The sequence below is a fragment of the Rothia sp. HMSC065D02 genome (assembly GCF_001815285.1).
GTDB lineage: Bacteria > Actinomycetota > Actinomycetes > Actinomycetales > Micrococcaceae > Rothia > Rothia dentocariosa.
This window is the reverse complement of the sequence record NZ_KV820089.1, coordinates 372,955-430,071: the sequence shown is the minus strand read 5'-3', so window position 1 is coordinate 430,071 and position 57,117 is coordinate 372,955. Positions and strand designations below refer to the sequence as shown.

51 protein-coding genes, 1 tRNA gene and 1 riboswitch are annotated in these 57,117 nt (G+C 55.7%); of the genes, 28 read left to right on the top strand and 24 right to left on the bottom strand.

The window, feature by feature from the left end; genetic code table 11:
* The first annotated feature begins 14 nt into the window (after positions 1–14).
* Entirely contained in the window at positions 15–1,337 is a 1,323-nt protein-coding gene (locus HMPREF3016_RS05980) for a ribonuclease H family protein (protein ID WP_070740944.1), read from the top strand.
* A gap of 176 nt (positions 1,338–1,513) precedes the next feature.
* On the opposite strand, the gene HMPREF3016_RS05975 is transcribed toward HMPREF3016_RS05980, so the two are convergent.
* From HMPREF3016_RS05975 to HMPREF3016_RS05960, 4 genes are all read right to left on the bottom strand, one after another.
* Complete coding sequence (locus HMPREF3016_RS05975; RefSeq protein WP_070740941.1) at positions 1,514–1,804, bottom strand: WXG100 family type VII secretion target; 291 nt, start codon at positions 1,802–1,804, stop codon at positions 1,514–1,516.
* Positions 1,805–2,077: 273 nt separating this feature from the next.
* On the bottom strand, positions 2,078–3,568 hold the full coding sequence (locus tag HMPREF3016_RS05970; protein WP_070740939.1) for a sensor histidine kinase: 1,491 nt from the start codon (positions 3,566–3,568) through the stop codon (positions 2,078–2,080).
* Between the two features lie 6 nt (positions 3,569–3,574).
* Positions 3,575–4,279, bottom strand: coding sequence for a response regulator transcription factor (locus tag HMPREF3016_RS05965; RefSeq protein WP_013397834.1), 705 nt, complete (start codon positions 4,277–4,279; stop codon positions 3,575–3,577).
* Between the two features lie 60 nt (positions 4,280–4,339).
* Complete coding sequence (locus HMPREF3016_RS05960) at positions 4,340–4,606, bottom strand: hypothetical protein (RefSeq protein WP_013397833.1); 267 nt, start codon at positions 4,604–4,606, stop codon at positions 4,340–4,342.
* Positions 4,607–4,781: 175 nt separating this feature from the next.
* Between HMPREF3016_RS05960 and HMPREF3016_RS05955 the strand changes: the two genes are divergently transcribed.
* The 5 genes from HMPREF3016_RS05955 to HMPREF3016_RS05935 all read left to right on the top strand — a co-directional run bounded on the left by HMPREF3016_RS05955 (position 4,782) and on the right by HMPREF3016_RS05935 (position 9,228).
* Complete coding sequence (locus HMPREF3016_RS05955) at positions 4,782–5,321, top strand: DUF3027 domain-containing protein (RefSeq protein WP_246828489.1); 540 nt, start codon at positions 4,782–4,784, stop codon at positions 5,319–5,321.
* A 229-nt stretch (positions 5,322–5,550) separates the two neighbouring features.
* Positions 5,551–6,255, top strand: coding sequence for an iron-dependent transcriptional repressor DtxR (locus HMPREF3016_RS05950; protein WP_004005563.1), 705 nt, complete (start codon positions 5,551–5,553; stop codon positions 6,253–6,255).
* Positions 6,256–6,922: 667 nt separating this feature from the next.
* A riboswitch (cyclic di-AMP (ydaO/yuaA leader) is annotated at positions 6,923–7,105 on the top strand.
* Between the two features lie 2 nt (positions 7,106–7,107).
* Complete coding sequence (locus HMPREF3016_RS05945) at positions 7,108–7,761, top strand: C40 family peptidase (RefSeq protein ID WP_004005562.1); 654 nt, start codon at positions 7,108–7,110, stop codon at positions 7,759–7,761.
* 286 nt (positions 7,762–8,047) lie between these two features.
* On the top strand, positions 8,048–8,842 hold the full coding sequence (locus tag HMPREF3016_RS05940; protein ID WP_070740933.1) for an L-threonylcarbamoyladenylate synthase: 795 nt from the start codon (positions 8,048–8,050) through the stop codon (positions 8,840–8,842).
* Positions 8,843–8,979: 137 nt separating this feature from the next.
* The gene (locus HMPREF3016_RS05935) at positions 8,980–9,228 is read left to right on the top strand and encodes a hypothetical protein (protein WP_070740930.1); all 249 of its coding nucleotides are present in this window, start codon (positions 8,980–8,982) and stop codon (positions 9,226–9,228) included.
* A gap of 18 nt (positions 9,229–9,246) precedes the next feature.
* Here the strand turns inward: HMPREF3016_RS05935 and HMPREF3016_RS05930 are convergent, their stop codons facing one another.
* Positions 9,247–10,209 carry a DUF4031 domain-containing protein gene (locus HMPREF3016_RS05930; protein ID WP_070740927.1) on the bottom strand — a complete coding sequence of 321 codons (963 nt, stop codon included), beginning with the start codon at positions 10,207–10,209 and terminating at the stop codon, positions 9,247–9,249.
* A gap of 64 nt (positions 10,210–10,273) precedes the next feature.
* Here HMPREF3016_RS05930 and HMPREF3016_RS05925 point away from each other — a divergent pair.
* Positions 10,274–10,346: transfer RNA gene (locus HMPREF3016_RS05925), tRNA-Arg, on the top strand.
* 54 nt (positions 10,347–10,400) lie between these two features.
* On the opposite strand, the gene HMPREF3016_RS11315 is transcribed toward HMPREF3016_RS05925, so the two are convergent.
* Positions 10,401–10,808 carry a hypothetical protein gene (locus HMPREF3016_RS11315; RefSeq protein ID WP_246828488.1) on the bottom strand — a complete coding sequence of 136 codons (408 nt, stop codon included), beginning with the start codon at positions 10,806–10,808 and terminating at the stop codon, positions 10,401–10,403.
* 4 nt (positions 10,809–10,812) lie between these two features.
* On the opposite strand from HMPREF3016_RS11315, the gene HMPREF3016_RS05920 reads away from it, so the two are divergent.
* Positions 10,813–11,379, top strand: a complete 567-nt coding sequence (locus tag HMPREF3016_RS05920) for a DUF6318 family protein (protein ID WP_246828487.1) — start codon at positions 10,813–10,815, stop codon at positions 11,377–11,379.
* 156 nt (positions 11,380–11,535) lie between these two features.
* Here HMPREF3016_RS05920 and HMPREF3016_RS10975 read toward each other — a convergent pair whose 3' ends face one another.
* Positions 11,536–11,847 carry a hypothetical protein gene (locus tag HMPREF3016_RS10975; RefSeq protein ID WP_141744101.1) on the bottom strand — a complete coding sequence of 104 codons (312 nt, stop codon included), beginning with the start codon at positions 11,845–11,847 and terminating at the stop codon, positions 11,536–11,538.
* Between HMPREF3016_RS10975 and HMPREF3016_RS05915 the strand changes: the two genes are divergently transcribed.
* Positions 11,846–12,451, top strand: coding sequence for a DUF6318 family protein (locus HMPREF3016_RS05915; RefSeq protein WP_139044854.1), 606 nt, complete (start codon positions 11,846–11,848; stop codon positions 12,449–12,451). The two genes, HMPREF3016_RS10975 and HMPREF3016_RS05915, sit on opposite strands and share 2 nt — an antisense overlap.
* Before the next feature lie 110 nt (positions 12,452–12,561).
* On the opposite strand, the gene HMPREF3016_RS05910 is transcribed toward HMPREF3016_RS05915, so the two are convergent.
* Together HMPREF3016_RS05910 and HMPREF3016_RS05905 are read right to left on the bottom strand one after the other, a co-directional pair.
* Complete coding sequence (locus HMPREF3016_RS05910; RefSeq protein ID WP_246828486.1) at positions 12,562–13,263, bottom strand: TANK-binding kinase 1-binding protein (TBK1-binding protein 1); 702 nt, start codon at positions 13,261–13,263, stop codon at positions 12,562–12,564.
* A 161-nt stretch (positions 13,264–13,424) separates the two neighbouring features.
* Positions 13,425–14,273: a VOC family protein gene (locus HMPREF3016_RS05905; protein WP_070740918.1), complete on the bottom strand. Its 849-nt coding sequence runs from the start codon at positions 14,271–14,273 to the stop codon at positions 13,425–13,427.
* Positions 14,274–14,419: 146 nt separating this feature from the next.
* Here HMPREF3016_RS05905 and HMPREF3016_RS05900 point away from each other — a divergent pair, with 146 nt between their 5' ends.
* From HMPREF3016_RS05900 to sucD, 3 genes are all read left to right on the top strand, one after another.
* On the top strand, positions 14,420–17,293 hold the full coding sequence (locus HMPREF3016_RS05900; protein WP_070740915.1) for an ATP-dependent helicase: 2,874 nt from the start codon (positions 14,420–14,422) through the stop codon (positions 17,291–17,293).
* Positions 17,294–17,520: 227 nt separating this feature from the next.
* A complete protein-coding gene (sucC, locus tag HMPREF3016_RS05895; RefSeq protein WP_070740912.1) occupies positions 17,521–18,687 on the top strand; it encodes an ADP-forming succinate--CoA ligase subunit beta in 1,167 nt (388 codons plus the stop codon).
* A gap of 29 nt (positions 18,688–18,716) precedes the next feature.
* A complete protein-coding gene (sucD, locus tag HMPREF3016_RS05890) occupies positions 18,717–19,634 on the top strand; it encodes a succinate--CoA ligase subunit alpha (protein WP_048752662.1) in 918 nt (305 codons plus the stop codon).
* 366 nt (positions 19,635–20,000) lie between these two features.
* On the opposite strand, the gene HMPREF3016_RS05885 is transcribed toward sucD, so the two are convergent.
* The 3 genes from HMPREF3016_RS05885 to HMPREF3016_RS05875 all read right to left on the bottom strand — a co-directional run bounded on the left by HMPREF3016_RS05885 (position 20,001) and on the right by HMPREF3016_RS05875 (position 22,890).
* Positions 20,001–21,209, bottom strand: a complete 1,209-nt coding sequence (locus HMPREF3016_RS05885) for a VIT1/CCC1 transporter family protein (protein ID WP_070740909.1) — start codon at positions 21,207–21,209, stop codon at positions 20,001–20,003.
* A 245-nt stretch (positions 21,210–21,454) separates the two neighbouring features.
* A complete protein-coding gene (locus tag HMPREF3016_RS05880; RefSeq protein ID WP_013397818.1) occupies positions 21,455–21,955 on the bottom strand; it encodes a Dps family protein in 501 nt (166 codons plus the stop codon).
* A 275-nt stretch (positions 21,956–22,230) separates the two neighbouring features.
* Entirely contained in the window at positions 22,231–22,890 is a 660-nt protein-coding gene (locus HMPREF3016_RS05875) for an HAD family hydrolase (RefSeq protein WP_070740906.1), read from the bottom strand.
* A 74-nt stretch (positions 22,891–22,964) separates the two neighbouring features.
* Between HMPREF3016_RS05875 and HMPREF3016_RS05870 the strand changes: the two genes are divergently transcribed.
* From HMPREF3016_RS05870 to HMPREF3016_RS05860, 3 genes are all read left to right on the top strand, one after another.
* Positions 22,965–23,558 carry a hypothetical protein gene (locus tag HMPREF3016_RS05870; RefSeq protein WP_246828485.1) on the top strand — a complete coding sequence of 198 codons (594 nt, stop codon included), beginning with the start codon at positions 22,965–22,967 and terminating at the stop codon, positions 23,556–23,558.
* Positions 23,559–23,782: 224 nt separating this feature from the next.
* Entirely contained in the window at positions 23,783–26,380 is a 2,598-nt protein-coding gene (gene clpB, locus HMPREF3016_RS05865; RefSeq protein ID WP_070740900.1) for an ATP-dependent chaperone ClpB, read from the top strand.
* Between the two features lie 160 nt (positions 26,381–26,540).
* A complete protein-coding gene (locus HMPREF3016_RS05860) occupies positions 26,541–26,912 on the top strand; it encodes a winged helix-turn-helix transcriptional regulator (RefSeq protein ID WP_070740897.1) in 372 nt (123 codons plus the stop codon).
* Between the two features lie 63 nt (positions 26,913–26,975).
* Here HMPREF3016_RS05860 and HMPREF3016_RS05855 read toward each other — a convergent pair whose 3' ends face one another.
* Entirely contained in the window at positions 26,976–27,980 is a 1,005-nt protein-coding gene (locus HMPREF3016_RS05855; RefSeq protein WP_246828484.1) for a zinc-binding alcohol dehydrogenase family protein, read from the bottom strand.
* A 186-nt stretch (positions 27,981–28,166) separates the two neighbouring features.
* Entirely contained in the window at positions 28,167–28,703 is a 537-nt protein-coding gene (locus tag HMPREF3016_RS05850) for a PadR family transcriptional regulator (protein WP_070535419.1), read from the bottom strand.
* A gap of 151 nt (positions 28,704–28,854) precedes the next feature.
* On the opposite strand from HMPREF3016_RS05850, the gene HMPREF3016_RS05845 reads away from it, so the two are divergent.
* The 7 genes from HMPREF3016_RS05845 (at position 28,855) to HMPREF3016_RS05815 (ending at position 37,592) form a co-directional block, all read left to right on the top strand.
* A complete protein-coding gene (locus HMPREF3016_RS05845) occupies positions 28,855–29,823 on the top strand; it encodes a Sir2 family NAD-dependent protein deacetylase (protein ID WP_048752674.1) in 969 nt (322 codons plus the stop codon).
* Positions 29,824–30,075: 252 nt separating this feature from the next.
* Positions 30,076–31,089, top strand: a complete 1,014-nt coding sequence (locus HMPREF3016_RS05840) for an excalibur calcium-binding domain-containing protein (protein ID WP_070740891.1) — start codon at positions 30,076–30,078, stop codon at positions 31,087–31,089.
* A 502-nt stretch (positions 31,090–31,591) separates the two neighbouring features.
* Positions 31,592–32,188 carry a DUF4956 domain-containing protein gene (locus HMPREF3016_RS05835; protein WP_004005538.1) on the top strand — a complete coding sequence of 199 codons (597 nt, stop codon included), beginning with the start codon at positions 31,592–31,594 and terminating at the stop codon, positions 32,186–32,188.
* 195 nt (positions 32,189–32,383) lie between these two features.
* Complete coding sequence (locus HMPREF3016_RS05830) at positions 32,384–33,220, top strand: polyphosphate polymerase domain-containing protein (RefSeq protein WP_070740888.1); 837 nt, start codon at positions 32,384–32,386, stop codon at positions 33,218–33,220.
* Positions 33,221–33,390: 170 nt separating this feature from the next.
* A complete protein-coding gene (locus HMPREF3016_RS05825) occupies positions 33,391–34,977 on the top strand; it encodes a carbohydrate-binding domain-containing protein (RefSeq protein WP_070740885.1) in 1,587 nt (528 codons plus the stop codon).
* A 266-nt stretch (positions 34,978–35,243) separates the two neighbouring features.
* The gene (locus tag HMPREF3016_RS05820; RefSeq protein ID WP_048752681.1) at positions 35,244–37,043 is read left to right on the top strand and encodes a carbohydrate-binding domain-containing protein; all 1,800 of its coding nucleotides are present in this window, start codon (positions 35,244–35,246) and stop codon (positions 37,041–37,043) included.
* A gap of 342 nt (positions 37,044–37,385) precedes the next feature.
* A complete protein-coding gene (locus HMPREF3016_RS05815; protein ID WP_013397806.1) occupies positions 37,386–37,592 on the top strand; it encodes a DUF3073 domain-containing protein in 207 nt (68 codons plus the stop codon).
* Between the two features lie 37 nt (positions 37,593–37,629).
* On the opposite strand, the gene HMPREF3016_RS11055 is transcribed toward HMPREF3016_RS05815, so the two are convergent.
* The gene (locus tag HMPREF3016_RS11055) at positions 37,630–37,932 is read right to left on the bottom strand and encodes a hypothetical protein (RefSeq protein ID WP_210399788.1); all 303 of its coding nucleotides are present in this window, start codon (positions 37,930–37,932) and stop codon (positions 37,630–37,632) included.
* Between the two features lie 14 nt (positions 37,933–37,946).
* Between HMPREF3016_RS11055 and HMPREF3016_RS05805 the strand changes: the two genes are divergently transcribed.
* The 3 genes from HMPREF3016_RS05805 to HMPREF3016_RS05795 all read left to right on the top strand — a co-directional run bounded on the left by HMPREF3016_RS05805 (position 37,947) and on the right by HMPREF3016_RS05795 (position 41,002).
* A complete protein-coding gene (locus HMPREF3016_RS05805; RefSeq protein ID WP_246828483.1) occupies positions 37,947–38,597 on the top strand; it encodes a TetR/AcrR family transcriptional regulator in 651 nt (216 codons plus the stop codon).
* Positions 38,598–38,843: 246 nt separating this feature from the next.
* Positions 38,844–39,890 (top strand): phosphodiester glycosidase family protein, encoded by a 1,047-nt coding sequence (locus HMPREF3016_RS05800; RefSeq protein ID WP_048752686.1) that lies wholly within the window; start codon positions 38,844–38,846, stop codon positions 39,888–39,890.
* Positions 39,887–41,002, top strand: a complete 1,116-nt coding sequence (locus tag HMPREF3016_RS05795) for a bifunctional glycosyltransferase family 2/GtrA family protein (RefSeq protein ID WP_070740879.1) — start codon at positions 39,887–39,889, stop codon at positions 41,000–41,002. Before HMPREF3016_RS05800 ends, HMPREF3016_RS05795 begins: the two co-directional genes overlap by 4 nt.
* A gap of 85 nt (positions 41,003–41,087) precedes the next feature.
* On the opposite strand, the gene HMPREF3016_RS05790 is transcribed toward HMPREF3016_RS05795, so the two are convergent.
* From HMPREF3016_RS05790 to HMPREF3016_RS11310, 8 genes are all read right to left on the bottom strand, one after another.
* Complete coding sequence (locus HMPREF3016_RS05790) at positions 41,088–42,371, bottom strand: MFS transporter (RefSeq protein WP_070740877.1); 1,284 nt, start codon at positions 42,369–42,371, stop codon at positions 41,088–41,090.
* Positions 42,372–42,694: 323 nt separating this feature from the next.
* Positions 42,695–44,878, bottom strand: coding sequence for a S8 family peptidase (locus tag HMPREF3016_RS05785; protein WP_070740874.1), 2,184 nt, complete (start codon positions 44,876–44,878; stop codon positions 42,695–42,697).
* 514 nt (positions 44,879–45,392) lie between these two features.
* Positions 45,393–46,538 (bottom strand): phosphoribosylformylglycinamidine cyclo-ligase, encoded by a 1,146-nt coding sequence (gene purM, locus HMPREF3016_RS05780; RefSeq protein WP_070740872.1) that lies wholly within the window; start codon positions 46,536–46,538, stop codon positions 45,393–45,395.
* A gap of 7 nt (positions 46,539–46,545) precedes the next feature.
* Positions 46,546–48,345 (bottom strand): amidophosphoribosyltransferase, encoded by a 1,800-nt coding sequence (gene purF / locus HMPREF3016_RS05775; RefSeq protein WP_048754105.1) that lies wholly within the window; start codon positions 48,343–48,345, stop codon positions 46,546–46,548.
* A 216-nt stretch (positions 48,346–48,561) separates the two neighbouring features.
* On the bottom strand, positions 48,562–48,933 hold the full coding sequence (locus HMPREF3016_RS05770) for a hypothetical protein (RefSeq protein WP_048752692.1): 372 nt from the start codon (positions 48,931–48,933) through the stop codon (positions 48,562–48,564).
* Between the two features lie 143 nt (positions 48,934–49,076).
* Positions 49,077–49,508 (bottom strand): sterol carrier family protein, encoded by a 432-nt coding sequence (locus HMPREF3016_RS05765; RefSeq protein WP_070740869.1) that lies wholly within the window; start codon positions 49,506–49,508, stop codon positions 49,077–49,079.
* Positions 49,505–50,566, bottom strand: coding sequence for an asparaginase (locus HMPREF3016_RS05760; protein WP_070740866.1), 1,062 nt, complete (start codon positions 50,564–50,566; stop codon positions 49,505–49,507). The genes HMPREF3016_RS05765 and HMPREF3016_RS05760 overlap by 4 nt, the downstream gene beginning before the upstream one ends.
* Positions 50,567–50,612: 46 nt before the next feature.
* Complete coding sequence (locus HMPREF3016_RS11310) at positions 50,613–50,933, bottom strand: PQ-loop repeat-containing protein (RefSeq protein WP_070740863.1); 321 nt, start codon at positions 50,931–50,933, stop codon at positions 50,613–50,615.
* A 288-nt stretch (positions 50,934–51,221) separates the two neighbouring features.
* Between HMPREF3016_RS11310 and purD the strand changes: the two genes are divergently transcribed.
* The 3 genes from purD (at position 51,222) to HMPREF3016_RS05740 (ending at position 55,628) form a co-directional block, all read left to right on the top strand.
* Complete coding sequence (purD, locus tag HMPREF3016_RS05750; RefSeq protein WP_070741133.1) at positions 51,222–52,505, top strand: phosphoribosylamine--glycine ligase; 1,284 nt, start codon at positions 51,222–51,224, stop codon at positions 52,503–52,505.
* 239 nt (positions 52,506–52,744) lie between these two features.
* Positions 52,745–53,671 (top strand): phosphoribosylaminoimidazolesuccinocarboxamide synthase, encoded by a 927-nt coding sequence (locus tag HMPREF3016_RS05745; RefSeq protein WP_048754102.1) that lies wholly within the window; start codon positions 52,745–52,747, stop codon positions 53,669–53,671.
* 253 nt (positions 53,672–53,924) lie between these two features.
* A complete protein-coding gene (locus HMPREF3016_RS05740) occupies positions 53,925–55,628 on the top strand; it encodes a hypothetical protein (RefSeq protein ID WP_070740860.1) in 1,704 nt (567 codons plus the stop codon).
* 434 nt (positions 55,629–56,062) lie between these two features.
* On the opposite strand, the gene HMPREF3016_RS05735 is transcribed toward HMPREF3016_RS05740, so the two are convergent.
* On the bottom strand, positions 56,063–56,887 hold the full coding sequence (locus HMPREF3016_RS05735; RefSeq protein WP_070740857.1) for a FadR/GntR family transcriptional regulator: 825 nt from the start codon (positions 56,885–56,887) through the stop codon (positions 56,063–56,065).
* Positions 56,888–57,117: the final 230 nt, after the last annotated feature.

The following is a 57,117-nucleotide window of genomic DNA, read 5'->3' as shown; positions in this document are numbered from 1 at the left end:
GTAAAGTCGAGAGCATGCAGAATCAGATTATTGCAGCGGCTGACGGCTCCGCGCTTGGTAATCCCGGACCTGCCGGATGGGCATGGTACATTGACGAGAACCACTGGGCGGCAGGGGGCTGGGAGCACGGTACCAATAATATGGGCGAGATCAAGGCGGTTCTCGACCTGTTTGAGGCGACCGCCCACCGCGCCGAGAGCAAACTTCTGATCTACTGCGACAGCCAGTACGTGATTAACTCCCTCACCCAATGGATGCCCGGGTGGAAGAAACGCGGCTGGAAAAAGGCCGACGGTAAACCCGTGCAAAACCGTGACCTGCTCGAAGCGCTCGATGCCGCAAGCACCGGCAGGGACTACGAGATGGTCTGGGTTAAGGGGCATGCAGGGCATGAGCTGAACGAGGCCGCAGATTCCCGCGCGAACGCAGCCGCACAGGCCTTCAAAGAGGGGCGAGAACCCGAAACCGGCCCGGGCTTTCCCGGCTCGCCGCATACAGCAGGTGAACAGATAGCCCCGAGTGCTCAAGCCACCCAAACTCGTGAAGCCGAGAACCATGCTCACGCCCAAGACCCCGATACTCTCGCTGCGGATGCGCACCTGAGCCTCGAATACTTCACCGAAACCGAGGTGGAACGCGCACGCCAGGGGTTCGATTCCCTGAAACTTAACGGGATTCTCAAGCCCGCATCCGCCGTTGCTGCCCCCGATCCGCAGGCGGTGCAGGAGCGGAAAACGAAACTTGCCGAAGCCTCTGCACGTGCCGCAGAGCGTGAGGCGCAGGCGCAGCAACGAGCGCTCGCCGAGCAGGAACTTGCCGAATCAGAAGCTGAAGAGAACGAAGAATTTGAAGGCGAAGAGTTCGAGGAAGCCGAGCAGGAGAATAACTCTCAGGGAAGTGCCACGGAAAATGCCGTGCCCGAAGAGCCAGCATCCGCCCCTACGGGAACCGCTGCACCGGTATCTGCACAACCGGAACTTTCCGCCCCGAACCCCGAAGATGCCGTGCACGCCGAACGTGAGCTTGAGATGCGCGGCGGGAGCATGAGCGAAGCCGAGATTTCTGCGCTGCTGCACGAGCGTCTGGTGTGGGTGACCGCAACCGGTCGTTCCGTCAGCTGTGCCGACACCATCGCGTACCGTGCACGCGCCTTCACCCAGCAGGGCAGCCCCGCCAAACAGGGCGTGCAGGTTGTCGATGATCATAATGTGCTCATCATGGCGGCGGTGCAGACGGCACGCGGGCGGGTCAATCGTTCGAGCCTGTGGCATTACGACACGACGGCAGCCCCGAACGGCTGGCGGCTGCGGTTTAGGCAAGAGACTACCGCGTCCTAAACCCGCAACAGCCTCATTGCCCGCATAAATCGGCGCAGTCCGCACGAGAGACGGTGTTACCAGAGCATCTGCGCCTAAGAAAAACCGGGGCTGCCGTGAAGTCCGCTATCAATCCTTCACGGCAGCCCCGCATGCTATCTCGTTAAAGTTCAGTGCACATAGTGCGGCTCTGGAACCTAGCCCACAAACATCGCAGCGTTCGCGTTTTCAGTCTCCGCATAGTTCAAACCCGCACGGTCAAGAGCCTCGTTAATCTGGGTAATCGACTCTTCCACACGCTTCTGGGTGCCGCGCCAATTATCAAGCACCGCCTGAAAGTTCGTCGATGCCGAGCCCGTCCACGAGCCCTGCAAATCCTGTAGGGATGCGGTCATCCCGGTAACCTCGGCGCTAATGTTAGCGACCTGGGTTTTAGCCTGAGCTGCCTTCGCCGCAATGGTTTCTGAATCGACGACGAACTGTGCCATGATATTCCTCCTGGGTAGGGTGTAAAGGTTTTTTTCGAAAGCTGTCGGCCGCGTGAAATTCTGCCGTAGAATTCCGTTCCGTGCAGCGCTCACCATCTACCCTAGAGAAACGCCCATCGCGATGCGCCCGCGAACCTTACTGTCTGTGGATAACTGCCCGCGCGGGACACAAAAACCGGTTATCCACAATCCGAGAGCGTCCTAAAACCGGTATGGGATGCGGTTTCTCGTCCGCACCAGCCAAATTATGACAACTATGTCCCCGCCCAGCGGTTACTGCGAAACACCGTTATCGGTCATCACCGGCGCCGGATAGAATGGCAGGCTAATCACAAAGGTCGCACCGCCTCCGGGCGTTTCCTCAATATGCACAGAACCGTCGTGCTGCTCCAAAATCGCCGCCACAATCGACAGCCCCAGCCCGGTGCCGCCGGTCTCACGCGAACGCGAGGTATCGGTGCGGTAGAAACGCTCGAACACGCGCTCACGATCTTCACCGTGAATACCCGGGCCGTGATCGCGCACCTCAATAACCGAGAGCGGGTATCCGGGAACATCTTCGCGCACGCCAACCGCGATTTCTAAGGGCGTGCCCGCCGGGGTGTAGCGCATCGCGTTAGTGAGCAGATTGGCGACCACCTGGCGCATCCGCGATTCGTCGCCGATCACGGGTGCACTTGTGGGAGCCACATCGTCGGTGAGACCCACAAGCGAGACTTCACGATCCGGCGACGTTGCGTAGGCGTCGTTGCTGGCATCAACCGCCAGGTGGAACAGATCGAAGGGGGCGAGTTTAGATTCGCGGCGTTCGTCGATACGCGCCAGTGTGAGCAGGTCCTCGACCAGCTGGCCCATGCGCTTCGACTCGGATTCGATGCGCCCCATCGCGGTTGCCACGGCCTCGTCATTGGGCAGGGCACCCTGGCGGTATAGTTCGGAGTACCCGCGAATACTCACCAGCGGGGTGCGCAGCTCGTGCGAGGCGTCCCCCACGAACCGGCGCATCTTCGCCTCTGACTTCGCCTGCGCATTAAACGAACTCTCAATCTGCGCGAGCATAGTATTCAGCGAGATCGCCAAGTTGCCGATCTCGTTGCTGGGGTTGTAATCCTCGATGCGCTGCGAGAGATCCCCGGCGGCAATCTTCGCGGCGGTCTGCTCCACACGCGCCAGCGGCTCGAAGGTGCGGGTCACAATAACCCAGGTCATCGCGATCGCGGCGGCAAGTGTGGCAAGCCCGAACGCGAAGGTCAGCACCCCAACCAGCGCGACCACCTGGTTCGTCTGCTTCAGCGGCAGGGCAATCACCATTGAAGATGCCTGACCGTTGGTTGAAGACTCCAAAGAAATCGGCATAATACGCCAGTCGTTAGAGCCTGTCCGCGAGTTCACGGTCGTGCCGGTTTCGTGGTATTTCTTGACCTTTTCGGAGTCCCAGCCGGTCAGAACCGGCTCGTTTTCCGCCTGCTGATCGGCTCCCGCAATCGAGTACAGCACGTTTCCGTGCTGATCGAGTACATAGACCCGGTACGAGCCGACCGCCCCGTCCTGCCGGGTCTGTGAGGTCCCGACGGAGGAAACGAGCGAGGAAGAGCTCGCCTTCATCTCTTCGTCGAGCTGATGCACCATTTGGGCGCGCAATGCCGAAATCGCCACGAGCGAGGTGACCGCGATAGCAAGCGCAATGAGTACCGAGGTCACCAGCACCAGCTGGGTTCGCAGCGACAGCGAGTGAGGAAGACGATCAACAGGTTTCAGTGGCACGAGATACTAGCTCCGAGAACCGCGAATCATGTAGCCCACACCGCGTTTGGTGTGAATGAGCGGTTCGTGTCCTTCGCGGTTGTTGTCAATCTTGCGGCGCAGGTACGAAATGTACGACTCCACAATGGAGGAATCTCCGTTGAAGTCGTACTCCCATACGTGGTCGAGAATCTGTGCCTTCGAAAGCACGCGGTTTGCGTTGAGCATCAGGTAGTGCAGCAGGTTGAACTCGGTGGGGGAGAGGTCGATTTCCTCGTCTCCCAGGAAAACCTCATGGGTGTCAATGTTCAGGCTCAGGTCGTCCACGCGCAAAATCGCGTCGTCTTCTTCCTGAGCGTTGCGTGACCGGCGCAGAATAGCGCGGATGCGGGCGATCACCTCATCGAGCGAGAACGGCTTGGTGACGTAGTCGTCACCGCCCGCGCCCAGACCGGCAACCTTATCTTCGGTGGCGTCCTTCGCGGTGAGGAACAGCACCGGGTACGTGCGCCCCGCATCGCGCAGACGGCGAGTGACCTCAAAGCCGTCCATCCCGGGCATCATCACGTCGAGGACGATGAGGTCCGGCTGTTCGTTTTCCGCCTTTTCAATCGCTTCGCGACCGTTACCGGCGGTGACAACCTCAAACCCCGCAAACCGCAGGGATGTAGCCAAAAGCTCTAGAATATTGAACTCGTCATCAACGACGAGCAGTTTAGCTTCTGCAGACATTGTGTACTCTTCTTTCACCAGGAAAATTATCGGAAAATCTTATGTACCGGTATGCGCGTCTTAGCTTGCTCGCCTGCGCAGAACCGCCAGCACAATACTGACCATGAGCGCAAGAAAAGCGACCGGAAGCAGAATCAGCGGAATCTGACTCATGAGCGCTGGCGGATGCGCCCCCGCCCATTTCATGAGGAGCATGACGACACCGCATATTACGCATACTACGGCTAGAATACCGCCGCCCGCACCTAGCCAGCGAATCGCTCGGGTGTAGGGAAGGGCAGCGGCGGCCTCTACGGGCTCAGAGGAAGATACGCTTTTGCTACTCATGGCATAACCGTATCAGGTTTATGGGCCTGCTCCCGCCGAAAAACGCAATATTGCGCTGTGACGGGCAGTATTCACAGCGTTTGCGCAGGTTAGGGTCTGACATGGGCGCATACGGACGAAAACATCACACGCACTCCTCGCCGTCATCGCGCCGGGAGATGCTTTAATAGGTAGTATGTCTGAACAGGTGAACCAACAACCCGACGAATCTACCGTGCCCACGCTTGAACATGATGCCGAGACAACGGCAGCTGTGCATGACCCTTTCGTCGTTGAGGAAGATGAACTTCCTACCGGGGAACCCACCCTGGGACCTGCGCATAGGCGCCGTCGCACCACGAAAGTTGACGATATTCTTGCGGAGGCAAAAGATATTGCACTCACCGGGGTTGAAGCTGTTGCACCGCATAACTCTATCGGTCTGGTGCACCATTTGCGCGGCGAAGAAGAGCGCTTGACTACGCATCTTTTTGAGTGCCTGCTGCCGGGGTACCGCGGGTGGTTTTGGTTTGCGACTCTGTCGCGGGCGCCTCGATCTAAGGTCGCGACTATCTGCGAAGTCGGTCTGATTCCCGGTGATGATGCGCTTCTTGCCCCCGAGTGGGTGCCGTGGGCAGATCGCCTGCAGGCCAGCGAACGTGATAACAACGGCGTTGAGGATGAGGGCGCATCCGCTGAGGATCAGCAGGACGCCAAGGATGCCGAAGAGGTTTAGCGTGAGCTTTTGCTGAGAGCCGCCTTGATAGTTTTGTTCTTCACGGATGTACTTGGAACGATTTTCGAGATGGATTCTAAGGCGAAAAGTTCGCTTCAAGCGACGCGCCGGGGTAATCCGTGGCAAAACTACTTAAAAAGGTACATAATAGTTACTCAGATATAGGTTCGATATAAGGCTAGGCTACGTTTGCTTGGCTGCAGGTTGTATATAAGGGGAATAAGACGGTATGACCGATCTGATTGATACCACTGAAATGTACCTGCGCACCATCCTCGAACTTGAGGAAGAGGGCATTACCCCCATGCGTGCGCGTATTGCGGAACGCTTAGACCATTCCGGTCCGACCGTCTCACAGACCGTGGCGCGTATGGAAAAGCACGGACTACTCACTGTTGAGCCCGACCGTCACCTCGAACTGACCGATGAAGGTCGCAAGAAGGCTGTTGAGGTTATGCGTAAGCACCGCCTCGCCGAGCGTCTGCTCTCTGATGTGATCGGTCTGGATATCGAGTATGTACATGATGAGGCTTGCCGCTGGGAGCACGTGATGAGCGATCACGTGGAGAGGCGCATTCTGGATATGCTCAATCAGCCTAAGTTCTCTCCTTACGGCAACGCTATTCCCGGTCTTGAAGAACTCGGCGTCGACAGCGAAAAGAACGACGAACGTACTGTTCCTATGGCCCTTGCTGCCCGTGATTCCGGACCAGAGGATCGCTTCACGATTTCACGCTTCCCCGAATCTATCCAGACGGATATTGACCTGCTCAAGGTGCTTGCCGACGCCGGTATTACCTTTGGCGCTTCGGTGTCTGTGGTCGGCGGCGACAATAACGATGTGATTGTGCGTGCTGATGGCGAAGATGCCTCTATCTCGCTGGATTTGGATGTTGCGAACGCTATTGTGGTCAAGCGCGCATCTGCACTCTAAAGAATGTATCGTTCGCCAGCCGGACGGTTTTAGAAGGAGGCCGATAGTGCGCCTTCTTGTATAGATCTCATAATTGACCGTGGGGCTTACCGTAGGGTGAGCTCCACGGTTCTGTTATATCCTGAATTCTCGGGAATGGGCGGGTGTGAGCCGCGGTTACTCCTTAATATATAGGGGGTGGCTGCCGAATTGTACTCTTCGGGACGATATATCTGTATCGTCGAGAATTTGGCGTGTCATAGTGCATCCATGACGGACGTACCTTCTGCAGATGCGATGTTCAAAACCAGGTTTTGGGGGATACATTCCAGATATAGCGCGGAAGTTGCCGTAAAACGACAAAACTTTACGGTGCGACTATCAGGAGAAAATTAACGTTCGCGCAGAAAAAAATTTTAAGAGATATGGATCAACCTTAAAGAAACCTGGGAATGCTGGATATTTGTGTCGATAAAACCCCTCAAATTCGCGGAATGCTGTATAAAACTACTAGTCAGGGGCTTATTTTAGAAGAACAAGTGTTCTTTTCGTAAAGTATTGATAACTCTCTGTTATGGACTATTTGACACTATTAGAGTGAAAAAAGGTGGCGACACGAGGTGACAACTGAGAGTTTTCTGTGTATTCTCATTTTGTGTCCAAATCCTAATCGTAAGAGGACACCCTTGGAGTGAATCCGCCGAGTTCTGCCAGCACTTCAAGGAACGTCTACCCAATACGGCAGAAGCGGGGGAACCACTTTTCGGTTTCTCCTTAGGGGAGAAGCCTAGGGGCTAAGTCGCGCAAGTGACCGAGTGAATCCATGCTCGCGCCCGACAGCTTACCTCGTCAGGCAATGGAGGAATATTACTAATGGCTAAGAAGATTGTTCGTAACGCAGGTATCGTTGCTGTTGCCGGTGCTGCTGTTATCGGTTCCAACATTCCCGCAAACGCATTTGCTGAGGTTCCTGCAGCAACCGACTTGAGCTACGACTACAGCAGCTACGAGTACGATTACAGCAGCTACCAGACCCCCGCAACTTCCTACGTTGCACCTCAGGCTGAGCAGCAGACCGAGTACGTTGCACCTGCACAACAGACCGCACAGGTTGAGACTACTTCTGCACAGGCACCTGCTCCTGCAGCAGATAAGACTCCTGCACCCGCTACCAACAACGCAACCCGCGACGCTATCGTGTCTGCAGCTAAGGCTGCTCAGGGTACCGGTTACGTTTGGGGCGGTCGCTCCTACGGTGCATGGGACTGCTCCGGCTTCGTCTCCTACATCTTTGCTCAGCAGGGCATCAAGCTGACTCCTTACACCTACACCATGTCCACTGAGCTTCGCGCAACCGCGAACCCCCAGCCTGGCGACATCGTGTTCACCAACGGTTACAACCACGTTGGTATCTACGTGGGTAACGGCCAGATGGTCTCCGCTCTGAACCCCTCGCAGGGTACCCAGCTGACCCCCGTTGATGGCAATGGTTACATGCCTGTCGATGGTTACTACACCGCTTTCTAATCTCATCTGAGATAGAGAAGACTTAGACAAAGACGGCACCCGTCCAATCGGATAGGTGCCGTCTTTGCGTGCTCTGGAAGGTATATATGCCTTTCGAACTCGGTGTCAGACTTGGTGTCACACTCATAAGGCTTGCGTGCATATTCTAGGCGCTTAAGCCCTCACACCGCGGCTCTATGGCAGAAGAACGCGGGAGAGACCGCATCGTGGTCATGTGAATATCTCATGATGTGACTATATAAAGATAGGCTTGCCTTGTCTTCTGGGCGAGTACAATACTTGAACTATGGAAAATACATCATCAACTCCCATCCGCGAAGACTGGGCGGGCGAGGCATCTCCGACAGCTGTAGCAACCCTCTCAGGCACCGGCGGCCTGATCGTCGCCCCCACAAAGGTTGGCTATATCCTCATGGCTACTGATGGCGAAGGTCTCGAACGTAAATTTGATGCCAAGCTCCGCAAGCGCGAAAAGCCCGGTGTCGTGCTGTGCGCATCCTTAGAACAGCTCGATAAACTCGCCCAGATGACCCCAGAAATCCGCGAATTCTACCGGAAACACTGGGATGACGACATTCTTTTAGGATGCATTCTGCCCTGGCGCGAAGACGCTGAAAAGTACCTGCCGGATGAAACGACGAAGGAACTTGCCCGCGATGCGCGCGCAACCAGCTGCTTCGTGGTGCGTTTTGGTACCCCCGCAGAACAGATTGTTCGTGCCCTCTGGGAGAATGAAGGGAAACTGACCTTCGCGAGCTCAGCAAACCCCTCGGGCATCGGTAATAAGGGGCGCGTGACGGGCATTGGCGACCGCATCGAGAACAGCGTAGACGTGATTGTGCGCGGCGATGAATACGTGAAATCCATTCAACCCGATAAGACCGACGAAACACGCCACGAACAGGGCGTGATGGTCTCAATGGTCGATGCCGAGGGCAACCTGGTGCCCGAACAGCACGGTGAACGCGGCGTGACCCCCGCCCCCACCCTGATTCGTAAGGGTCTGGACTATGAAGAGATTATGCGCCATCTGAGCGACTCATTCCCCAGCTGGGATTATCGCCACGGCATGTACTACTAAGCCCGCCTCAGGCTATTTTCGGTAGGTTATACGGGACGTGCGTCTGATCGTTTGTGAGACGCACGTCCCGTGTGCGTCTCTAGGCGTGAGGCGAAAATACGTTCTTGCGGGGCAGGGTATGCGGGTACCATAGAAGAATGCCAACACAGTTTGAAAGCCCTAAGAACAGCTCCGACCAGGAATTTACGTACCTTGCCGTCGGCATGGTTGCGGGTGCGATTCCGGGCATTATGATCGGTCTGCTCGTCGCGCTGCCGCTCGGCAACCCGGCCATGTGGGTTTCTGTCGTCGGCGGCATAGGCATTATTATCGGCATGGTGAGTGCCCGCATGATCTACCGCAAGAAAACGAGGGCACGAAAAAATCCCCGCAGTGAGCAGGACTAGCTCATCGGTGGGCACAATTTAATGTGCTTCCTTGGTTGGTTGTTCGCTCAATGCTGCGCGGTAGCCCTCCAGCTCGGTACGGAGGTTCAGACGCGCGGGCGCATCCCAGAGAAGATGCGCGGTGTCTGAGGCATAGATCGCCGTGCGGTTCAGAAAACCTTGCAGAATCCCCGCTCGGCCGCGAGTGAAGGCGTCCGGAGCGTAATGGGCGTACTCGGCGCGAACCCCGGCGACATAGCGGGTATAACGCGGGCTATCGGCGGCGAGAATTGCAAGGTCAGCATCAAGGAAGAATGCTGCATCGGCACGGGTAAGTGCGCCAGAGGTATATTCCTCAATACCATCGGCTAGTTGGTGAGAAGCCGTGAGCTCTATCAGGTGCGCAATAGCGGCGACCTCGCGGTTCGTGAGGAACCCGGTGCTCGCCAGGGGAGTGAGGGTGGTGCGTGCGAGATCGGCACTAGCCGCCTCGTCTTCGCCGGGGTTTGCCTCGTAGACAGCATCATGAAACCATGCCGCCAGAAGTACCGCCCGCGGGGTTGCGGTGTGGTGTCGTTTGTAAAGGGTCTTGAGCGCGGTGAGCATTTCCGAAAGATGCACGCTCGTGTGGTATTTCCGATGCGGCTGCTCGTAACGTTCCAGTAGATCTTCGCCCAGTGCTGTGTGCCCGGGCATCAACGACTCCCAGGCGCGCATGAGACGCGGGCGTATTTTGTTAGGGCGTTCCCGCAATGGCACCCGCAGCCCGCTGTCTATCAGGATGCGCGTCAGCCGCGATCCGCTCACCTCGCGCGCACCTGCACGAACCAGCCCCTCGTACCGATATGCGGGAACGTCGTAGTGGTCGGCATCGAAAGCACGCGGACTTATGCCGGTTTTCGCCGCAAAATCGTGAAGTTCCGCCAAAGAAGTGTCAGAAATTAGGTGCGAAAAGACCGTGCCGTGTGCGGGCCAGATGGGCGGGTCAATAAAAATACTCACTCGTCTATTCTAGGGGCGTGTAAGATGCTAAATCCTGTGTGATGCTCGTATAATGGAACGAGTTGCCCCCGTAGCTCAGGGGATAGAGCACTTCTCTCCTAAAGAAGGTGTCGGACGTTCGAATCGTCTCGGGGGCACGGGTAGCGAACCCGCTTGATGCAGCTTCCTCGCGGAGGAGCATCAAGCGGGTTTTATTTTATCTGCAGGGCGCCGTTGCCCGTGTTGAGGGCGTAGAACATAAAGGTTCCATAACATTTTGCCGCAAATCCTGAAGTAGGCAGCCCTATACGCTTATTCTGAAAGTGACCGATAAACACCCATACATATTTATGAGAGGCAATGATGTCTTCTATTTTTACCCGCAGAAATGCATTGTTCGTGTTCGGAACCGGAGCCGGTGCGGCACTACTGAGCGCGTGCGGTGGTAATTCCACCGCTGAAAGCTCCGGGTCGGGGAGCGCATCGTCGTCTGATGTATCGCCGAGTGCCTCTTCAAGTTCAAGCTCTTCATCGTCGAGTTCAGCCTCGGCAAGTTCCTCGTCAGCTTCTGCATCATCAAGCTCAGGATCCTCACCATCGCAGTCTGGCGCAACCGACATTGATATGAGCGGCAGCTATGGCGGAAAAATCGATTTTGAGTCCGTTCTGGAATACGAGAAATCCGGTACATATGAGCCCGCTACGAAGGAGCATCCGGCAAAAAACGTTCCTAAACCCAAGAAACCTGCCGGTGCGGATGAGAAGTCCCTCAAAGGCCTCCACCTCAGCATCGCGTTTGCGGTTGCCGCAACGCAATACGCCTATAACACGGGGGATTACTCCCTGCTGGAGCAAAGCTCTATGTCGGAACCAGAACGCAATTACTTCTTGAGGGAAGAGAAGGAACGACTCGATAAAACCCGCGAAGGTACATACTGGCCAGATAACGTTACGATCGACTATACGCTCACCGAAGAGAGTCCCCGGCTTGAAGGCGATGGCAAATACAAATGGGATCGTAAATTTATCGTTGAATACGGTAAATTCGAGGTTATTGACGGTAAAGTTGAGTACCAATCAGACGATGACCATGAAGAGACATATAGCGAAGAATTTACAGGTGTTCTGACGGCACAGTATATTAACGGAGCTTGGATAACCAGCGCGGTTGCCAATCAACCGAAGTATTAAGAGCTAAAACGTAAGTGGTCTTGCCTCTGTAGAGGTATTTATCTCCGAAGGACTCTGTTGATCCTTTCGGACTACCTAATGTGCGTGCTGTACTGCTCTATACTCCTGTGCGACGAGTATTGCTGATGATGACGGGAACTTGTGCGCGGTGCCGCGCTAAAAGAGGCAGTGCAAGCCTAAACTTAAACATATACCGATTTGTCCTACACTTCCGATAAGGAGAACTCTACTCATGTCTTCTCTGTTCGATCGTCGAACCGCCTTACTGGTTCTGGGCTCTAGCGCCGGTGCCGTATTTTTATCTGCCTGTGCCCCTAAGGTGAAGGGGATTGAGGCGACGTCGCCCGCATCCTCTAGTTCATCGTCTTCTTCCAGTTCATCGAGCTCTAGTTCCTCGTCAAGTTCTTCAAGCTCCAGTTCGTCAGCATCAAGATCGCCGTCCTCAAGCCCGAGTTCGAGCATCGACATGAGCGGCAGCTACAAGGGCGATATTAACTTTGAATCCGTGCTCGAATACGAGAAGTCGGGTACTTTTGAGCCCGCCACCAAAGAACACGCTCAGAGAAACACCCCCAAACCCAAGAAACCGTCGACTATGAACGAAAAATCCGCTAAAGGACTGAGAGACAGTATTGCCTACGCGGTGGCGGCGGTTGAGTATGCGATTAATACGGGTGATTATTCTCTGATCCAGCAAAGCAACATGGATAAAGTGGAGCAGAACTATTATTTAGACCCAGAGACCAAAGAAAAGCTCGAAAAAGTACGCAACGGTAAACGGTGGGTAGATAACGCTAAATTCACATACACCCTAGATACCGAAGTGCCAGATTCTGAGGGTGAGTACTACTCGTGGGACCGCACTTTTTCTGTTGACTATGGTGCGTTTGAGGTCAATGACGGTAACGCAGAAGAACTTGTGCCCGGCGGCGCTAAAGTTACCAAAAAGTTTACGGGACGTCTGCTTGCCGAGTACAAGCATGGTGTGTGGGAGGTTCTAGGGGTCGTTACCCAGATTAAAGAGGAAGGTGAGGAGAGCACAAGTAGTCCATCAGCTTCGTCAAAAGTTTAGCCAACGCTGATCTCGTCTTCCGTGCGGGGCTCTGCATGAGTCCTCCCATGAAAAAGGAACCCTAATCGTGAAGTAGGGTTCCTTTTTCATACAGTGAGGACGATGGGGAGTTATTCTTCGGATTTACCGTCTGCCCCGGCGTTTGGCCCGCCCGCGATAAAGGTGGAGGCCGCATCCTTAATGCTGCGCACCAGCTGGTATGCGATACCCGCCAGAGACAGAAGCAGCAGCGCCCAATCCACAGGTAACAGCACGTTCAGAGCGCCGGGCTGATGCGCGGGGTCGGCGAGCGCTGCATCCAGCATAAAAATCGTGGCAATGTGCGCGAGCAGGTAGCCCACCGGAGCCGCCGTGAACAGTGCCCGCAGCACCTTCGGCAGGCGTGACGTGTACGCCAGAAACGCCAGCGAAAGCCCAAAAAAGAGCGCAAAAACTATGCCCACCGAACGATGCGCATACGTATACGCACCCAGATTGTCGCCCAGCCCGGAGGCGAAGGCGGACAGAGCTTCGGCTGAGGTGACGGGGGAGAGATCGGGAACCTGGGCGTTCGCCAGCCTGCCGTAGCTCGGCAGCACCCAGAACGCCACATAGGCGCCCAACAGCAGGGAAATCGTGACCGCCACATACAGAAAGGTCTTCGAACGCTGCTGTTCGGCGGGTGCGTTCGCGCGCACGGCACGGTCATCCATGACCTGTTTGAGCTCATGAATTTTATGCTCTTGGGGTTTTCGCCCAGGCTGCGGTCGGTTCTGCCCCTGCTGCGCCTGCTCGCCGTACAGGCGTTTCTTCTGACCTTGTGATAGACCCATACCTTCCATTATTGCGCAGAGCGACTGGTTGTGTCAGCGTGGGGCCTTTACCAAAAGAATGCTGTGGAGTATATATACGGGGCAGGCTTCTTGGTCATCTGCCGCGCGGTATCGCTCGTTTTGCTGATACCCCTATATTAGGAAGGCTGTGGTGCAGCGGGTTATAGCTTGGCCAGGTCGATCTTGCCCATGTGCAGGATATTATCGCGTGTGGCGGCGTCGGCCATGAGCTCGGCGATGTTGTAGGGGACGACCTGCCACGAGATACCCCAGCGGTCAACGCACCAGCCGCAGCGCTCGGCCTCGGGCACGGCAGAGAGCCCCGCCCAGTAGCGGTCGATCTCTTCCTGGTCGCGGCAGGAAACGATCATGGAGACTCCGGGCGTGAAGGTGAAATCGTGGAAGGTCCCAGAGTCCGTGGCTGCCATCCAGGTGCCGCGCAGGGTAAAGTCGGTGAACATGACCGTACCCGCATCCAGCGGTCCGCCTTCCTCGTAACGGTACAGAGCACCGCGGCGGGCGTTATCAAACAGGGCGATCCAAGCGTCTGTGGCTTCCTCGGCATGAGCGTGATTAGTACCGCCGAACATGAAGGATGGGATAACAAAGGGGCGCGGATCGCCGTCCGGGTCGGTGAGCATGAGCTGCCAGGTCATGCCGAAACGGTCACGAACCCAAGCGTAGCGCGGGGAGAAGGGGTACTCACCCAGCTCCATGAGTACGCCGCCGGTGCTGAGCCGCTCATAGAGCTCATCAAGGTAGGCTCGGGCCTGTTCCTCTCCGCCGAATAAGAGCGGATCAAAGTTCAGGATGCAGCTGATCGACGGGTTCGGGGCGTACTGGTTACCGCCGTTGATGAGCGAGAGCCTGAAACCGTGGATGCTGACCGTCGCCGCGAGCCCGGGCGCCTGCTCGGTCACGGATGCATCGCGGAAAACATCGGCGTAGAACTGTGCTGCTTCGCCGGCGGTACCGTCGCACCAAATAGCGGGAGTGATGAACTGATCCATCCGGTCATCGTAACATGTCTACACCGCGCGGCGGGGTACCGCTAAGAGCGAATTATGCGCGGCAAACGGGCGCTATGGGTGGGAGCGAGAGGGCAAATACGGTAGCATGGAATATCGAACGTGTATTCTAGGCAGCGAGGTAGACCATGAGCGAACCCACCAACTCCGCATCCGGCGTTGATCCTGCCGCAGATACCCTCTTTGCCGATCTCGAAAACACGCAGCCGCCCTACGATCCCGAATATGATGCCCATATTCCCCCGGAAGATACCTCCGCACCCGAAGAAGACCCCTTCGCTCACGAATCTTTTATGCCAGAGCTCAACCCTGAAGCGGTGAATGCCCAAACCGTCACCGCTCACGAGGATGCGCTCGGCGAGTTCATGCCGCCCGCCTACCGAGTGGGCGGGTACGGAAGCGAGTACAACCCCGAAGACCCTTACGGGGAGCGCACCTATTCGCTCAGCACTATCGACCCCGCAACCCTGATCGACGGGCTTAACGACCGGCAGCGCGAAGCTGTTTTACACGCCGGTTCACCCCTGTTGATCGTCGCCGGGGCCGGGTCTGGTAAAACCCGCGTGTTGACGCACCGCATCGCCCATCTGCTCGCAACCGGGCGGGCAACCCCCGGGCAGATTCTCGCCATCACCTTCACAAACAAGGCCGCAGCGGAAATGCGTGAGCGCATCCAAGCGCTGATCGGCTCGCGTGCACAGCACATGTGGATTTCCACCTTCCATAGTTTCTGTGTGCGCGTGCTGCGCCGAGAAGCCAAGGCACTCGGGCTCAAATCCACCTTCACGATCTACGATTCGGCGGATTCGCAGCGCCTGCTCACGCTCATTATCAAAGAGCTGAACCTGGACACTAAAAAGTTTGCCCCCAAGGCCGTGGGGCACAGGATTTCTGCCCTCAAAAACGAGCTGGTGAGCGCCGAAGAATACAGTGCGGCGGCAGCGAATAACCCGTGGGAAAAGACTATCGCGCAGATTTACACCGTCTACACCCAGCGCCTTCGCGCCGCGAACTCTCTCGACTTTGACGACCTCATTGGCAAAACCGTGTTTTTGCTCAAGAAGTTCCCCGAAATCGCAAACTATTATCGCCGTAAATTCCGGCATATTCTGGTGGACGAGTATCAAGACACCAACCACGCCCAGTATGCACTCGTGCGGGAGTTAGTGGGGGCGCATCCGCAGGGAAACACTCGCGAGCAGGGGCCGTACCCGGATACTCCGCCGCCCGGCGAACTGACCGTCGTGGGCGACTCAGACCAGTCGATTTACGCCTTCCGCGGCGCCGACATTCGCAATATTACGGATTTCGAGAGTGACTACCCCAATGCGCACATTATTCTGCTGGAACAGAACTACCGTTCCACGCAGAACATTCTCTCCGCCGCGAACGCCGTGATTGAACGCAACCCCAACCGCCGCCCCAAGAAGCTGTGGACGGCATCGGGCGAGGGCACAAAAATCGTGGGGTACGTCGCCGAATCCGAACATGCGGAGGCGCGCTATATCGCCCAAGAAATAGACCGGCTTGCCGATGAACACGGCATCAAACCCTCGGATGTGGCGATTTTCTACCGCACCAATGCTCAATCCCGCGCCCTTGAAGAACTCCTGATGCGCGCCGGACTGCCGTACCGCGTGGTCGGCGGCACCCGGTTCTATGAGCGCAAAGAAATTAAGGATGCGCTCGCCTACCTGCGCGCCCTCTCAAACCCGGACGACGACGTGAGTGTGCGGCGTATTCTCAACGAACCTAAACGCGGTATCGGTGCGAAATCTGAGACCGTGGTTGCCGATCACGCATCGGCACAGCGAATTTCTTTCTTCGCCGCCGCCCGTGCCGCTGCTGCCGAGCCGGGGAGTGTGCCGGGTTTGGGCGCTGCCGCCGTGAAAAAGTATGCTCAGTTCGTCAAGCTCATGGACGACCTCGCCCAGATTGCGCGCACTGAATCAGCCGCCACAACCCTAGAGGCGGTACTCGAACAGTCCGGCTATCTCGCCGCCCTGCGCGAATCTAAGGATATTCAGGACGAATCCCGGGTGGAAAACCTCTCGGAGCTGCTGGATGCGATGGTCGAGTTTGAGGCGGAGAACCCCGGCGCGGACTTAGAACAGTTCTTAGAGCATGTCTCGCTGGTGGCTGATGCCGACTCGATCCCCTCCCGAGGCGCCTCCGCCGACGGTCAGACCCCGTCCGCCGCGCAGATTGCCGCCGAGGCCGCAGAAGCGAAGGCGCAGGGCATGATTACCCTGATGACCCTGCACACCGCCAAAGGTTTGGAGTTCCCGGTTGTTTTCCTGACCGGGCTGGAACACGGGCTGTTTCCGCATCAGCGGGCGCTGACCGACGAGGGTGAGATGAGCGAGGAACGCCGCCTTGCCTATGTGGGGCTCACGCGCGCGATGCAGCGGCTCTATATCACCCGCTCCGAGACCCGCACGATGTGGGGCAAGAGCCAGTTCAACCCGCCCTCACCCTTCCTGGAAGAGATTCCCGAGGAGCTAATTGAATGGCGCCGTCTGGGCGGTTTTGCCGGGTTTGGCGCTTCCGGGATGGGTGCATACGCCAACGGTGCCAGCGGGTATGGAGGCTACGGGCAGGGCGGCTATCGCGGGGCGAGCGGATACAGCTCCGGCGGTGGGCGCAATGCTGATGGGCGCGGGTTAGACGGGCGCAGCACGGGCGGCTACGGCACAGGATACGATGAATCCTGCACCCGAGCGAACCGTGAACCATCAACAGCTGAGGTCAATGGTTCGGCAAGCTACGGTTTGGCGGCCGCAGCCAGCGCATCCGGAGCGGTGCGCAACCGCTCGCGGGTGCATCAAGGCAAGGAAATTCCGCAGCTGAAGGTGGGCGATACGGTGCGCCACACCAAGTTTGGAGAGGGCCGAGTTCTCGCTCTGGAAGGCACCGGCGATAAGACCGTGGCGAAGGTGCGTTTTGCCTCCGAGGAGAAGCGTTTGCTGCTGCGGTATGCGCCGTTGGAGAAAGTCTCGTAGACCCCGACCCGTAGGGCGCATCTGAACACGTGATGCCACCCACAAAAACCGGGTTGATGTGCACCCATAAGTGCACACTAACCTATATTTCCGATAAAGTAGAGATGAGAGGATTTCGAAAGCGTTTTCGCGCGCCCGCACGGGTGCCAAGGCGCATCGTATGAACCTCATGAGACCAGGCCGTCGCATCCCATGCGGCGGCATCACTTCGACGAAGAAGGACACCTGTGGACCTTTTCGAATACCAGGCGCGCGATCTCTTCGCAAAGCACGGTGTACCCGTGCTCAAGGGTATTGTTGCGACCACTCCCGAAGAAGCAAAGGCAGCAGCTGAGGAAATCGGCGGCCTGACCGTCATTAAGGCTCAGGTTAAGACCGGTGGCCGCGGTAAGGCGGGCGGCGTGAAGCTCACTAAAAACCCTGACGAGGCATACGAGTACGCTCAGCAGATTCTTGGTATGGATATCAAGGGTCATACCGTTCACCGCGTGCTGGTCGCACAGGGTGCTGATATTGCTGAAGAATACTATTTCTCGATTCTGCTTGACCGTGCAAACCGTTCGTACCTTGCCATGTGCTCGGTAGAGGGCGGCATGGAAATTGAGCAGCTCGCCGCTGAACGCCCCGAGGCTCTCGCTAAGGTTGAGGTGGACCCGCTGGTGGGTATCGACTCCGCTAAGGCACAGGAGATCGTTGAGGCCGCCGGGTTCTCTGCTGAACTACAGCCTAAGGTGGTTGAGGTTCTCGTGAAGCTGGGCGATGTCTTCAAGAAGGAAGACGCAACCCTCGTTGAGGTTAACCCCCTCGTGCAGACCCCCGAAGGCGATATTCTGGCTCTTGACGGCAAGGTCTCTCTCGACGATAACGCGGAATTCCGCCAGCCCGATCACGTGGCGCTTGTCGATAAATCCGCCGAAAACCCGCTGGAAGCTAAGGCTAAGCAGCACGACCTGAACTATGTGAAGCTCGACGGTGAAGTTGGCGTTGTCGGCAACGGTGCCGGTCTGGTGATGTCTACCCTGGATGTGGTGGCATACGCTGGCGAAAAGCACGGCAACGTGAAGCCCGCCAACTTCCTCGATATCGGTGGCGGCGCATCCGCTGAGGTTATGGCTGCGGGCCTTGAGATTATTCTGGGCGATGAACAGGTTAAGAGCGTTTTCGTGAACGTCTTCGGCGGTATCACCTCGTGCGATGCCGTGGCTGAGGGCATCGTGAAGGCGCTTGAGATTCTGGGCGATTCCGCAACTAAGCCGCTTGTGGTGCGCCTGGACGGCAACAACGTGGAGGAAGGCCGCCGCATCCTCTCTGAGGCAAACCACCCGCTCGTGGTGCAGGCAACCACCATGGATTCAGGCGCCGACAAGGCAGCAGAGCTCGCTAACAAGGCGTAATCGCCACCGAAGGATTTATAGGAAAAACTATGTCTATCTTTGTGAACAAAGACTCTAAGGTCATCGTTCAGGGCATCACCGGCGGCGAAGGCACCAAGCACACCGCTCGTATGCTCGCAGCCGGCACAAACATTGTGGGCGGCGTGAACGCCCGCAAGGCTGGCACCACCGTTACCCACAAGGCAAAGGACGGCTCCGATGTTGAGCTGAAGGTCTTCGGTACCGTTGCCGAGGCTATTACCGAAACCGGTGCGAACGTTTCGATCGTTTTCGTGCCGCCCGCCTTCACCAAAGCCGCCGTGCTTGAGGCTATTGAGGCTAAGATCGGTCTGGTCGTCGTCATTACCGAGGGCGTGCCTGTGCAGGATACCGCTGAGTTCTGGGCTGCCGCGAAAGCTTCGGTGGACGAGAACGGCAAGCAGATTACCCGCATTATCGGGCCGAACTGCCCCGGCATTATCACCCCTGAGGAGTGCCTGGTCGGTATTACCCCGGCGAATATCACCGGAAAGGGCAAGATCGGTCTTGTCTCCAAGTCGGGTACCCTCACCTACCAGATGATGTTCGAGCTCGCCGACATTGGGTTCACCACCGCTATCGGTATTGGCGGCGACCCGATTATCGGCACCACCCATATTGACGCTCTGGAGGCTTTCGAGGCTGACCCGGAGACCGAGGGCATTGTGATGATTGGTGAGATTGGTGGCGACGCGGAGGAGCGTGCCGCCGAGTACATCAAGGCGAACGTCACCAAGCCCGTGGTTGGTTACGTAGCTGGCTTTACCGCTCCTGAGGGCAAGACCATGGGCCACGCGGGTGCGATCGTCTCAGGTTCTTCGGGGACCGCACAGGCGAAGAAGGAAGCTCTGGAGGCTGCTGGTGTAAAGGTCGGCAAGACCCCCTCCGAGGCCGCTAATCTGATGCGCGAAATCTTCGCCAACAAGTAGCATCCCGCCCATTCGGGCAGCTAATAAGACCCCCGGCGGTGTGAGTATTACGCTCGCACCGCCGGGGGTTCATATATAATCAAAGTACTAATTCGCTCCTGTCAACGGTCCTCCACTATATGGAGAGTACCAACGGCAGGAGTTTTTCTATTGGGCTTGCGAGGGAATATAAAACAAAGAACCAGTCTCTCCATTATGGTTGCTCTTTGCGCAACGCTATATAGCCGATAACCTGATATGCAAGTAGCTAAAGCTGAAAGACTGCTGGATGCGCCGGTTCCGGATGTCACGCTCATGGGCGTGGCATTTCGTGTATTGCAAGGGGGCAAAGCCAATGGCTTAGAGAAAGTATGGGGCGGAATAGACCTAACCCAGCGTGGTGCCGAAAGCTAGGCCCAGCAGGTAGGTTATGCCCGCCGCGCCCAGTCCGATGAGGATTTGGCGCAGCCCGCGGCGCATCGGGGAAGACCCCGAGAGCAGACCCACAATACCGCCGGTGAAACCCAACGCCATGGCGACGAACAGGAGCGAAAGCGCCATCGCCCAGACGCCGGAAAGCCCGAAAATATAGGGCAGAATCGGCACGAGCGCCCCGGATGCGAAGAAGCTAAACGATGCCGCCGCCGCGCCAATATCCGTACCCAGCGCTACGTTTTCTTCCTCGCCCTCTTCATCAGCACGATGTGACAGTGACGGGTCGCAGTCACAGTCGAGGTACCCGAAACGTTCCAGCGCACGGTGATGCGCCGCCTCCTCATCCATGCCGCGCGCCCGGTAGATGAGCTCAAGCTCGTTCGCATCAATATCAAGGTCGCCCGCCACGCGCAAGGTTACTTGGGTTGGCTGGGATGCATCCAAAAGTTCGCGCTGAGAACGTACCGAAACGAACTCGCCCGCCGCCATAGAAAGCGCACCCGAGAGCAGTCCGGCAATCCCCGAAAGCAGCACCATAGAGCTGGACGCACCTGAGGCCGTAATACCGATCGTCAGCGCCAAATTCGAGACCAGCCCGTCGTTCGCGCCGAACACCGCCGCGCGGAAGTTGCCCGAGAGTTTTTCACGCCCGTTAGTTGCCAGGGCGCGGATGATTTCTTCGTGAATAGCCTCGTCAGCCGCCATTTCTTCGGTGGCGTCCGGATCTTCGGCGTAGGGGGAGCGGGATTCGGCACGCTGAGCCATCGCCAGAATAAAAACCGACCCGAAATGCCGCGCAAGGAACTGCAAAATCGCCGAAGACAGCGAAGGACGTGAGGGTTTACCGGCATGTTCGCCGAGCATATCGCGCCAGTGCTGTTGATGGCGTTTCTCGGCTTCGGCAACCTGCATCAGAATCTCACGCTCTTCGCCCTCGGCACGCTGGGCCAGGTAGCGGTAGATGCGCGCCTCCGACTCTTCATCGGCGAGATAACGCCGCCACCGCCGGATTTGTGCTTCACTCGGCTGGGTGACGGGGTGGTGCCGTGCCGGTATGTGCCCGGTTGCCGGGGAAGAATCTTCGGATGCGGTGCGAACCCCCTCAGCCTGGGCGGTGAGAAGATGCTCGCTCTGAGTTTTATGCGGTTCGGCCGATGTCATAGATATCCCGGGTAGATTGGTGTGCAAACCACCAGCATAGGGGGTTCGTACTCGAAAATCTAGGAAAAGGTGCCGGTGCTTTTATGTTCGCTGCGTCGAAAAATATCTTTCCCAGTACCCTCATTGGTACGTTTCTTCACGCGAAAAAGAATTTACAGGTAGCGTGGGAAACGGCTGTTAAGAAAAAGGTGCCGCCTCCCGCGTAGGGGAGACGGCACCTTTCGTTCTAAAGCCCTGTGTGCGGATTACTTGATTTCGCCTGCGCTGTTCTCTAGGAATGCGCGAACGAACCACTGGAACTTCTCAAGCTCAGCGGTCTGACCGATCAGCAGATCCTCGGTAATGGGATCAACTTTACCGGCGAACTCGATAGCCTTGCGATGGTCTTCGATCACGCGGGTGTAGACGTCGTTGAGGGCATGCAGGTGCTCGGTCACGCGAGCGCGGCCTACGGGGTAATCCTCGTGGTTGCGTGCTGCGACCAGCGCACCAGCGAGACCATTGGGGGTTGCACCCAGGGTTGCCATACGTTCTGCGATGTCGTCCACGAAGTTGCGAACGGTATCGACCTGCGGGTCAATCATTTCGTGCACGGCGATGAAGTCGGGGCCGGTTACGTTCCAGTGTGCGTGCTTCAGGGAAAGATGCAGTTCGTTGAGGTCGTGCAGGCGAGCCTGTAGAACCTCGGAAATTTCTTTGCCTTCGTCAAGAGTAAGACCGGGTGCGGTGTATTGTGCGAATGTCATGTGAGACTCCTTCTTAGTGTGTAGATGCTGCTTCAAGGGGTAGACGCCGGGGGATTCTCACCCGCTATCTCCACGCAAAAGCGTTATCCTTAGTAAATCATTTTTATGCCCCGGAGTCAAGTTTATTTTTAGTAATTCATAATAAGGGTGGCTTTGTGTGCGGTTCTGACAACGCTAAAAAATAGCCCAGATAAGGCTTAGCACACCCCGCCACAACCCTGTGCAATCAGTGAACCATCATCATGAATACAGTGAGGAATAAGAAAATCGGGCGGCTATTCGCCTAAGGCGCGCACCGCATCCAACGTTAACTCGGTATGTAACATGCGGGCATGCCCCAGCTCGGCAGGAACCTCAAGCTCACCCGGCACTACAATTACCTTCATGCCCGCCGCCGTCGCGCTGCGCACCCCGGATGGCGAATCTTCAACCGCCACACACCGACTAGGCTCAACCCCCAAACGCTGCGCCGCCAAAAGGTATGGTTGCGGATCAGGCTTTGGATGCGTCGTCTCATCGTTGCCAATAATGACCGAGAACGTTCCCTCTGGGGCGGCATCGGCTGTACGCTGAGCGATCGACGTAGTCGCGTTCGTAACAATTGCCGCCGGAATCTGGGCATCACGCACCTGGGTCAGGAAACGCTCAATACCGGGCAGAAACTCCACCTGCTGATGCGCCAATGCCTCACGAACCTTAGCGACTAGGCGCTCATTAATCTGTTCATCCGGCAGATCAACCCCGCGTTCGCGCAGGCGGTCAAGCGTAAATTTCATGGAAAGCCCCAGACAATCCAGGGTATCCTGCTCGGTCCAGGTGCCGCCGAACTCGGCCGCCAGAGCAACCTTCGCGGCAGCCCACACCGGCTCGGTATCTACAAGCGTGCCGTCATGGTCGAAAAGAATCGCGGCGGGAAAAGAAGCATTATTCGTCATAGGTTAAGCCTACAGGTCGGGTGTTCAGGTGCCCATCATCCTGCACATGTGCCACAGCTAGTACTATGGGCTATGTGAATAACGTATCCGAACATCACGAAGGGCAGGCACCAATACGCCCGCCGCAGCGTATGCATCCGATCCGGATTATGACGCTTTATCTGGCCTACCCCATGGCGTTTGTCTCTGCCGCCTGGATTACCGTAGGCCGTGCCCTCTTCGGTGCCGCCGGTGACCTCGTGCCTATTTTTGCTATCTCATTTGGCCCAGCACTCGCCGTGATTCTGTGTCTGGGTGCATGGTGGATGTTTCGTGATGCGCATCGTCGCGTTACCAGCGGCGAGTACGCGCGGGTTGGTGCATCCTGGGGATTCGTATTTTCCGTGTGGGCCTGCTGGGCGCTCGCATTTCTCTTTGGGATGTTCATTCCCGACTACCGTGCCGGGGTACCGGTGTCAGGAATTGGTGCGCTCGCGGGTGCCGATTACGTGGGCTACGGTGCAGGATTCGGGAATACCTTCGGAATTTTGACCTTTGCCATGGCTATTACCGCCGCCGTGATCGCTTTCAATGCCAATAGGCGCTCGGCGCGCATACAGCAGGGTGTTACCGACGAGGTTTTGGAGGAGCAGGCGCGACAACAAAGCCCGTATGACTTCTTGGACTGAGACCTAGTCTGATCCTCTTACCCGCGCCCTAAAAAGGCTCTTTATGCGAATAAAGCGTATTTTTCACCGCTTTATTCGCATAAAGAGCCTTTTTAGGGCTGAATTTTGGTCCGGAAAACCTGCATTAACCCCTTGCGTCCAAACGTTGAGTGTAGTAGACTCAAGTTAGCTATAAAAAGAAGGCGCAGGATGCGCCCCGCACAAGACGCGAAAGGATAAGATTTATGGACGCAAAATTCACAACCAAGAGCCAAGAAGCACTCTCCGCCGCTAATATGAACGCGCAGACAGCGGGTAACCCCAGCATCGAACCTGCGCACATCCTCAAAGCACTGATGGATCAGCGAGAAGGCGTTGCCGTAGCGGTTCTCAAGGCCGCAGGGCTCGATATCGACGCCATCTCGGAAGCCGCATCCGCAGAGATTAAGAAGCTGCCGAAGGCATCTGGCGCATCTGTGCAGAACGCAAACTTCAGCCGCAGCGCCCTCGCCGCTATTCAGAGTGCGCAGACCCACGCTCAGAAATTCGGTGACACCTACATCTCCACCGAAATGCTGCTGCTGGGCATCGCAAGCGGCGATAGCGATACCGCTCGCGCGCTTGAAAACCTGGGCGCAACTGCCAAAGTTATCGAAGAGACCATTCCCCAAGTACGAGGAGACCGCACCGTGGATACCCCGGACCCCGAAGGCACCTTCCAGGCCCTTGAAAAGTACGGAACCGACCTGACCGCGCTCGCCCGCGAAGGTAAACTCGACCCCGTGATTGGCCGAGACTCTGAAATCCGCCGCGTGGTGCAGGTGCTTTCCCGGCGTACCAAGAACAACCCCGTGCTCATTGGTGAACCCGGCGTCGGCAAAACCGCCGTGGTCGAAGGGCTGGCTCAGCGCATGGTCTCCGGCGACGTCCCCGAATCCCTGCGCGGTAAAACCCTGATCAGCCTTGACCTTGGATCCATGGTTGCGGGCGCTAAATACCGCGGAGAATTCGAGGAACGCCTCAAGGCCGTGCTCGAAGAAATCAAGAAATCCGAAGGCCAGATCGTCACCTTTATCGACGAGATGCACACCGTGGTTGGGGCGGGCGCATCCGAAGGTTCTATGGATGCAGGCAATATGCTCAAGCCCATGCTGGCACGCGGCGAGCTGCGCATGATTGGCGCTACTACACTCGACGAGTTCCGCGAGAATATTGAGAAAGATCCCGCTCTGGAACGTCGTTTCCAGCAGGTGTACGTGGGTGAGCCTAGTGTTGATGACACTATCGGTATTCTGCGTGGGCTCAAGGAACGCTACGAGGCGCACCACAAGGTGCAGATTTCCGACGCCGCCCTGGTCGCCGCCGCAGCACTTTCAAATAGGTATATTCCCTCACGTCAGCTGCCCGATAAGGCGATCGACCTGGTGGATGAGGCCGCATCGCGCCTGCGCATGGAGATCGACTCGGCCCCCGAGGAAATCGACCAGCTGCGCCGCGCCGTAGACCGTCTGACTATGGAAGAACTGGCCCTCAAGAACGAGACCGACCCGGCGTCGAAGGAACGCTTGGCGGCGCTGCGCAAAGACATGGCTGACAAGAAAGAACAGCTGGATGCGCTCAACGCCCGCTGGGAAGCCGAAAAGGCCGGTCTGAACCGCGTGGGCGATTTGAAGAGCGAAATCGACGAATTACGTTCGCGTGCCGAGGTAGCACAACGCGAGGGCAACCTGGCGGACGCATCCCGCCTGCTCTACGGCGAAATTCCCGCCAAGGAGAAGGAACTGGAAGAAGCTCAGCGCGCCGAAACTGAGGCTCATGGCGAGGCTATGGTCTCTGAAGAGGTCACGGCTGACGACATTGCCGAGGTTATCTCTTCTTGGACGGGCATTCCCGCCGGGCGCATGCTTCAGGGCGAATCTGAGAAGCTGCTGGAGATGGAGAAGCGCATCGGTGAACGCCTGATCGGTCAGGAAGCCGCCGTGGTTGCTGTGGCGGATGCGGTTCGCCGCGCCCGCGCCGGAATTTCCGACCCGAACCGCCCGATTGGTTCCTTCCTGTTCCTGGGACCGACCGGTGTAGGTAAGACCGAGCTTGCGAAGGCCCTGGCGGAGTTCCAGTTTGACGACGAGCACGCCCTGGTGCGCATCGACATGAGTGAGTACGGCGAGAAGCACAGCGTTTCCCGCCTGGTGGGTGCGCCTCCCGGATACGTGGGGCATGAAGAAGGCGGTCAGCTGACCGAGGCCGTGCGCCGTCGCCCCTACTCCGTGGTGCTGCTGGACGAGGTTGAGAAGGCTCACCCCGAGGTCTTCGATATTCTGCTGCAGGTGCTTGATGACGGTCGTCTGACCGACGGTCAGGGTCGCACCGTGGACTTCCGCAACGTGATTCTGATTCTGACCTCGAACCTGGGTTCGCAGTACCTGGTCGATCAGGAGATGCCGTTTGAGGAGCGCACAGAGAAGGCGATGCAGGTGGTTCACCAGGCGTTCCGCCCCGAGTTCCTGAACCGTCTGGATGACATCATCATGTTCGAGCCGCTCTCTTCCGAGCATCTGGGACAGATTGTGAACCTGCAGATTCAGGGCATGGGCAAGCGTCTGGCCGACCGCCGCCTGACCCTGGATGTTACCCCCGCCGCCCTGGAGTGGCTGGGCTTGGCAGGGTACGATCCGGCCTTCGGTGCCCGCCCGCTGCGCCGCCTGGTACAGCGCGAGATCGGCGACCGTCTGGCGAAGGGCATCCTCTCAGGTGCCATTCACGACGGCGACACCGTAGAGGTGGATGTGAACCCGGATGTTGCAATGGACGGTCTGTCAGTGACCTCCAAGCGTGACGACTAATTCATCACGGCGCGAAACAGAATGCTAAGTTGCAGCGGGAGCGTAAATTACGCTCCCGCTGCACCTTTCCACTCCCGGAGGAGCTCGTGCTTGCAGAGCTAAGGACCGAGACGCCTGTTTGCATAAGCTTCTAGATATTTCAAAATGCTATAGTTCCCTCATGGATACTTGTGAGAATAACGCTGACGTTTACAACAAGAACTGTCCGTGCCGACATATTCTCGATAGGATCGCGGATAAATGGACGGCACTTATTATCGGGCGTCTGCAGCAGGGACCTCAACGTTTTTCAGAGTTGAAGCGTAGTATCACCGGCATAACGCAGAAAGTTCTGACCCAGAACCTCCGAACACTAGAACGTGACGGTTTGGTAAGCAGGACTATCTTTCCTACCGTACCCGTTACTGTGGAATATAAACTTACCCCATTGGGTGAAACCCTAATTGAGCCTTTACAAGTTCTTCGCCAATGGTCTGAGGCTCATAAACAAGAAGTACTTGACGCACAAGACGTGTACGATACAACGACATAGCGGCAGAATATATGAGGAGGGGTTATCGTCTGCACGATAGCCCCTCCTCATATTGACGGGAGTTTAAGAATAAGAGATGACGAGTTTTCCGATCATATGGGAGCTTTCAACTTTCTGATGCCCCTCACGGAAAGACTCAACACTAAGTCCTGTTAAAGTCTCGGTGAGAGTACCCATAATCTGTCCCGAGTCAATCATGTCAGCTACTTGCCTCAGCAGATCAGACTGATACGCTATATCCTCTGTTGCAAACATGGAACGAGTGAACATAAATTCTGGCGTCACAGAGATCGACTTAGGTTTAAAAGCGCCAATGTTAAGAGTCTGGGGATCGTCAATAAAAACTAATTGGCTCTGCGGATTCATGGCAGAGGCAATATCCTCTTCACGATGCTCAGTGTATGCAGAGAAAACGTAGTCGGCGCCGCCAAGATCCTGAACTTGCTGCTCCAAATCTTTGCTGTGATCCACAATGTCATCCGCTCCCAGCTTCTTGCACCATTCAACGGATTCTCGGCGTGAGGCTGATGCAATTACGCGAAGAGAAGTTCGTGCTTTTGCAAGCTGGATCACCATAGAACCGACTCCGCCTGCCCCTCCAATTACCAAAAGGTTACCCGAAGTATCTTCGGTGAGACCCATGTGATCAAAGAGCGTTTCCCATGCAGTGATTGCAGTAAGTGGAATGGCAGCAGCTTCCGTGAACCCCAACGATGCAGGTTTCTTAGCGACGATGCGGTAATCTACCGTCTGATATTCTGCATTTGAACCTGGGCGTGTGAGATCACCAGCGTAATAAACCTCATCGCCAGGGACAAAACCAGATACATTTTCCCCTACAGACTCGACGATACCTGCCGCATCCCAACCAAGAATTTTAGGATCTTGCTGAACTCCTGCACCCGCGCGTACCTTGATATCCACGGGGTTGATAGAGACAGCTTTCACTCGAACCAAGAGATCCTGGGCGCCCGGAACAGGGATGGGCATTTCAGCCTCAATGAGCGCTTCTGGGTCAGAAATTGGTAGGGAACGTAGCATAGCAATTGTTTTCATAGTGTTTGACATAAAACTCATTCTACTTCTCGCCCCACAGGCACTTTCAAGGAGGGCTAGTTACTCCGAGGAAACCACGTCATACCTATAGATGAAACATAATTCATAAGGTTTCGTGCCGAGCCGTTTTTATCTTTGCCGAGGCGGGAGCGTAGTTTATGCTCCCAGAACTCAGTCTTTAGCGCGCGGAATCAGCCCTTACTTCTTGCGATTCTGATAGAAATCCTTCTCGAATTTGCGTGCCCAGTCCGCAATAAGTCGGTAGGTGTCGGAGCATAGCTCTAGGGTTGCCTTCGCCTCTATCTGGTCTTCGATGGATGCGGCAGCCTGCTCCAGCCGATCTGCCCACTCGCTGTAGGTATCGGCGATAGACTGCAACAGCTCGTGCCCCATCTTCTCGTCCACCATGCGGATATTCGCGATGACGGAGACAAAGTTGAAGTCTACGCGCGCCGGGCTGGAGGCAATATCGTAGAGAAGCTCATGAAGACGTTCCTTGCCTTCGAGAGTAATGGAGTAGACCGTGCGCTCAGGCATAGCACTGTCTTTGACGGTGGTGCTCTCCACATATCCCTGCTTATAGAGCTGCACCAGGTTGCGGTATACGGAGGGTGAGCTGATGCGCGCCCAACCGCGCACTCCGCGCTGGTCCATCATTTTGTTCATTTCGTAGGCGCTCATCGGGTGCTCATGCAGAGCCCCCAGGATCATAGCGTCGATAGTTGGGGTTGCCATAATGCTTCCTTTCGCTATTGCTGTTGTGGATAATACTATCATTAATACTAGTCTTGCTTATAGTGGTTTGTGATCAAGAGAACCCGGACAGGGAAGTAGGTTGCCCGTCCCTAACTGGGGGAGAGAAACATCCCCGACATACACTAGACACATGGAAAAATGGACCGATACGCAGAACTTTGCAGACGCGGGCGAGAAAAGCACACTCATCGCCTCCGCGCATCGCGCCGCCATTCGCTCCATTGAACGAGTCGTCACCGAAACCATCACCCCGCACGACCCTCTATACGCCGCCGAGGGCATCGAAAAAATGCTCCGCACCGGCGGCGTTCTGGCGCTTACCGGCGCCGGGGTCAGCACCGAATCTGGCATTCCCGACTATCGCGGACCCTCCGGATCGCTCCTGGACCACCGGCCCATGACCTACCAAGAATTCCGTTACGACAATGCCGCCCGACAACGCTACTGGGCTCGGTCTTACGTCGGATGGAGGCGCATGCGCCGCGCATCCCCGAACCGGGCTCACTATGCGCTCGCCGAACTTGAGCATGCGGGCGCGGTGAACGGCCTTATTACCCAAAATGTTGATGGCCTGCACGTGAGTGCCGGAAGCAAGAACGTGCTGGCGCTGCACGGCGATTTATCCTCAATTCTGTGCCTGGACTGCGGAACGCGCGAGTCGCGTGAGAGCCTGGATATCCGCCTGGGTGCAGCAAATCCGGGGTATCTAGAACGTCTCGAAAGTACCGAATTGCAGGTTAATCCTGACGGCGATGTTGAGCTCGACAACGACTATATTCGCAGCTTCCAGATGGTGGGGTGTACGGTTTGCGGCTCGATGAAACTCAAACCGGATGTTGTCTATTTTGGTGAATCCGTGCCCGCCGACCGGAAGGCTCGCCAGCAGCAGATGCTCGCGGATTCTTCGGGTGTACTGGTGGTGGGCTCCTCGGTCGCGGTTATGAGCAGCTACAAGATTGTGCTTGATGCCCTGCGCGCGGATAAACCCGTGGCGGTTATGAATGGTGGCCCCGGGCGTGCGGATGCGCGCGTCACCTATTTGTGGCGCACGGGCGTGGGGGAGGCGCTGGAAGAAATGCTGGATCGCCTCGATATCTAATCTGCTAATCCTTGGGCTACTCAAAAGAAAAAAGGCGTTGGAAATACCGATTTTTACTATCAAGAGTATTTTCTAGATAGAAATTAAGGTGCCTGCAATAACATTAAAGTTAAAGCCTCAAGATGATATTTAAAGTTTATGGGAATAGTACATCTATCAAAAATACCTGTGTTAATAATTTCTCTTTAAAAAATCCGCTCAAACCGCATCATAGAGGCGAAGACAGGGTTTTGAGAGGGTAGTATATAAAGCATGAGAACTAAAAAAATTGCTACTTTCGGTGCCGTTGCAGCTCTGAGCTGTGGATTGGTAGGCGGTTTTACTACCATTCCGGCAGCATTTGCCACTAATTCCCTTCCCGGTAATTCTGTATCTACTTCTGTTCCGGGAAATTCGGAACACTCCCACAGCGATGAAGCTAAGATTTCTTTCCCCAATGAATGGAAAGAAGGTCAGGAGTTGACCTTCCAAGGTTCCGGCTATACAACCGAAGATGGTTCTGCTGGGTCCACTCTGGTGCTTAAAGACCATGAAGGTTCCATCGTGGGTACCTATGATGCAGACGCGCAGGGCAATGTCTCCGGCAACATCAAGTGGAATGCTGCCTATGCCGAACGTGACTATGTTGAAATTACCGTTCTGACCGGCAAAAAGGCTGGCGATGTGCGGCGCAGCGAGACTGTAAAGGTCAAGGTTGTGGCTTCTGAGAAGAGTGGTTCCCTTCCCGGTGAAGGTGGCCAGGGCGGCATGGGTGCCGTAGGCGGCGGCAGCACTCCCACATCTACGCCGACCGTGACTCCATCATCGACTCCTGAAGCAACCACTCCTGCTTCAACTCCGAGTGCATCCACCACTGCTGAGGCTGCAAGCACCCCATCTGCTGCCGCAACCGAGACCGCTCAGGTGACCAACGGTTCCGAAACCCACCAGTTTGCTACCTGTAAAGAGGCTAACGAAGCAGGTTTCAAGGACATCCAGCGCAATGACGCTGCATATGCCGATCACCTCGACAGCGACCATGATGGCGTGGCTTGCGAAAGCAACGGCGGCAATGGCGAGCAGGGTAGCGCATCCAACGGTAACGGCGGTGCAGGTTACGTTTCGGATAACAACAATAACGGCTCTAATAACGCTTCTTCGAACAGCAATGGCAAGCTGGCGAACACTGGTGCAAACGGTGCTCTGACCGTAGCAGGTCTGGGTATGGTTGCTCTGGGCGTGGGCGGTGCAACCGTAGCTGCTCTGCGTAAGCGCAAGCGTGCCTAAAGATTAGATGATTAAGTCCTCGGGGTGGCTCTAGAAGCTGCCGGAGGCTACAAGAATCCCTCGTTCCTCATGATTGAGGAGCGGGGGATTTTGCTGTTTAAACCTCAAAATCTAGGAAGAGAGTTTCCACAAAAAAGCTGCCGATGCCGCCCTCCGAAGCAAGACCCCTCTCGACAGTAATAACGATCGAAAAGCGTACCAATCAGGATTTGCATAGGAGACGTTATCTAAGTCAGAATGTGCCTTTTGCGCATCCTTAAGACCTCTATATAGGCGCTAACGCTCCGTATATGCAAATTCTGAATTTTTATGAGCATACCACCACATTTTTGTAGTACTGAGTCTCGTTCTTTATCCTTTATTCCCTGCAATCGCGGGGAACTTTTAGATATGCACGAAATACATAACTACAAGTTAAGACAGACACAGGAAGAACACAGGAACGGGCGCGAACCTAGAAATACAAGAACATAACGGCACACAAAACGGAACGGAGAGTCCAATGGATATTTTGATGATGGGACTGGCAGACCTAGTAGCAATTGGCACACTCTGCACCCTGTACATGATTCGTCATAAGACCCGTGAACTCATGATTTCATACGCGGTTATCAACGCCGGTGTTTTCACCGTAACGGTCGCCCTGGCACATGCCGGAAGCACCGCGGGCGCTATGGGTCTAGGACTCTTCGGCGTTCTCTCCATTATCCGCCTGCGGTCTACCTCCCTAAGCCAGCGTGAGGTCGGGTACTACTTCGTATCTCTCGCCCTAGGTCTAATCTCCGGCGTGCGGCTTGACCCGCCATATATCGCCTTCATCCTCATGGTGGTACTGGTCGGAATTATCGCACTACTGGATTCACCGATCTTTGAAGCGAAAAACCAGCCGCGCACCCAAACCGTCACGGTGGATCGCGCTATCAGCGACGAAGGAACCCTAAAAGCCTATCTGGAATCACGTCTCGGGTACGAGGTCGTCTCCGCTAAGATCCTGGAGCTTGACCTGCTCAACGACACTACACAGGTGACTATCACCTATAAAGAGCTTCCCCAACTCCAAGAACACCTTAACGCGAACTACGAATACTACGCTTCCTAGGCTTTATCTCGCGGATATCCCCTAAAACTACACCTAAAAACTCACACGTTGAAAGGACCTACCATGAGTCCCCAAGTACCTCAGCCGTACACCCCGTTTCAGGGTGGCGCCGCACAGACTTTGGAATCTACGCACACCCCTGCGGTAGATAATACTCCGTCTTCTCACCGAAGCGGGCACCGAGAGGAAAGTACCATGTCTATCGTGCCAACCTATTGGCAGAGCATCAGCCTCGATGAACTCAACGAAAAAGCCGCTATGCAGACCCGTGTGGATCGCAAATACATTGTGGACGCAGATTATGCGGCATCTATCCTAGCTGAACTTCCCGCCGACGAAGCGGCCGTCCTAGAAATCGACGGTCAGCGTGAATTCGCCTATGACTCTGTATACTTCGACACCCCTGACCTGGTGAGCTATAAGGCTTCCGCCATCGGCAGCCGTAACCGGTTCAAGGTACGTACTCGCAGCTATCTGGATTCTGACCTGAGTTTCTTGGAAGTCAAGACTGAAGGGGCTCGTGAATTCACGGTCAAGGAACGTATTCCGTACTCTATCGAAAACCGTGACATGCTCACTGCAGAAGGCAAGGAATATGTAGCTACCGCGCTTGAGCAGCTGACGGATGCGTCTGTAAATGACCTGGAGCCGGTTATCCGCACCGGGTACCGTCGTACGACTGTATATTTGCCCCAGTCCGAGCAGAATCCGGTGGATTCTCGCCTCACGATTGATACTTCGCTCACATGGACTCCGCTTTCAGAAAACGCGCTCATGTACACCGCAGACGGCGGTGAAGGGCCAACCAAGTATCAGGTCGGTACCGAATATACTGCACCCGGTACGGTGATTATCGAAACGAAATCCGGCAGCGCACCTTCAGTCGCCGATAAGTATCTGTGGCGTGCGGGCATCCGACCCGTCAAAATTTCTAAGTTCGCTACGGGTATGGCTGCACTGAATCCTCAGCTGCCGGCGAACAAGTGGAAGCGCACGATTCAACGTTGGATGCAGCTTGAACCTGCCGCTTAGATCTAGACCCTGAGCGGGTAACGTCTTAGAACGCGGTACAAGAATGGGGTGGGGTGTTCCAGAGGCTCACCGTGTTAGGGCATTCTGGAAACCCCACCCTCTCGCGTAGGATGGTTGAGGCAATCTTTACCGAGATACTTAATCCCTACAGACAAGGAACCCCGTTCGAGATGTTCAAAAACCGGTTTACATCTGTTCTTACATGCACCTTTGCAGCATCGTTGGCACTTGCCGGATGCGCGATTAGCGGGAACCCTGATAACTCCAAAGCCACTGTGACCGCACAGGAACAGGGGAAGGAACTTAAATCTGGCGTATACACCTCGAACACCAAAAATGGTGAAAAGATTAATGCGCAAACTCACTTTACGCAAGAAGACGTGACCTGGAACCAGGACGCTGTTCTTCCGCTCAATCTGGCAGATCCCACCACAACCGATGGGGTCAGCGAACAAAACGGCACGATTACGATTACGAAGGGGGGAACCTACCGTATGTCTGGCGACTATACGGGGCAAGTGAAGGTTCAAGCCCCTAAGACAGATAAAGTTCAGCTCATTCTTGACGGCGTTAATATCACGAATGAGACCGGATCTGCTATCAACGTTGCCTCTGCCGACGAAGCCGTCATCTACACGTCTCGGGGCAGCACCAATAACCTCAGTGACGGCCCAGAATACGCAGTTCAGGGCAAAAAAGAGGCAGATTCTACGATCTATTCAACCGCTAACCTAACCCTTGCGGGCGATGGAACGCTGAATATCGCCGGTAAATTTGACGAGACGGTGCACACCACCAAAGGACTGGTTGTTGCCGGCGGTGCCCTCAACGTTAATTCCTCGAAGACCGGGCTTAAAGGCAAGGACTACGTGGATATTCAGGGCGGAACCCTGCGTATTGAAGCCGCAAAAGACGCGATTAAAGCCACCAACACCGAAAAACAAGGCCTTGGATGGGCGCGCGTGGCTGGCGGTGACACTGTTCTCCGCGCTGGCGACGACGGCATCAAGGCGTTGCGCACCCTTGAGATTCTGGACGGGAAGCTCACCATCGAAGGGTCTGAAGAAGGGCTTGAAGGGCAATACGTCAATATTCATGGCGGCAATACGCTCATCAACAGCAATAACGACGGCGTGAATGCCTCGCTCAAGGACCAGCTGCCTAATGATCAAGAGTATGAGGATCAGAAGGAAGACAGCGACCAGCCGGATGCCAGCCCCGTACCCTTGGGTGGTGCCCGCGATACCACAGAGGTTATTGATACCGTGATCAACATGACCGGTGGAAATGTAACCCTCAACGTGGGTGCCGACGGCATGGACTCTAACGGACACGAGTTCTACACAGGAGGCGAGTTGCTAATCAACGGTCCTCAAGACGATGCCAATGACCCTATTGATCCAAATGGTGACATTACTGTAAGTAACGACGCCAGGATCTCATTTGGCGGCGGTGGTGTAGAGCTTTTCAAGCGCCCGATCGACGACTCCACAAATGGGTATCTGCGAATTGCAGATAACGATACTTTCCCACAAGAGCAATCTGTTCAGGCAGTAGATTCTGCCGGACAAGTCGTTGCAAACTACCGGGTGATTACTCCGGGTGTTAAACAAGTATTTTTCTCGAATCCCTCTATCGTGAAGGGTCAAGAATATACTCTTTACCTAGCACCCACGCTGGTGGATCCGAAGACCACCACCCTTGCATCTGGTGCCGTTGAACGTGGAACTTTCACGGCATCAGCCCCTGATCTGTAAAACATAACGAGAGGAGAGAATCCTATTCCAACCTTTAGCCTGCGCAGGATACAACCATCACATAAAACTCCGGCGCGGGTGGCGGTGCACGCCACAAGTATGCATCAGAAAATCCAATTTCTATCACACGACACATACATCAGGAGCCTGCAGGAACCCGTGAATTTGATGCGGCTGGTACCCGTTACCCCGTAGAATTCGGATGTAAACCCTGAAAATACTCACAAACTGCTCAAACAGTGTAGATAGAAAGTGATTCTTTCCCCATGAATAAAAAAATACTGACTTCGGCAACCTCGGTAACTTTGCTCGCAGCGCTTGCACTCACCGGATGCTCAACTACGAGCAACGCCCTCGCCTCTGGCACGGCGGCGGATAGCTCAGTCGGTACGACAGCGACAACATCCTCGGCGACCGCCACCGACACTGCCACCAGCAGCTCGTCATTCTCGACCAACGTGAAAAGCGGCGAAAAACTCGACGTCGATACTCACTATTCGGAGCAGGATCTCAGCTGGGACACTTCCTCCGAAACCGCGATTGACCTGTCAAACCCCACCGCAACGGACGGCGTTACCGTTGAAGACGGAACGCTGACCATCACGAAGGCTGGCACGTACAAACTCTCCGGCGAATACCAGGGGCAGATCAAGGTTGAAACCGCTGACAGCGACGCGGTTCGGCTCGTTCTCGATAACGCAAACATCACGAATTCCAGCGGTGCCGCGCTGAACGTGGTAAACGCTGACGAGGTTATTCTTTACAGCGCATCTGGCACCACCAATACGATAAGCGACGGTGCAGACTACACCGCAACGGGGGAAGATGATCCGGATGCCGTGGTCTATTCCAAGGCCGACCTGACGATTGCGGGTGAAGGCACCCTGAAGGTGAACGGCAACCACGAAGACGGTATTCACACGAGTGATGGCCTTGTGATTGCCAGCGGCACCCTTGAGGTCAATGCGGCGAACACCGGTATCAAGGGCAAGGATTATGTGGATATCCTAGGCGGCACTATTAACGTGACCGCGCAGCAGGACGGCATCAAGTCTACTAACGACACCGACGAGGGGCAGGGCTGGACCCGCCTGAGCAACGGTACCGTGACCGTGAATGCGGGCGATGACGGTTTCAAAGCCTCTCGGGTCGTCGAAATTTCCGGGGGCTCCCTGACGGTTGAACAGTCCGATGAAGGCATTGAGGCACAGTACATCAATGTCTCTGGTGGCGATGTAAACGTCACGAGCGCGGATGACGGCATGAATGCCTCGCTGAAGACAAGCGATTCTGAGAGTACGGATTCATCCGCGAACACCTCTGATACTGCCGATCAGCAGCAGAACAACCAGCAGCAGGGCAGCATTCCGGGCGGACAGCAGAGCGGAACTTCAGGCACTGCTCAGCAGCAGAACAACACCCAGAACCAAGGCAATCAGAACATGGGTCAGCCTCCGGCAATGCCCGGCGGTAACGCCCAGGACGGCACGTCTCAGAACGGAACTACAGGTACCGGCCAGCAGGGGATGGGTCAGCCCCCGCAGGGTGGTATGCCCGGTGGTGGTGGCGGAACCTTTGAGGTTGTCGATGCTGCAATCAACGTGAGCGGCGGTCACGTTACCGTCAATGCTGAGGGCGATGGCATCGATTCGAACGGTGTCACAACTCTTTCTGGAGGAACGCTGATAGTGAACGGCCCCAGCCAAGGCGGTAACGCTGCGCTGGATACCAACGGCGACTTGCTCCTCAACGGTGCCACGGTTCTCAGCGGCAGCACGGCAGATATGTTCGAGGCTCCCTCCACCAACTCGACGAGCGGCTACCTGAAACTGACCAATAGTTCCGGATTTGAGCAAGGATCCACGGTTCAAGTAGCGGATTCATCTGGTAAGGTGGTGGCTAACTATAAAGTCACCAAGTCGAATGTGCAGTTGGTTCTCGTCTCTAGCTCATCGATCGTCAAGGGTCAGAGTTACACGGTGTACACTACAACATCGGCTGTGGACTCCAACGCAACGTCGTTGGCATCCGGTGCGACCGAGCTAGGTAGCTTTACAGCCAGCTAGTGCGGGTTGTTCCCAGGGACTTGGGGATAAAATCTTTGAGTCTCGGGCTTGTAGAGATGGGTTGCTACGCGCGGCTCTTATAGAAGGCTCCTACAAAGGTTTGGGCTCCACATCAGCGTATAATGCGCGAGGTGGAGCCCAAACCTTATGCATAATTCGCTGGGTTTTGGGCGAAGAAACTGAAGATTCGATAGATTTTCTGAGCATGAATCTGTCAATCAACAAGACATTGAGGGGTAAAACAAGGTACCCTAGAACATAGGAAAGACTAGAGAGCGATCCGTGGGTTATGCGCGCCTTGGGTGTGGTGGCTGCGGACATGAGGAAAGAGGGGGTCACGCCATGGGGCGCGGCCGTCAGAAGGCTAAGGCAACACGGCAGGCTCGGGAGATGAAGTACTTCAGCCCCGAGACCGACTACAGTGCACTTGAGCGCGAGCTCAACGCTAAGAACACTAAATCCTCCGAATCATCTTCTCGTCGCTATGATGATGAGGATGATTACTCGGCATACGCGGAGAAATATGCCAAATATGATGATGAGGTGTAGCGGTAGAGCCTAGCGTTACGCTCATACGCGAACCGGCTTAAGCACCCTGCAGGGTGACTTGGGCCGGTTTTTTGTATACTCTGCGGGCGTGCTTGAGCGGTTCACGGGTTTTCATGTTGGTTCGTTTGCGCATCTGCTGATGCTGGCGGGCATCCTGCGGTGTGGATACGATAGTGTCACCTACGAAAATGTACAATACCCGAATAAGGTCCGTGCCCACCCGGATATTCCCGACAATGAAATCGCGCTCGCGGGAATTGTCCTCGATTATCGCAGCGATGACAAGGTGAATTCGCATCGCAGCCCCCGCGTCGGCGGTCGAGGGGATTTTAACGATCACATAAGGAGAGAATGATGGGAACTAAAGATGATATTGTGCGTATAGCCACCGACTACATCCAAAGGAACGGCGTCAGCGGTTTCAGTTACGCAGATATAGCGCGCAAAATGAACATCAAAAAACCCAGCATTCACTACTATTTCCCTGTGAAATCAGATCTCGTGCGTGCAGCCTTCGAAAAGTACAGCACAGACTTTTTTGAGACGCTACGCCAGGGCGTGGAGGCGGCACACAGCCTCCGCGAAGAACTCGAAGTCTATATGAGGCCCTACCGTGCGAACCTGGAACAGGGCTATAAACTCTGCCTCTGCTCAATGCTGGCGCTGGAATCCCTAAAGCAGAGCGCACCCGATCACGATGCTGAAGAGGACAAGAAGACGGCGAAACGGGGAACGCATATCAACGCCACGTTCGTGCCCCTGCGCGCCCAGGCTGAAAACCGTGAGCCTGCCGAGATTAACACCGCAGACTTTCAGACTAAGAATATTCGCTGGATCGCCGAGCGTTTTGAGCACGCCGGGTACGATCCCGAGCACGCGCAGGCAGCGGCGGAGTCCTTATTCTGCACGGTGCAGGGCGCGCAGCTGATAGCACGCTCCGCACAGAGCCTTGACCTCTTTGACTCCGTCACCAAGCGGCACCTCGATAACCTCACCGGCGCATAAGCGCGTATCACGTAGAGGCGGCAGGTCTATTTTGCGAGTTATTGTGCATTTTGTGGTTATTTAAGTCGCCCGATGCACGATAACCCGCGAAATATAAATCGGACTAAGACGGTCTTGCGTCTAATGCATCAAGCTGTGTGGAGTATATGCGAATGGTGAGGCGATCCCCGGAAATGAATACTCATACATAGCTAAAACATAGCTTCTTCATGTTTTAAAACGAGAAATGCCACGCATTCTAGAATCATGAAGAACGAAAATACTACCGCAACACTGTCGGTCGAACAGGTCGAAGAGACTGCTGAAACATCCCAGAAACCCAAGAAAAAGAAAGTAACTAGGCGCGTTCTCTTGGGAGGCGGCCTTGGCACCCTTGCCGTCGCAGGTGTTGGTGCTGGTTGGGCATATAATCGTTATCTTGCCGAGCATACGCAGATTGACGACACCGTAGCCTATGAAAAATCACAACAAGCAAAGAATAATAATTCATCATCTGACGGTGCCTCAAGCCCCAGCGAACTCACCAACGTTAAGGTCACCTCTGATGGTCTGAGCGCCAGCGAAGGCTCTATTACTATTACCAAATCCACCGAAGGAAGCGGCAATAATGCGGTCGTTTCCTTTGCCGCAGAGATCAAACTCAACGCCATGACCCTGCTGCGCGGAGCCTTCGCCAACAACAAATTCGGGCAAAACATTATCGATACGCCCTCCAATATCGCCGCGCAGCACAACGGCATCTGGGCGATTAACGGCGACTACTACGGGTTCCGTGACACCGGCATCGTCATTCGCAACGGTGTGGCATACCGCGATTCCGGCGCCCGTGAAGGGCTCGCGTTCTACCAAGACGGCTCCGTCAAACTCTACGACGAAACCGGCACGAACGCGCAGCAGCTCCTCAACGAAGGTGTCTGGAATACGCTTTCCTTCGGGCCTGCACTCGTGCGGGACTCAGAGGTTGTCAGCGGCATCGACCAGGTTGAGGTCGATACCAACTTCGGCAACCACTCCATCCAAGGCAACCAGCCGCGTACCGGCGTGGGCGTGCTCGGTCAGAACCACCTCGTATTTATCGTGGTCGATGGGCGTTCCGACGGTTATTCGCGCGGAGTTACCATGCCCGAATTTGCCTATATGTTCAAGGAACTCGGATGCGTGAGTGCCTATAACCTAGACGGCGGCGGATCCTCGGTGATGGTCTTCAACAACCAGCTGGTCAATAAGCCGATGGGCGGCACCAAAGAACGCGGAACCAGCGATATTCTGTACATCGCCGGGAGCGCATCATGATAATTCTGATACCCGCCTATAAACCGGATGAATCTCTCGTGCGGCTGGCACAGCAGATCACGGAATTGGATGCCCACGCCGAAATCCTGGTGGTCGATGACGGCTCGGGAAGCACCTACGTGCCGATCTTTACCGAGTTGGCGATTCGGGGCGTCACGATTATTGCCCACCCTGCAAACCGTGGAAAAGGCGCGGCCCTGCGCACCGGGTTGGCGTGGGCACGGGCGCATCGGCCCGATCACATTGTGGTGACGGCGGATGCTGACGGGCAGCATTTACCCCGCGATATTCTGCGAGTGGGCGCTAAAACCGAACGAATGGCGAGCATCGGTACGCGTGCCCTCGTGCTGGGGGTACGCACCCTGCCGGATACTCGCGCCGAGTTCACCGAGCCCGCCGTTCCTCTGCGTTCCCGGGTGGGTAATGCACTTACCGTTGGGTTCTTTACGCTGGCGACGGGCACTCGCATTGCCGACACCCAGACGGGGCTTCGCGGGTTTACCACACAGATGATTGATTGGGCTCTCAGCCTGCGCGGCGATAAATACGAATACGAGTTTTCAATGCTGCTTCGTGCCAGCCGGCCCGGGGTGGAGCTTATTGAGCTGCCCATCGTGAAAGTATATGAGCCGGGGAACCCGAGCAGTCATTTCCGCCCGATCCGCGATTCCGCACGAATCTATGTGCCGTTACTGGGATTCTTAGTATCTTCCTGCACCGGGTTTATCGTGGATGCGCTCGCCCTCTTTGCCCTCGTAGGCGTGGGTTTTGCTCTGCTCCCGGCGATTGTGCTGGCGCGCATTATCTCGGCGCTGACGAATTTTAGTATTAACCGTATGCTCATGAACGACGGTGCCGATCGCCCCTCGCGTGCGGTGTCCCTGGGGCGCTATGCGATTTTAGCAGTGGGGATTTTGCTTGCAAATGCTGCGCTGATGGAGGTTCTCACCGCTCTCGGGGTCATGCTCATCGTGGCGAAGATCCTGACCGAGCTGACCTTGATTCCCCTCAGTTTCGCGGTACAGCGTCGGTGGGTTTTCCTGCCAGCACCGCCTCCGCAGACTACGGAGCAAAACGAGCGCTCACGCGAGCTTGCCACGCACTCTTTGTAGAACATCCTGCGGCGTAGGTCTCTCCCTATAAAAGGCTCATTATTCAAATAACGAGCCTTTTATAGGGAGGGGGAACATAGATTACTTAGTTAGAAGCCGGGGCCATTTCCGAAAGTTTAGGCAGTGTGCGAAGACTTCTTTGTGAGAGCATCAGGATCAAAGCCAAAACCATAAACGATCCGTAAAAGAGAACCGTTCTGGAAATCCCCCACTGCACATACATGATGCCGGCAAGCAATGCCGCCACAGGAGCTAGAAGCATATTCGGGATGCCCTGCGCCGAATGTACACGTCCTATCATGTCTACCGGAGTCGAAGCATTGATATACGCGACGATACTGGAATTGAAGGCAGGAAGCGGCACTCCCGAAATAAGCATCAGCGCACAGGTTACCCAAAAAGAGTCGTGGGTGAACGCCGCTGTCATGTAGCATATGACCATCATCCCGACCGCCAGCGCACCCAATGTTCCTAAGGCGAAACGCTCCGTCATCCACCCGACTGTTAGGGACCCTAAGAGCACTCCGGCACCAAAAACACAGGCAAAAATACCGATACTGTAGGCCGCAATACCCTGTTCCGCGTAATAATAGATGAAGACGAGTGGCAGTCCTGTTGCGGCAAAGTTCGCGCAGCAGGCTACAGATGCGATCGCTACAAGAACACGGTTCTTCACAACATACATGAGCCCTTGGGCGAGGTCGGCAAAAAATCCGTTGGATTGTGCATCGATGACGGTATCGGACACCGTAGTTTCACTGCCTGCCTGCCGGTGTTTACGCTCGGCATGCACAACAGTAGATGAACTAGGTGCCGCCAGAAAAGCTGTGAAATTGACAAACGCGTGCACGCAAGCGGTCAGAATCAAAGAAGTGGAGGCGAGTAGACCCGCTAACGGGCTGCCAATTAGGTTCGCGGCAGATTCGCGTGTTTCTCCTAATCCAGAGACGTACCCGAGCTGTTTGGTAGGCACCACCCGTGCGATAATAGCCTGCTCGCTGGGGTAATCGAACGATGATGCCAGCGCCATCACGCACAGGATGCCTATCAGAATTGGAACAGAACCGACGTTTGCGAGAACACACAGGGTTAGGACTATCCAGGTGATGCACTGCCCCAGGCATGAAAGCGTAAGAGTGTATGTGGGCTTATATCTGTCGACAATAACTCCAGTCAGGAAGCTCGCCAGTATGCGTGTTACACCTGTAGCAAAGAGGGCAAGACTGGCGTTTTCGGGGGAGCCGGTGAGGAACAGCATGATTAGGGGAACACTTATATAAGACATAGCGTCTGACAGCTGATTCGCGCCTATCGCGAATACTGTGCGTCTCAAAGGGATATTTGACCGCAAAAGGCTATGTGTACTCATGGGGTTTCTCCAGATATTCAAGGTTGTGAGGCTACGATGCCTCATAGCAGCGCAGCACCGTATTATGCCTCATAGCCGCTACATGTTGTGTAGAGCGGACAGGCACGTTGCGGTTATTGCCCTCATCAATTACTCAAATAAAAACCCCGTGTATTGAGTATGGATGAGATTTGTATGATGTCCTATATCATAGACATGCATCACATATAAAGTAAAATTTTATGTAGATTTAAGATTGCGCATATTTTCTCTATTTCACTTCTTACTAAAAAGGCTCTTGACGTATATCAAGAGCCTTTTTATGCGTTATCCGTCAGGGGATTTTAGTAGCGGTAGCGTACGTCATAGTAGCCGTAGCCGCGGTAGCTGTTACCCCAGCCGTAGGAGTACGATGCCCACCACGGATGCCCTGAACGGTGCATCCACGGGGTGTTGTGCCAGCTTCCACGGTGTCCGCGGTGGTATCCCCAACCGCCCCAAGAACCGTATCCGTAATCCCAGCGGTTCCATGCACCGTATCCCGACCAGGGATCGTACCAGGGGCTGGGGGAGTAGTAGCCTTGACCCGGGTAATCGTACCAGTACCACCATGAAGGAGGCGCTGGCTTATAAGACTCCGAAGGCGCGGGTGTGGGTTTCTTGGTTTCCACAGGAGCCGGGCTCGGCTTAGGAGTCTCAACCGGTGCGGGCTTGGTAGGCTTCGGTGAAGGTTTGGGCTTGATCGGCAGAACCGGCAGCTGTTCCTCATATGGAGGCAGCGTGGGCAGCGGCTTCGACGGAGGGGGCGCAATCGGGCGTACAGGCTTGCTCGGCGCAGGCGTTGGGGTAGGTGTGGGCGCAGGCTCAGGCTTTGAGGTTTCAGCCGGTGCCGGAGTAGAGCTGTCGGACGGAGCAGGCTCAGGCTTAGAAGGTTCGGACGGAGCAGGCTGAGTCGGTGCAGGGCTCGGCCGTTTCTCCGATTCTACGAGCTCATCGACCTTATCCATTGCCTTAGCCGCATCTATAATGCCGGCGCCGCAATAGTCACGATCACAGGTGATCGGGTTAGCGGTGGATTTCAGAATATCCAGAGCCTTCTCGTAGCTCAGGTTCGGGTATTTTGACCGCATGATGGCAATCGTGCCCGCAACGTGAGGAGCCGCCATCGAGGTACCCTCATATTCGGCGTAATCTTCCTTCTCGGGAACAGTCTTGCCTTTATTCACCAGCGAAAGAACGCCCACACCCGACTGCCTAAAATCGCCGCCGGGGGCGCTGACGGCAACGGTCGAGCCGTAGTTAGAGTAGAGTGCACGTGAATTTCCAGGGTTGCTTGCACCCACGTTAATCACGCCGTTACAGCTGCCGGGAATTTGAGCCGAAGCATTCTGATTTGAGTTTCCGGCGGAGGTTACGATGATGCTGCCGCGCTTATTCACGGACTCGATGGCACGGTTGTAGGTGCGCGAGCATTTCCCGGCACCGCCCAAAGACATGTTGATAACCTGCGCGGGGTGCTGGTTCGCGGGTACACCCCTCACGGACCCACCGGATGCCCAGATCATTCCATCGATAATGTCTGAATCGTAGCCGCCGCAGGCACCCAGGACGCGCACCGGCACGATCTTGGCCTTCGGGGCTACCCCGGCAATACCGATGTTGTTGTTGCCGACGGCCGCTATAGTCCCCGCAACATGGGTGCCGTGCCAGGTTGAATTGGTGGCTTTTGCCCCAGAACCGCACTGCCCTTCAGTGGTCCAGTCGCCTTCATCCTGCGGGTTATTATCGCGTCCGTTGCCATCGCGTGCAGCGGAGGCATCCGACACGAAATCGTAGCCGGGCAGCACATTCTCATCCAGGTCTGAATGCTTGGTAACGCCGGTATCGATCACGGCAACGGTCACCTGGTGATCCCCTGCGTGCTTCAGTGCATAGTCGGCTTTGATGGTGGTGAAACCCCACAGGCGTGACATCTTAGGATCGTTGAAATCGACCTTGTCCGAGCCGGGGAGGCTACCGGTGGGCTGGCGTTTGAGATCCGGCTCGACCGAGTCCACCTGCGGGTTCTCGGCGAGCGTCTGCATATACTGCTTTGCCTGCTGCGCATTCAGAGGCTTCGATAGAGAGACCACCGAATCATTCTGCGCGGTATCACGCACATAGGTGGTTTTAACGCCGAGGAGCTCGTCAAGCGAATTTACGCTCTTCTCGATGCCCTGGTAGAGTTCGGGAACAAACTCGGAGTATTCGCCAGATTCCAGTCCCGCGATATCAAGGTTGTTCTTGGCCTGGTCGGCATAGTTGATGATAAAGCGGTCATAGCCCTGTTCCTGCTGCTGCACCGAGGTTGCAGTCAGAATATCCTCAGTCTGTGAGGATGCAGGAATTCCGGTCTTCGTTGATACCGGTGATGCGGGTGCGGCGTGAGCGGACGGTGCGCAGAGCCCTACCATCAGGGATGCGATACCCGCTACGCTCAGCGCCGCTATGCGGGTCCGCTTCACCGTAGGGTGTTCGATGAGTGACATGAAATGTCCTATGTTCAGTTATGTGTGAGTGAAATATATGTGATGGCGAATTTGTGATTGAACTCGTCATCAAAAAATAGAATATAGGGCGTTTTGAAAAAGTGCATCTTGAAAGTATTTCAACTCAAAATATTTTTATATATTTCGCACTAAAATATATTTACACATAAAGTTTTACTATTAAAATATTGGTGAAATCCTTGATTTTACACGGCAGAACCAAGGTCTAATTTATTCTCCCAAGAAAAATAATAATGTATTTAATATACATCACACTATCTGGTATACGAGATTTAGGGTCTTGGAATACTTTAAAGTTTTCCGAAAGTGCAAGATGATAGGTAGCCAAGTATTGAGTGAAGATTTAAAGTCTGCACAAAATTAGCTCGTCGTCTTTCAAACTCGCTGAAGCCTTACACAAAACGCGAGCAGATGATTCGTTAAAAATCATCCGCTCGCGTTTTATAGATATAGGGCAGGGGAGCTACAGCGTAAAACCCTGTCAGAGCGCAGGCTAGACCGCGTAACTGCCGTAAAGCCGCACTGCGCCTCCATCAACGCCCTTGGCACCCTGCACATAGTCAGGGTTATTCAACTCGGGGTCGCCAGCCTTCACCACATCCCCCATGATCCAGGATGAAATACCGCGCTCATTCAGACGACTCACCGCAGCATCCGCCACCGCAGGATCAACAATCGCAATCATGCCCACGCCCAGGTTCAGGGTGCGCTCCAGATCGGCGAGTGGAACCTGACCGAGCGAACCGATAAGCGAGAAAATCGCGGGAATCTGCCAGGTTGAACGATCCACGCGGCCCTCCAAGCCCTGCGGCAAAACACGCGCCAGATTAGCGGCGAGACCGCCTCCGGTCACATGCGAGAACCCGCGAATACCGTGACCGGTCTGCCCGTCGGTACCATTGACCGGGAACGCAGCCGCCAAATCCAGGCAGTCCGCCGCATACACGCGAGTAGGCTCTAAAAGCTCCTCGCCCAAAGTACGGCCGAGCTCGTCCACCTGACGATCCAAGCCCCAGCCCGCCACATCGATCACCTTGCGCACCAGCGAGTACCCGTTCGAGTGAATACCCGAAGAGGCCATACCGATCAGCACATCGCCCTCGCGCACGCGATCGGGGCCGAGCAGTTCATCGGCCTCCACCAGACCGGTTGCGGCACCGGCAACATCGTACTCATGTTCAGCCAAAAGCCCCGGATGCTCCGCCGTCTCGCCGCCCACCAGCGCGGTACCGGCAACCTTGCAAGCCCCAGCAATACCCCGCACAATATCGGCAATACGCTCGGGAACGACCTTGCCTGTAGCAATATAGTCGGTCATGAAAAGGGGCTTCGCGCCGCACACCACAATATCGTCCACGACCATACCCACTAGGTCGTAGCCAATCGTGTCATGAATATCGAGCGCCTGCGCGATAGCAACCTTCGTGCCCACACCATCCGTAGAAGTCGCCAAATAGGGTTTGCGGTATGAGGATAACGCCGAAAGATCATACAGCCCGGCAAAACCGCCCACGCCGCCGATCACCGAAGCGTTGTGAGTCGCCTTCACCGCATCCTTCATCAGCTCGACGGCGCGGTCGCCCGCCTCAACATCAACGCCAGCGCTTGCATAGGTTACAGAGGTGCTGTTTTCGCTCATGGGTTTATTAGTCCTTCGGGGTTATAGGGCGTGAATTAACGTGTGCGGAAACCAAGTCTTCCTCGGTCAAAAGCGCTTCAAGATCGGCGTCGGGACCGGGGTTGCACATGCCCGGTGCCGGTTGTTGAGCTTCCTGAACAGACTCGACGGATGCGGATGCCCCAGAGCCAGCCTGCGCCTGAACCACCGGAAGCGCTGCGGTATCGAACTTGTTCTCCAAGGTATCGGTACCCGTGCGGGTTTCAATGGAGACAGCCTCCGCATGCTCGGGCTTATGAGGAACCGGTCGTTCCACGGTTACCTCCGCCGCCTTACCGGCGAGCGGACCGCCCTTGCCTTCTTCGGCATCGAAGAGCGATTTGCCGCGGCGCTCCTCCGAGGGAAGCTCAATCGGGTATTTGCCGGTGAAGCAGGCCGTGCACATGTTTTTCGCGGGCTGCTCGGTTGCCGCCATCATGCCGTCTTCTGAAATAAAACCGAGCGAATCGGCACCGAGAGAAGCGCAAATTTCGTCCACTGAAAGACCGTTTGCGATCAGCTCTGCGCGTGAGGCAAAGTCGATACCGTAGAAGCAGGGCCATTTCACGGGTGGGGAAGAGATACGCACGTGAACCTCTTTCGCCCCGGCCTCACGAAGCATACGCACTAGGGCTCGCTGGGTGTTGCCGCGCACGATCGAATCGTCAATGACAATCAGGCGTTTGCCCGCAACCACAGATTTGAGCGGATTCAGCTTGAGCCGAATACCCAACTGGCGAATGGTCTGCGAAGGCTGAATGAAGGTACGCCCCACATAGGCGTTCTTGACTAGGCCGTTACCGTAGGGAATGCCGGACTGCTCGGCGTAGCCGATGGCCGCAGGGACGCCGGATTCTGGCGTGGGCATCACCAAATCTGCTTCGACCTGGTGTTCACGGGCGAGTTGGCGCCCCATTTCCACGCGGGATTCGTAGACAGAGCGCCCCGCAATCGTGGTATCCGGGCGAGCCAGGTAGACGTATTCGAAGACGCATCCGGCGGGTTTTGCCTCAGCAAAACGGTGTGAACGCAAGCCATTTTCGTCGATCGTAATAAGTTCGCCGGGTTCAACCTCGCGCACAAAGGATGCACCCACAATATCGAGTGCCGCAGTCTCGGAGGCAACTACCCATCCCCGCTCCAAACGCCCCAGCACCAGCGGGCGAACGCCCTGCGGGTCACGCGCCGCATAGAGAGTCTGCTCGTCCATGAACGTGAGGCAGAATGCGCCTCGCAGGGTGGGCAGCAGATCGAGAACGGCTTCTTCTAGAGAATCAAAATCGTGCTCGGCTAAAAGCGCGGTTACCAGTGCGGTATCGGTCGTATTACCCTGCGCCAGCTCACCAAACGCCGGGGGCTTGCCGCCGTTCTTCTGCAGCAGCTTATCGTAAAGATCAGCCGAGTTCGTCAGGTTGCCGTTATGCGCCAGGCAGAGCGTGCCGTGCGGGGTGGTGCCCAGAGTCGGCTGAGCGTTCGCCCAATGGGATGCGCCGGTTGTGGAGTAGCGCGCATGCCCGATAGCGTGTTCGCCCGGCATAGAGCTGAGCGTGGCCTCATCAAAAACCTGAGACACCAGCCCCATGTCTTTATATACGTGGATGCGCTTGCCGTTGCTCGTTGCGATACCGGCGGATTCCTGTCCGCGATGCTGCAGTGCATACAGGCCGTAGTAGGTTAGTTTTGCCACGTCCTCACCGGGAGCCCAGACACCAAATACGCCGCAGGCGTCCTTGGGTCCGTGGTCTATCGGATCGAGATCGTGGGTGAGTTTTCCGTCAGGACGAATCAATTCACATCTTTTCGACGTTGGGACTGCGGGAAAGTCTTGTCTGCGCGCGGGTGTGTGAGCCGCTGAGCAGCTGTACCCTCGGGGAGTACACAGACATTTCTAGTCTACCCTCTTTCACGCCACTCTGTGGTGTACGCTACGAAATTTAACGCCCGCAGGGGTGATGAATATGTCACGTGTGGCTGCGCCAAGCGTTTTAGGATGCGCCGCTCGCTTCTATTCATCCTCTTCTTTGGACTCTGGCTCAACTCGCGCCGTTAAGGACTTTTTGAGGGATCGGCGGTCAAGCCACAGGGCCACGAGGGCACCCAATGCTACGCCGACGGCACCGTAAATAACCGCGATAACGCCGAACACCGATGTTTCAGAATATGACGGATCTCCTGGACCCAGGATCACAGAAATAAACGCCGCAATAAGTCCGATGATGAGCCCCAGCATCATGAAAGCTACCACCGACGGGGCACGGCGAACCCGCACCTGTGAGTACTCAACCTCGGCTTCAGGGGATGCTTCAGCTTCGGGCGTGGGGGAAGCTGGCTCCGAAGAATCAGAGTGGGAATTAGAAGGTGTGTGTGCGCTACTCATGTCTTCAAGTCTATCTTTTGGGGTGAATCCTGCCTAATGATTCTTGGTGACGGCGGGGTGCGGACAACGTGGCTGAAGGAATGTTGTCTGCTCTAGGGCGTGCGCGATAAGACTTGAGGTGCCGTTGTCAGGTAGCTCGGCGCCTAGAACAACGGGAAGTAGCGGGATAGATTGCTGCGTTCGCCGCTGGCGGTCAGCAGTCCGGATGCGCTCGCATCGTCCCAGGTCAGGGCACCGGCAGCCAGCGCGCACCAGATGAACCCGCTCGTTTCGACTACGCTCGGCGGGGTGCCGCGGGTATGGCGAGGCCCGGCAATACATTGGGTAACCCCGTAGGGCGGAACCCGAACCTCCACACTGTTGCCGGGGGTGAGCGTGGCGAGCTCTTCAAGGGTGTACCGCACAGCGGTAGCGCGCACGCCGCGCGGCAGGCGAGCGAACGAGTGTTCTATATCGGCTCGATTTTCCGCACTAATAAGCGGTTTTTCTCCGGAAAGCACAGTATCAAAAACCTGTCTAACCTGTGCAAAGGCGACCGCGCCGTCAACCTCCGAAACTCGACGGCGCACACTCACGCGCTCTCACCCACTAACGGCTCCAGATCCGCACCAGGAACCCAGCCTCCAACCTCGCGGGGCGCATTATCCTGCACGCCACCAATCACGGGGCGAGTCACCTGCGGAAGAAGCTGCTGCACCTGCTCGGAAGGCAGATGCCCCGTAGCTTCCAGAGCCCACAGCGCTACCGGGTAGGCGGCACGGGTTGCACCGTCGGAAATCTTCACAGCCACAGACGCGCCAGAACGCAGACCCACACACAGTACCCCGGCGGCGCCGCTCTTGACGACCGCATCCAGCTGCTCACTCAACACCGTATCGGGCATGCCGGGGGCCTGGATCAGCTCGGGGTAATCCACCATCGCGGTCGCCACGGTTGAGGCGCGCGCATCCGCATCCATATTGCGAATCGCTGTTCCGAGCGTCGAATAGGCACGCGCCAGACCCAGAGCTGAGACCGCTGCGACGGGGGCACCGCATCCGTCAATGCCCGATGTGCCCACAGGCTCGCCCGTAAAACTCGCGATCTCCTCAGCAATCATGCGCTGCAGCGGATGCTCAGGGTCGCAGTAATCCTTCATCGTCCACTGGCGCGAATCCGGGTCTACAACCGAGCGGTCCAGCTGCGCGGCACACGCCCACAGAAACCCGGCATGCTTACCCGAACATGGATGCGCAAGCGGAGTCTTCGCCAAATCCGCGCGTACCATCTGTTCGTGCGCGTGCGCATCAGCGGGGTAGGCGGTGGGGCAGAGCAGAGCGGTCGCATCAACACCGGCGCCCTGAAGCACGTCTTGAACCGCGCGCATCTGCTCGAATGTTCCCTGATGCGATCCGCACGCGATCGCTACCTGCGCGCCACGCAGCGGCGCCCCCGATTTGAGTGTACCGATAGCCTGCAGGGGCTTGAGCGCCGAGCGGGCAAAGAATGGCTGGCTCATGTCTCCGAGGGCAAGATCGGTGGTGCCTTCGGGGGAGAGCACCACCACAATACCGTGGTGGGTCGTCTCGATCAGATCGTTACGAGTCTGAAATACGAGTTCGGCGTCTGTGAGGGAAAGCTGAGGAGAAGTCATATACCCACAATAATAGTGCTAAAAATAGAAATTCTAGCGGATAAAATCACATGAGTGCGGTGATGGCTGCCGTACCGCCAAAAATAATGCCGGGCGCATTCGCAATCACGATGGGCCAGTCTTTCTTCTGGCGCCACAAACCGTATGCCACCCACAGCGTGCAGTTAATGCCGGCAACGAGTGGCTGAATCCAGTCGCCCTTATGGCCGTTGATATTGCCGATAATTTGCGGGAAGTAGAAGACGTACATGAGCACCGCGGTTACGGATGCTACGCGCGCCAAAACCGGAAAAAGTCTGGCGTGAATATCGGATTCGCTGTGCGTATCTTGGGTGGGGGCCTGAACGCTGGAATTTTGTGTGCTCATGAGGGTCCTTTCGTCTGTGTAGTATGCCCTGCGATGCGCCCGACCAGTAGAACAGACCGTATTCACAAGACAATTTAGCCTACTCCCGCCCCTGGAATGACGCAAAATGCAGGCCACGGTGGCCCTAAAACTATCCTGCTAAAAAGAGCCTTTATGCGAATAAAGCGTTAAAAACACCGCTTTATTCACATAAAGGCTCTTTTTACGGCCTGAGGGTGGGAACCCCACGATACGGAAGAGCGCCGAAACCCCCGCCCGTGCCGCACCCGACACGGTACCCTTATGTACATGAAGGTTTTGGTACTGGGCCCCGGCGGCCGCGAACACGCAATTATCCGTGCGCTTGCGCGCGATCCACAGGTGACCGAAGTTCATAGCGCACCCGGCAACGCGGGCATCGCTCAGGACGTTCCGGTACACTCCATCGACGCCAATAACCCCGAGCAGGCCGTTGCGCTCGCCCGCGAGCTCGCCGCAGACCTGGTGGTTATTGGCCCTGAGGCACCTCTAGTCGCCGGTGTTTCTGATGCCCTGCGCGAGGCAGGCTTCGCGATCTTCGGGCCCTCTGCGGCTGCGGCACAGCTTGAGGGCTCCAAGGCATTCGCCAAGCAGGTGATGGAAGAAGCAAACGTACCGACCGCCCGCGCCTTCGTCGCCACAACCGAGGCCGAAGCGGCGCAAGCCCTTGATGAATTCGGCGCCCCCTATGTGGTGAAAGACGACGGGCTCGCCGCGGGTAAGGGCGTGGTTGTCACCGAGAACCGGGACGCTGCCTTAGAGCATGCGAACGCCTGCTTTGCCGCTGGCGGTTCCGTGGTGATCGAAGAATTCTTGGACGGTCCCGAAGTATCGCTCTTCGTCATCAGCGACGGAAAGAACGTGCTCCCGCTGTCTCCGGCGCAGGATTTCAAGCGCATCTTTGACAACGATGAAGGCCCAAACACCGGCGGGATGGGCGCCTACACCCCACTTGACTGGCTGCCCGAAGGATTTGTGGACGAAGTGATCGAAAAGATCGCCCGCCCCACCATCACGCGCATGGCAGAACGCGGCACCCCGTTCGTAGGTGTACTCTTCTGCGGGCTCGCCGTTACCAGCCGCGGCGTGCGCGTCATCGAATTCAACGCTCGCTTTGGCGACCCCGAAACCCAGGCGGTGCTGGCACGCCTGCGCACCCCGCTCGGGCAGCTGCTCCTTGCGGCATCCCGCGGCGAGATCGCCGAAGACACCCACCTGGAATGGGACCCCCGCACTGCCGTAGACGTGGTCATGGCGGCAGAAAACTACCCGGGAACCCCGCGTAAGGGCGATGCGATTGCGGGGCTTGAGAGCGCATCCGCTATGCCCAATGTGCATGTGGTGCATGCCGGAACTGCCGTCGCGGGCGAAGAGATTGTGACGGCGGGCGGTCGTGTGCTCGCTGTTGTGGCCCTGGGCGATACCCCTGCCCAGGCTCGCGATGCCGCCTACGAAGGGGTACGAGCCATCACCTGGGAAGGCGCACAATACCGCACCGATATCGCTCTCAAAGCGGTGCAGGGGGCGATTACCGTGCCCGAACTCCGCAACTAACCGCTATATTCCCGCGAGCAGGTCGTTTTTTTTGGCCGAGCCGTACCGGCTCGACCAAAAAACGACCTGCTCGCGGTGTATCCCAGGCGGGCGCCAAGTAACAGAACTTAACAGCCAACCCCGAGAATACCGTGTTACGGTCTCATCAGGATTCACATATCGCGGGATGTGGGCATTGTCCGGTAAGGTAAAGAATAGGTAAACACGCCGCGCACATTCGCCCCACAGGAGAACTCCCCATGAATTCCCGCAACAACCCACCCATGATTCCGGGGTGGACGCACGTCTACTCAGGTAAAGTACGCGACCTTTACGTTCCCGAAGAAAGCCGCTACGACGCCGCCGGGCTAACAGTCAGTGATGATGCTGAAATCCGCGCAGGCTCCGTCATGGTTGTCGCCTCTGACCGCATTAGTGCCTTCGATAAAATTCTTCCCACCGAAATCCCCGATAAAGGCAAAATCCTCACCCAAATGTCGCTGTGGTGGTTTCAACAACTTTCGCATATCCCAAACCATGTGATTTCAATCGATGTGCCCGAATCAGTCGCAGGGCGAGCCATGATATGCAAATCGCTCAATATGTTCCCGGTCGAGTGCATTGTGCGCGGCTATCTGACGGGCTCGGGGCTCACAAGTTACCGCGACACCGGAAGCATAGCAGGCATCGAACTCCCGGCGGGGCTTGTGGACGGGTCACGCCTCGAAACCCCAATTTTCACGCCGACCGGCAAAGCCGAAGTAGGCCAGCACGATGAACCGGTAACCCGCGAAGAACTCTACGCCGAAGTAGGGCACGCAATCGGTAACCGCCTAGAAGAACTCTCACTCGAACTCTACAGCACCGCCGAAAAAATCGCCCGCGAGCAGGGCATTATCTTGGCAGACACCAAAGTCGAATTTGGAACCGACTCTTACCGCGGCGAAATCACCCTCGGCGACGAATTGCTCACCCCCGACTCCTCACGATTCTGGGATGCGAGTGAGTACGAACCCGGAAAGTCCCAACCGAGCTTTGATAAACAGTTTGTGCGCGACTGGCTGCGCTCGCCGGAATCGGGCTGGGACGGTTCGGATAACGTGCCTCATCTGCCTGAGGATGTGGTTGAGAAGACCCGCGCCCGCTATGTTGAAGCCTACGAGAGGCTGACCGGCACGAAGTTCTAGATAGACTAAATGCGCGAGCAGATAATATTGTGACGAGCAGATAACGGGTTGATATCTGCTCGTCACAATATTATCTGCTCACGGGAGTTTCCTACGCCAGATGCTCCTCATGCAGCGTTGCTCTTTTTACCTAGAATATTATGTACTCAGGGGTAAATTCTGGTGTTTTAGGGAAAAATTTTCCCAAAACACCCTATATTTTTGTTAGCGTGGTGCAAATGCGGGTCACTGGTGTAAAAAGAAGGGGAGGGTCATGCTCAATACAAGTAACACTTTAGACGAGGAATTCGGAGAGAGTATTCCCGCAAGCGTTGATGCTCCGCATATCCGGTTTGCGCCAAAAGAGACGAAAGAAGCATTCGAGCTATACAGAAAATCGGTCAACCAAAAGGATAGGCAGAGCGCAGCTGATGCAGCGTCGCGTGCTGAAGCGGCCGCCAAGCAAAGCCTCTCTGAATTGTGTGGAGCGCTGCAGAACGTTAGTCCAAAAGCAGCCATCCAACTTCTTTATGGAGAGCGTCATGACTGTTTGTATGATTATATGTTGCCAAAGGGCGGAGAGATATTTTCGCTATCCCGAGGAGCATGGCTAATCGGTGTTTATGGCAATGGCACGGATAACAGCCGGTATGGTGCTCTCATAGCCTTCAACAAGTACGTTCGATGGGTTGCCGCACATCTAATCAAGCGTCACATCGCTACCTTTGCTGATCTGGACGACACTGAGTGCCTCGCATCTTTCCTCCCCAGTCAACTTGAAATAAGTCGACTGGTTGAGCCTGAAACTCGAATGATGTGGATTGTGGATGAGATCTCAGCGTCAATAGGGCGATGGGTAGACAACAACCTTCCTACCGTATCTGATCTGATCGGATCAAAACCAATGGAGGTTGCAGCTGAAAATATCCACGAGGCTGTCAGCTCACTTTGGTCTGCTTATAGTGACAAGAAAACGGCTATAGAGGAACCATATAGTGCGACTTTACTAAAAGACATTCCGGAAGGGCTGATCCGCGCACTCACCGCAAGACGACCTACAGCGTTAAGTGAAGCAAGCGTGGAAGAAGCACTGCTCGGAGAAGAGCCGACAACTACCCCCTTCGTCCACATTGAGGACACTACCTGGGTTTTGAATCGATCGGCTTGGCTAGATCATCGCGACGATGTGCTCTTTAGATTTGCAATGAAAGAGAGTCCACGTGATAAAGAAGGCCAGGTATTTGAAGATGTTACAGCATCTATGCTTCGCAAATGGGGGCCTCGCGAAGTCGCATGGAAGTCCTCTGTAGATCTTCTTTCCCCAAAAAGCAGGAAGTGCAAGGATGAAATAGACATATTCGGGTGTTCGGACGATATTGCTTTTATTGGCGAATGCAAGGCCAACCGGCTTTCGAGAAATAACTTAAGTGTCGGTGTCTCTTTTGAAACGGTAGTGTTGGACAAAGCTGTCTCTCAGCTTGAAACGCGGATAACCCATTGGTATGAGGGATGGAGGCCTGACGGGATAAATCCATGCAAAGCCAGTGAAGTAATTGGGTTTGCAATAACGTTTTCCAGCTACGGTGGAATGCTCTGGCAGTCCGAGAGTCTGATCAAGGAAGATGCCCCAGTACAACACGCAGTCATTCCGTTGCATTCTTTGATTTTTGCGATGAGTATTCTCGACGGTCCTCAAGACTTGAAACGGTACCTTGAGTACAGAGAAGCTTTTATCACGAGTGGAGCGGTGAACCATGATGAGCTTGAATATATGCTCACATTTATTGCCGCATTGAAGGGTCTTAAAGTAACCATTCCTAAGAATTTGCTTGATGAGAACGCCCGAATTCTTTTTATACAGTACGAACTGGATGAGGAAGGTAAGTCGATTGATCCCCGTAAGTACTCTAACCAGCAGGATTGGAAGCAACAATTTCGGGATGATCTATGGGATAATAGCAAGCCAGTCAATCTATGACTTGGCTGATTCGTGACCCATCTCTATATGTGAAAGCGCAGCGATCGGCTCCAGACTCCTTTGAAGCTGTTTGGTTTATCTGCTGCGAATCATGATGCCAGCTATTTTGCCATTGTTGAAGAGATAACAGTCTCAAAGGCGTTATAGACTAGGCGCCCTGCCAGAAAGATGCGCAACGGCACTACCAACGGTTAACGAATCTGCCCGATCGTGCCGTAAAAAAATATTCCCGATAATTTTCCTTTTGAGAATTATGAAAAAGCATGCGGGAACGCACATCTTACGGGGAACTACAACCCTATGCCGAACGAGTTAGCCGAATCCCCAACCACACCTATGCCTTATCTTCTCCAAGCAGTGGAGCTGATAGGGCACAACGTAGCGAAGGGATAGAAAACGTTCCCGCTTTGTGCCTAATGTATATGAGAGAGCTTTTACGCCAGATGCTCCTCATGCAGCACCACCTGATGCGGCAGCGCATCCGCATCCATTACCTGAGCCTGCCGTTCTCGCTGTTGGTCGCGGGCACGGTCTGAGAGCGAATAGAACCATTTGATATGCTCGCACACCCGCTCATAGGCGGCGTCCTCGTCACGGGTGGAGATCGCCTCGTAAATGCCCCGGTGCTGGTCTTGAAGCGTTTGCTTGACGGAATCCCAATCGCGCAGCAGCGGCACCGCCTCCTGCACGTAGCTGATAGTCGCCATGTGCAGTGAATCGATCACGGTATCGAGCACAATGTTTCCGCCCAGCTTTGATAGTTCGTAGTGAAAGCGGGTATCGCAGAAATGGAAACGCTCGTTCGAGACCTGCGGAAGATCCATCTCACGCAGATGCTCGCGGGCGTTCTCCAGCGCCAGATCGCGTTCGGGGGAGTCGGGGGCGTTTGCGGCGGCACGTGCAGCCGGTCCTTCCAAAAGTAAACGTGTAGAGACCACATCTTTGACCGGCAGGTTGCGGGTGGCAATGTGCATGCGAAGCGCCCAACTGAGCGCATCTGAGGGCTCAGAAATAACGATAGCGCCGGATTTTGGGCCCGAACCGGTGCTGGAACGAATCAGCCCCAAAGCCCCCAAAATACGCAGGGCCTCACGCACCGATGGGCGTGAAATACCGTACTGTTCGGCTAGGGTGCGTTCAGATGGTAGCCTGTCGCCCACACGCAGCTCCCCCAGACGCAGCCTGCGTTCAAAGTTTTCGAGCAGGATGCTGTAACTACGCTCTTGCATGATCGTCCCTGAGCCTGTTGTGCGCGTCATGAGTATGTCCCATTTCGTGTGAAATCTGAAAGTGACTTTTAGCTTGTGCAACTCTCCAGGGTGCAAAACCCTGTGGGTGGGTGCCTGAGGGCGTGTACGCCGCCTGGGTGGGTTCGTCATAGAACCACGCCCAATGTTGTGCTCTGCAAGCCTACAGTATTTTTATGATGCCCGCACTGCCTTCCGGTAGTGCAGCGGCGGGGCGGCGCACCCTGTGGTGCCCCGCCCCG

What these genes read in the sequence shown, in the direction of transcription:
- HMPREF3016_RS05980 (WP_070740944.1), top strand. Translation starts at nt 15, where the DNA reads ATGCAGAATCAGATTATTGCAGCGGCTGACGGCTCCGCGCTTGGTAAT.
- HMPREF3016_RS05975 (WP_070740941.1), bottom strand. Translation starts at nt 1,804, where the DNA reads ATGGCACAGTTCGTCGTCGATTCAGAAACCATTGCGGCGAAGGCAGCT.
- HMPREF3016_RS05965 (WP_013397834.1), bottom strand. Translation starts at nt 4,279, where the DNA reads ATGTCTGCAGAAGCTAAACTGCTCGTCGTTGATGACGAGTTCAATATT.
- HMPREF3016_RS05960 (WP_013397833.1), bottom strand. Translation starts at nt 4,606, where the DNA reads ATGAGTAGCAAAAGCGTATCTTCCTCTGAGCCCGTAGAGGCCGCCGCT.
- HMPREF3016_RS05955 (WP_246828489.1), top strand. Translation starts at nt 4,782, where the DNA reads ATGTCTGAACAGGTGAACCAACAACCCGACGAATCTACCGTGCCCACG.
- HMPREF3016_RS05950 (WP_004005563.1), top strand. Translation starts at nt 5,551, where the DNA reads ATGACCGATCTGATTGATACCACTGAAATGTACCTGCGCACCATCCTC.
- HMPREF3016_RS05945 (WP_004005562.1), top strand. Translation starts at nt 7,108, where the DNA reads ATGGCTAAGAAGATTGTTCGTAACGCAGGTATCGTTGCTGTTGCCGGT.
- HMPREF3016_RS05940 (WP_070740933.1), top strand. Translation starts at nt 8,048, where the DNA reads ATGGAAAATACATCATCAACTCCCATCCGCGAAGACTGGGCGGGCGAG.
- HMPREF3016_RS05935 (WP_070740930.1), top strand. Translation starts at nt 8,980, where the DNA reads ATGCCAACACAGTTTGAAAGCCCTAAGAACAGCTCCGACCAGGAATTT.
- HMPREF3016_RS11315 (WP_246828488.1), bottom strand. Translation starts at nt 10,808, where the DNA reads ATGTCGGTTGCGCCAGACTGCGATGGTGAGGATCCTGAGCTTGATGAT.
- HMPREF3016_RS05920 (WP_246828487.1), top strand. Translation starts at nt 10,813, where the DNA reads ATGAGCGGCAGCTATGGCGGAAAAATCGATTTTGAGTCCGTTCTGGAA.
- HMPREF3016_RS05915 (WP_139044854.1), top strand. Translation starts at nt 11,846, where the DNA reads ATGAGCGGCAGCTACAAGGGCGATATTAACTTTGAATCCGTGCTCGAA.
- HMPREF3016_RS10975 (WP_141744101.1), bottom strand. Translation starts at nt 11,847, where the DNA reads ATGTCGATGCTCGAACTCGGGCTTGAGGACGGCGATCTTGATGCTGAC.
- HMPREF3016_RS05910 (WP_246828486.1), bottom strand. Translation starts at nt 13,263, where the DNA reads ATGGGTCTATCACAAGGTCAGAAGAAACGCCTGTACGGCGAGCAGGCG.
- HMPREF3016_RS05905 (WP_070740918.1), bottom strand. Translation starts at nt 14,273, where the DNA reads ATGGATCAGTTCATCACTCCCGCTATTTGGTGCGACGGTACCGCCGGC.
- HMPREF3016_RS05900 (WP_070740915.1), top strand. Translation starts at nt 14,420, where the DNA reads ATGAGCGAACCCACCAACTCCGCATCCGGCGTTGATCCTGCCGCAGAT.
- sucD (WP_048752662.1), top strand. Translation starts at nt 18,717, where the DNA reads ATGTCTATCTTTGTGAACAAAGACTCTAAGGTCATCGTTCAGGGCATC.
- HMPREF3016_RS05885 (WP_070740909.1), bottom strand. Translation starts at nt 21,209, where the DNA reads ATGACATCGGCCGAACCGCATAAAACTCAGAGCGAGCATCTTCTCACC.
- HMPREF3016_RS05880 (WP_013397818.1), bottom strand. Translation starts at nt 21,955, where the DNA reads ATGACATTCGCACAATACACCGCACCCGGTCTTACTCTTGACGAAGGC.
- HMPREF3016_RS05875 (WP_070740906.1), bottom strand. Translation starts at nt 22,890, where the DNA reads ATGACGAATAATGCTTCTTTTCCCGCCGCGATTCTTTTCGACCATGAC.
- clpB (WP_070740900.1), top strand. Translation starts at nt 23,783, where the DNA reads ATGGACGCAAAATTCACAACCAAGAGCCAAGAAGCACTCTCCGCCGCT.
- HMPREF3016_RS05860 (WP_070740897.1), top strand. Translation starts at nt 26,541, where the DNA reads ATGGATACTTGTGAGAATAACGCTGACGTTTACAACAAGAACTGTCCG.
- HMPREF3016_RS05855 (WP_246828484.1), bottom strand. Translation starts at nt 27,980, where the DNA reads ATGTCAAACACTATGAAAACAATTGCTATGCTACGTTCCCTACCAATT.
- HMPREF3016_RS05850 (WP_070535419.1), bottom strand. Translation starts at nt 28,703, where the DNA reads ATGGCAACCCCAACTATCGACGCTATGATCCTGGGGGCTCTGCATGAG.
- HMPREF3016_RS05845 (WP_048752674.1), top strand. Translation starts at nt 28,855, where the DNA reads ATGGAAAAATGGACCGATACGCAGAACTTTGCAGACGCGGGCGAGAAA.
- HMPREF3016_RS05840 (WP_070740891.1), top strand. Translation starts at nt 30,076, where the DNA reads ATGAGAACTAAAAAAATTGCTACTTTCGGTGCCGTTGCAGCTCTGAGC.
- HMPREF3016_RS05835 (WP_004005538.1), top strand. Translation starts at nt 31,592, where the DNA reads ATGGATATTTTGATGATGGGACTGGCAGACCTAGTAGCAATTGGCACA.
- HMPREF3016_RS05830 (WP_070740888.1), top strand. Translation starts at nt 32,384, where the DNA reads ATGTCTATCGTGCCAACCTATTGGCAGAGCATCAGCCTCGATGAACTC.
- HMPREF3016_RS05825 (WP_070740885.1), top strand. Translation starts at nt 33,391, where the DNA reads ATGTTCAAAAACCGGTTTACATCTGTTCTTACATGCACCTTTGCAGCA.
- HMPREF3016_RS05820 (WP_048752681.1), top strand. Translation starts at nt 35,244, where the DNA reads ATGAATAAAAAAATACTGACTTCGGCAACCTCGGTAACTTTGCTCGCA.
- HMPREF3016_RS05815 (WP_013397806.1), top strand. Translation starts at nt 37,386, where the DNA reads ATGGGGCGCGGCCGTCAGAAGGCTAAGGCAACACGGCAGGCTCGGGAG.
- HMPREF3016_RS05805 (WP_246828483.1), top strand. Translation starts at nt 37,947, where the DNA reads ATGGGAACTAAAGATGATATTGTGCGTATAGCCACCGACTACATCCAA.
- HMPREF3016_RS05800 (WP_048752686.1), top strand. Translation starts at nt 38,844, where the DNA reads ATGAAGAACGAAAATACTACCGCAACACTGTCGGTCGAACAGGTCGAA.
- HMPREF3016_RS05795 (WP_070740879.1), top strand. Translation starts at nt 39,887, where the DNA reads ATGATAATTCTGATACCCGCCTATAAACCGGATGAATCTCTCGTGCGG.
- HMPREF3016_RS05790 (WP_070740877.1), bottom strand. Translation starts at nt 42,371, where the DNA reads ATGAGTACACATAGCCTTTTGCGGTCAAATATCCCTTTGAGACGCACA.
- HMPREF3016_RS05785 (WP_070740874.1), bottom strand. Translation starts at nt 44,878, where the DNA reads ATGTCACTCATCGAACACCCTACGGTGAAGCGGACCCGCATAGCGGCG.
- purM (WP_070740872.1), bottom strand. Translation starts at nt 46,538, where the DNA reads ATGAGCGAAAACAGCACCTCTGTAACCTATGCAAGCGCTGGCGTTGAT.
- HMPREF3016_RS05770 (WP_048752692.1), bottom strand. Translation starts at nt 48,933, where the DNA reads ATGAGTAGCGCACACACACCTTCTAATTCCCACTCTGATTCTTCGGAG.
- HMPREF3016_RS05760 (WP_070740866.1), bottom strand. Translation starts at nt 50,566, where the DNA reads ATGACTTCTCCTCAGCTTTCCCTCACAGACGCCGAACTCGTATTTCAG.
- HMPREF3016_RS11310 (WP_070740863.1), bottom strand. Translation starts at nt 50,933, where the DNA reads ATGAGCACACAAAATTCCAGCGTTCAGGCCCCCACCCAAGATACGCAC.
- purD (WP_070741133.1), top strand. Translation starts at nt 51,222, where the DNA reads ATGAAGGTTTTGGTACTGGGCCCCGGCGGCCGCGAACACGCAATTATC.
- HMPREF3016_RS05745 (WP_048754102.1), top strand. Translation starts at nt 52,745, where the DNA reads ATGAATTCCCGCAACAACCCACCCATGATTCCGGGGTGGACGCACGTC.
- HMPREF3016_RS05740 (WP_070740860.1), top strand. Translation starts at nt 53,925, where the DNA reads ATGCTCAATACAAGTAACACTTTAGACGAGGAATTCGGAGAGAGTATT.
- HMPREF3016_RS05735 (WP_070740857.1), bottom strand. Translation starts at nt 56,887, where the DNA reads ATGACGCGCACAACAGGCTCAGGGACGATCATGCAAGAGCGTAGTTAC.